Here is a 56381-nt window from a genome sequence, read left to right as displayed (position 1 = left end):
CCATAAATGAATTTTCCAAAATCGGTTTTCTGCGGATTTTCTACATAATCAATAATATCTGAGATCGCAGTAGAGATATTCCGACCTTTTCCTACATGCAGAGGCATCAGTCTTGTGGTCGCTATTTTCGTCACCTCCTTAACTTAATTCCAATCAGAGAAGTTATAATTGCAGAAAAAGAGCGGGGCTGCCTATGCGCCCCGCCAAATCTGCTTAACCAAATATAAAATCCTTTAAGGCACTGTTTGCCCCGCCAATGATCCCTACCAGCCATGCAGCCGCCAGAGGCAGACCGTATGGACTGATAAGAAAGGCGATCATAAGCCATGCAAGACCCGGCAAAAATCCTGCGACAAAGAACAGCACCAATGCCGCCAGAAAGATGATCCCAGAAAGAATCCCAAGTACCGCACCGGAAAGAACCACTAAAAATTTACATACCAGATAAAGAATCCCCGTAACCAGCATAAAGGGAAGTGCCAGTAATTTACCTATCAAACGCATACGCTTTGCCTCCTTTCAGAAGGGCATCTGCCCTTATAAAAATTTTACCGTGACGGCAAAAAGAAAGCAACGGCTTTCCGGCTGTTTATGAAATGTTTGCAAATCCCCGGATCAGTTTGTCCATGCCATCCCAAAGGCTGTCCAGACGGGTGCGGATGTCATCTATATCTGCGGCATAAATATTGCCGGTCTCATTGGCCCGTCTGGTATATTGGTTTAAGTTATTGGAACAAATGCGGAGAAGCCGGATCATTTCCTGAATATCTCCCATATCAAGGTGGATGATGTAACCGTCTACGGCCATCTTTCGCAGATATGCCGACAGGTTGGTAATGCCAAGTTCCGTCATGCGTTCTTTTACCAGTTCGGCCTCCGCTTCGGACATGACAAATTCGACGCGGACGGATTTTTTGTTATGCCCGCCATTCATCGTTCCAACCCTCTTTTATGAGATGAGACCTCCTGCGTCGAAACCGCCGTCTTTGCTCTTTTGAGTTTTTCCCGCAGGGTGGTCTTTTCCAGCTTATCAAGATATTCCTCCAGATTTCCGGCTGTCGCATGATAGCTGCGTTTGAGGCGTTCCCGTTTTAGAATTATCATCAGCTCCGGCTCATTTTCTGGCAGATAAGTCATTGTTTTAGGGGCTCCATGCTCTGGCATAAGCCGGTTCATAAATTGTCTCCGTTCCTGATAGGGAATCGTGATAACATTTCCATCCTCAAAAGCAACGGCTACATTTCCGATTGGACAGGTCAATTTTTTCATCCGTTCCACATGTTCTCTATAATTTAGCGGATAGAGATCGCCAAATATTTTTCCGTCCCTGACTTCTTTCAAAGAGATGGCATAAGCCAAAACGGGATCATTTGTCTGCTCCTGGTAAAACCGCCACACTTTGTTTTCATGGCTGCCCTCCAGATAAACTTCCCGTTCGCGCAGGGTATAGGTTCCGCAAGGGCGTGACATCCAAAGAAGCTGTTTATCCTCTGAACGCTCTGACACAGCCAGTTTTGAGATCAGTTCCTTATCCAGGTCAAAGTCCTCTTTATAATGTTGGGTATGAAGATCTACGATACGGGAAAGAGCACCCAAAAGATCTACATCCTCAAATCTTACCCCGGCCATCAGCGTTCCCTTTCCGGCACCGGAGGGATCATCTGCCTTGCTTCATGCTCCGGTTTGTCTGCTTTCAAACGGTCCATCAAAGACGGCTTTGCTTCCGGCACCAGCTCCCGGATTTCTTCATCCGTCTGTCCGTCTGTCAGATCCGGGCGCACAGGAGGTTCGTTGTTCAGCCTGCCATCCAGCATATTGTAGTTGCCGGTTTGTCCTTCCTCATAAAGTTCCGCATTGCGCAGATAACTCTCCGGCGCCTGAAACGGCTGTCCGGCAAACAGAATTTCTCTTTGGGTGGTAAACTGTGCAAGGACCCCATTTTGCAGTCTTGCAAATTCTTCATACTGGCGCAGGGTAAGCCCTCGTTCCAGCATTTCTGCCTGGGTATGCGCCCAGCCTTCTCCATAAAGAAAATAATACATGTCGGGCTGATCACAGACAAAACACAGGGAGCCGTCCTGATTGTCATAGTAAGATGGCTGCATATCCTGATAATGGCAGCGCTCCTCACACCCTAAATATACACGGTTGTCCGCACCCAGCATAGCGACCATACCCGCGTAATTACTATGGACCGCAGAGCGGATTTCTACCAGCGGATCTGTTTGAGAAGGAATCTGTCTGCCCGGAATCTCGTTTTGTTTTTCCGCTGCATCATTTCTTGGTGTCACTTCTTCATGCCTGCGCGCATTCAGCTCTGGTTGAGGTGTTCCTTTCCGAACAGCACCGGGTTCCGGTTCTTTTTCTTTCACATAGTATCGGACATTTGCTGTCGTATGCTCGTTGGCTTCCTTTGCATAGTTTTCAGCATCGGCTTTACTATCAAATTCCAACGGTTTCCCATTTTCCTTGCACCAGCTTTGTGCCGGTCCGAAAATAGAAGTGCTGCTTCGTACCGCCCATACACCATAGGTCAGTTTCTTTTCCATTCCGCATCCCTCCTTATCGTTCCTGTTGTTTGGAAGTTTGTTGCTTTTTTACCGGGTCTGCCGGTTTTGTTGCTTTTAGCTGCTGACGGAGAGAATTCTTATGCTCCGGTTCGGAATCTGTGATGTTGACATATTCGCCAATGATACAGAGCGCTTCTCCATAACTGCCGGAAGCAAATACCCGATCAGACATTTCTTTTGCCTGTTCTTTCAGACCATGCTCCCGCAAAGTACGGGAAGCAATACCCAGCAGATTAAAAATGTTCCCATCTGCTCCGATCAGTTGACAGTCCGGTTTATCTGCCAACGGTTCTGGTGTTTCTATAAATCCGCCTAAATAATTCGGCACAAAGTCCGACAGCCATGTGCCGCCATAGACTTCATGGGTCTGTAAACGCCACAGGGCAAGTTTCCCTATATCCAGTTTTACATCATCAAACGGGTAAAGCAAACAGGTCAGTTCGCCGTGCTGAAAAGTAGCCACATTCTCAAACTGACAGCCATCTTTCAATATGCCTGCATGTGTCAGCATTTCGTTGATCCCGTCCACCCACTCTGTCAGATCCCCGCCACAGCCCTGTAAAATCAGTCCTTCCTTATCTGACATACGGCGAAGGTCCTCTGCAGTAATCGTGTTGATATTCAAAAAATCGCCTCCTATCGTTTTTGTTAAAATATATGTTTTGTCCGCAACTTAACCTCATTTCAAAGCACCGGAGTATTCTTATACAGCTCCCTTAAAAACAGGTGGAAAAAACCCTTGAAAATCAAGGACTTTTGGGGCTAAGTTGCGTACATATCATGGTTGGTTTTGCCGCTTCCTGCGTTTGCGTTCCCGCTCGGATTTCCGTCTTGCATAGATCCGGCAAGCATCAGAACAATATGCTTGGCTGGTTATAGGAAGATATGCTTTTCCACACACAGGACATATTTTCTGTCTCATGGAGGTGTCCTCGCCGGTAATGGCTGATTCCAATGCTGCATCCACCGGCAGCACCGCTTTTTCAAAGTACCTGCAATAAGCGCCGGTCCACCATTTATTCAGCATGTAGCAAGGGCTGTCCAGGGGAAGGCATATCTTATCCTGAGAGTCATAGTTGGCACAAAGCTCTGTAACCAGCTTTCTGATTGCAGCCCGCTCCGAGCGTTTTAATTCCCTCTCTGCCATAATGCCTACCTTTCCGGGTCACTGCTTTGCCTGCCGCCGGAAATTCCGGTTGCATCAGTAACATTCCTGGGCTGTGAAAGGGCATCGGCGATAGAGTTCCGCTTTTTCTGTTTCGGTTCATGGTAAATAAAAAGTTCGTTTTTTCCAGGCACATACAATAAGCCATTTTCTTCGCAGCGGAAAACATCACATTCTTTGTCGGTTGCGACGGTATAAAAGCCTTTGTAATCATAAGGTGCTTTTTGCCGATCCTGATAGGTACACAGCCCTAAGTTGGGGTCACTTGCCAGCCGTTTCGATATGGCGAAAAAGTCGCCTTCTTTTTTGTGAAATTTTCGTATGGGCGTGAAGTGATAACCGCCATATTCAAAGGTTTTTCGATCACTCATTTACGCCTGCCTTTCTTTATGGGAAATTTCAGCTTGAAATTCACATATTTACCGCCGGTATCATCCAGGATCACTTCCGCATCATAGGTCTTTCCTGTTTTTTCACTGTAAAGCCCGGACATAGAAATACGGCCCTCTTTCAAAAGAGCCGCTGCCACAGACTTTGTGATAGATTTTTTCTTGCTGGAAAAGAAACGGTTATCTTTCCAAAGAGCAAAAGAACATTCCCTGTTGTCGCAGAAAAAACCTTTCTTTCCTTCAAATACCGGGGCACCGCAGCGGGGACATACCCCCACGGCTTCATGTGCAGTTCCTTTGGAAGAAGGAAACAGATCCGCAAAACGTTCCTCCGGGGTAGTATGTTCTTTTACCAGCGTCCGGCTCATATCTGCAATCTGATCCATAAAAGATGTTGCTGACAGTTCGCCATGTTCCACTTGTTTCAGCATAGATTCCCATTCTGCAGTTAAGATGGGAGACTTGATGTTGTCCGGCAGGACTGCAATCAGGTTCCTTCCTTTTTCCGTAGGAATGAGCTGCTTTTTCTTTCTCTGTACAAATCCGGCAGAAACCAGCTTTTCCAGTGTTGCCGCACGGGTAGCCGGAGTACCCAATCCTTTACGCTCGGCATCTTCCGGCATATCTTCCGCACCGGCCGTCTCCATAGCGGACAGCAGCGTGTCCTCCGTATAGTGTTTCGGCGGTGAAGTTTTCCCTTCACGGAGACTTGCTGACACAGTTTCAAAAGTCTGCCCTTCCTTCAGCACAGGGAGAGCGGCATCTTCATTTTCTTTGTGTTCCGTTTCACTCTGCCTGATACTCATGCGGTGAATCCGTTCCACCTCTTTCCAGCCGGACTGTAAGATGGTCTTTCCTTTTGCCGTAAAAGTATATCCCTGGCAGTCCAATATAGCGGTGACCGTTTCAAATCGGTGTACCTGCGTTGTGGCACAAAGCAGTCTGACGGCAAGCAGGGTAAGCACATCCCGCTCCCCGGAAGGAAGCTCTGACAGGTCTGTCCTTGCAATCTCCACAGTTGGGATGATGGCATGGTGGTCGGTCACTTTGCTGTCATCTGTTACCCGGTCAATGTCCGGCTCTCCGGCGCAGCCTTTTCCAAAGGGCATATTGTCACGCAGCCACAGGATCAGGGAAGCGGCGGTTGCCTGCATGTCCTTCGTCAAATACTGGCTGTCCGTTCTCGGATAGGTTGCCAGCTTCTTTTCATAGAGAGATTGCACATAATCAAGGGTCTGTTGAGCTGTATAGCCATAAATACGGTTACATTCCCTTTGCAGAGTTGTAAGGTCATAAAGGCAGGGAGGCTGTATGGTTTTTACCTGCTTTTCCACAGAACGCACAAAAGCGGAGTTGTGGTCACAGTCCATACGGATTTTTTCAGCCTCGGATCGTTCCGTCATTTTTTCGCCGGAAGCAGTAAAACCTCCGCAGGTAATTTCCGGCACATAAAAAGGCTTGCTGATGAAGGATTCAATATCCGACTCACGCTGTACCAAAAGTGCCAGCGTCGGTGACATAACACGGCCGACATTTAGTGTGACACCATACAGGACAGAAAAAAGCCGGGTGGCATTGATTCCGATCAGCCAGTCGGCCCCTGCCCGGCATACTGCCGCATCATAGAGCTTATCGTAATCACTGCCGGGACGGAGATGGTCAAAACCCTCACGGATCGCCGCATCCTCCATACTGGAAATCCAAAGGCGTTCCATAGGCTTATTACATCCGGCATATTCATAGACCAGACGGAAGATCAGTTCTCCTTCACGCCCGGCATCTGTAGCGCATACCACGGAATCAACCCGTTTGTCCTTCATCAGCCGGCACAAAAGGGCAAGCTGCGTTTTCTTATCCTTTGGAACTTCATATTTCCAGTTTTCCGGTAGAATCGGAAGGTCCTCATACCGCCATTTGGCATACTGTTCTTTGTAAGCCTCCGGCTGTGCCAGTTCCAAAAGATGTCCCACGCACCAGCTCACCAGGTAGCCGGGACCTTCGAGATAACCATCTTTTCTTTCCATTGCGCCTAATACTGCTGCTAATGACATAGCAACAGAGGGCTTTTCTGCAATCACAAGTTTCAATTTTTATTCCTCCTTCATAGTTTCAAATTCTTTATCCGCAAGTTTTCCGGTTTGCATAAGACACATCAGCATAACGCCGGAAGCCATTCCTCCGGCAAAGGTAAGGAAATGTGAGATTAGGTTCCACATAAGCATTCCTCCTAAAAATAGGTAAAGAAAAACGCCCACTTCAAAGTGAGCGCATCAACAGGTATCTATTTTGTTTTTGGTTTCAAGTGATCTGGCAGGACGATCTCTCCAACCGGGATTTCCCGCAGTTCCTTTTTCATCCGGTGGGTGAAGCGGATCGTCTTTGCCGTACCGCCGGTTTCCCGCCCATCATATACAGCGATCACTCGGTCGGAGTGCTCTACCATATAACGATTTCTGTGGGAGTAGACGCTTGGGAGATATTTTTCCTGTATCACAACAACATCCGCACAAGCCTCCAGCAGTTCACGGGTTCTTGTTTTCTTATTTAGGCTGTCCAGACGCTTGCGGTAAGGGATCACTGCGATCAGCTCCAGTGCCGGGGTGGTCTGCTTTCTTTCCAGCACCAGCTCCGCAAAATACTGGTCTACGCCATCTGCAAAACCGCTCATAAAACAGGTGAACCCATCTGTAACAGCAGCATCGATCTCATGTGCCAAGGCTGTTTTTATTTTGTTGATCTCATTCTGCGGTAAATCCCTGTATCCGGTAACACAGCAAGTTTTTCCTTTCATCGGTCATCCCTCCATCTGATAGGTAAAATTCTTCACTTTTTATATAGTAATAGATTTAATTTAGCAAGTCAACGATAATACCCTTTTTCCTTTTGCGGATAATAAAGGGGTGTAAGGTACAATCTATTACAGAATGGGAGGTGAAGGCGATGTATGAAGATTTTGTCCCGGAACGATTAGCGAAGCTGCGGACACAGAAAGGAGTTTCCGCACGCGATATGTCTTTATCGTTAGGTCAGGCAAACAACTACATCAATAATATTGAGAATAAAAAGTCACTTCCCGCTATGCAGTCTTTTTTCTACATCTGCGAATATCTGGGTGTGACACCGCAGGAATTCTTTGATGAAGGAAATACCTACCCGGAAACCTTAAAGGAATTCATTGCAGAGGCAAGACAGCTTGATCCTCAATCCATGCAATATATCCTCGGTATTATGAAAGAACTCAATAGCAGAAAGTAAGCGGTCACGGTAATGGCCGCTTTTTTCGTGACTTTCTTTATTATATTTTATAATGTTCTCGAAATGTCCGCTCCCTATACCGATAAGTATTCAAAAACTGTTCTCCAAACAGCCTTTTTCTATTCGCCGGTACTGCCAAAGCTGCCGGTTCCTCGTTCTGTTCCCAGATCGGTTACAAAATCCGCAATGACGATCGGCGTGATCACAAGCTGCCCGATACGGGCTCCCTTAAAAAGAGACTGCGCCTGATTGCTTACATTGCTGATAATCGCATGGATCTCTCCACGGTAACCAGAATCCACAGGCGGCAGTTCACAGACCAGGCCTTTTACCGCCATGCTGGTACGAGGAAAGATATATCCCGCATATCCATCCGGTATTTCCAGTCCAAAACCAAGAGGAATTTTGGCGATTTCTCCGGGCTGTAAGGTACAGTCATAGGGCAGATAAACATCTGCTCCGGCATCATTGCCATGCGGACGGTAAGGACGCTGGTGCTCCGGTACGCCAAAGTCGATCAGTTTTATTTTCATCGGCAGTCTCCTTCCCAAAGAGCAGGATAATCTTTTTCCAAAATATCCTCTGGCGTCATATTTGCCTGCAGTTTTCGTCCGCAGGTCATTTTCCCTTCCAGACATCGATCCATCTGACAAAAAGGCCCGGTCAGTGATGGGGCAAACAAAGTAGGGCTTAGTTCATAAAGTTCTTTCCAGACCTTTAGCAGCACGATCCTTGTTTCATCTGTATTTCTCCGGCATACCCGCTGGCTGATGATATGTTTCCACTGATAAGGGGTGGCGCTGATGAGCAGTACATTCCGCAATCCCTGGGGCGTGGCATAGCCGGCCGCATCGTGCCCGCTTCCGGCAGTGCACAGGGCTTCATAACATTTCATGCTTTCATTACAGCTTTTTAAGTACAGTTCCCGTACCACTGCCGGAGCCGTCATAATAGAATACGGGACAGCGAAATCCGCCTGTCCCGTATAGTTGCTGTACTGCAGCGATGCACTCATAAATTTTACTTCGTTCTGGTGGCGGGTGATCTGCGCCAGAAAACGCCTGCTGGCGCCGACAATGGCTACCGTGATCACCGCAAATTTCTGGATGGTAGGATGGGGAAGCGCCCCCATAGCTGCTACTGTCTGAACGCTGAATGATTTTTCGTAGAGCTCCATCAGGTCGTCCATTGAGGCAATCTTATGTCCCTGCTGGGTAAGCCTTGCCGCAAAGACCATGTTTTTTTCTGCTTCCGCTACCGCCTGGCAGTTCAAAATTTTTACTTCAATCTGTTTAATTGGTATGTCCCTCCTTTACAATCGCTTTCAGTAAGAACAGATAGTTAAGACTGTCTGTGATCTTTTCGTCCCATGTGTCCATCGGATAAACCACTTCTTCGGCAAAGCACATATCGTATAGAGAAACAATATGCTTTGCCAGCATACCGGCAAGGGCACGCTGGGGCGTTGTGTGCTGTAAAGCTGCCGCTGCCTTAAATGCACCCAGCCGGTCCGGGTCATCCCCGGTGTATTCTTTGGTTTTCCGTTTCAAGGTATCAGCACAGAGCCGTACCTGTTCGTCAAAAACGGCATTGACTTCATTTTGTGTAATATAGCATCCCTCCTTTGAAAACAAGAAACCGGCTATTCTAAAGCATCTTAGAATAGCCGGCAAATAAACGGATATGTAATTGTTTATAGTGTATTGATCTCTTTTTCCAGTTCCCGGACCGCTGCTATGACTGTCTCAAATGTCGGAACATCCCCATACAACATATCCTGCATAGAGTTATAGTCCGCTTCCAATGCTGCAAACCGATATTCCGGCGGGAGTAATTTTAATGTGCCCGGCACAGCCTCCGGGTACTTCGCCCATGATCTGGGATAGAATTTCATTTTGAAATCTACAACTTTCTTCAGGAGGTCAAGCCTGGAAAAAGCAGCTTCTTTAACCGGTGTTGCAGCCATGCGGTAGAGATCATAATAATGTCTGGAATACCGCTGCGGCATTTCCAAATGTTCCGGTCTGTTCGCTTCATGGTGCAGGATTGTGGCTTTTTCCCAGAAGGTCCGTTCCGGGGCAACGGTAAGGATTGCAGTTTCTTTTTGCTCAAAAATCTTCGGATAATATTTTGCCGCGTATGGTTCGATCAGCGCTGTTTTTGCAGGAGTCCACGCTGCCAGCGCACCAATCTCTAAACGGATCACCTGTAAAGTCGCCGTATTCATAAAAAGGTGCGGATAGGCGAAAATGACCGTCTGTTTATCCTTTTCATCTATGTAGACATTTGCTTCACAACCGATTTCCTGGGATAAGCCGGCTTTGACTGCCGGGCAGAATGTTTCGGACAGAAATACTTCCGCACGCGCATTGGCTTCTTTGTTAAAAGCGTCCTGTTTTGTATTGGAACGTTTCTCCCATGGTTCATCTTTGCCATATCCCAATACACGCCAGTCCAGAATCAAATCAATATCTTCTGAAAACCGGCTGATCAGGTGAAAGGCTTTTGAAAGGCTGGTACCGCCCTTAAAGGTAATGGACTCTTTCCATGGTGAGCGGTGAAATAAATAATCCAGCGTAAAACATACCCAAAAGTCTTTTTCCACGATGGCATCATTCAGCCCCATTTTATCTGCTGTATTTCTGAACAGTTCCCTGCGGTCGTTATCTGAAAGTCTTGCTATATTTCTCATTGTACCTTTTCACCTCCACAAATCTGCCGTATCGTATCGTAAACCCAATCCGTAGACTCTGTTGCTTCCTTCAAACAAGCCTGTTTATCTTTGTCTGTCAGTTTTTCGGAAAGCATCTGTATGACTTCTGGCGTAACATTCGATTTGCCAAGCGTTTTTAATGCCTGTATAACCAAACTTGTCATATAGGACAATCCGGTAATCTCCTTATTGGTCCGGTGCTTAAATTCCAGTTTTGTAGAGTTCCACTCGTAGGTCTTATATGGACCATCGCTGATATAGGACCATACTGCTGTTACCTGTGTTGAAAGACCTAACAGGTTCAATGCTGTATTCCCACATGGGGCAATCGTCCAGTGATAACTTCGCGCCAATGCGTTTGCCACCGCTTCCGGGTCTGCCGCCACATATTCATCCAGAAGTTTGCTATATTTTGGTTTTTCATAAACACCTTTCAAAATGCGGCGCAATATTCCTGATTGCACTAAACGACTTAAACTTTGACGAATAGTGGATGTATCTGCAATATCCGCAAAATCAGACATCACAAAAACAGTTCCATCTTCAAGAGAAAGAACACGCTCCCGTATTCGTTTTGTATATCCGTTGTCCACAATACCGCCTCCCTTCATGTCACGAATATTATATATTATTCGTGACATGATTGCAATAGGTCCTATTCCTCTTATTTTGAGTGTTCCCATTAAAAATCTGATGTATACATCAAAAATCAAAAATTTTGCAAGGCAGTACAGTTTTCATATATGTCACATATTTTATATATTATTCGTGACATCAGGCAGTTGGCAGGTAGATCCAGTCGTGCATCAGGCACACGCTGGGTTCATCCTCCCTGGGAACCAGACGGTAGGTACATTCCCCATAGACCGTGCGTTTGTCCTCGATCTCCATGCCATAGGCTTTATAAAAGCGGTATTCCAGATTGGAGATAATGCAGCGCAGGGTTTGCAGAGCCTCCCTCTGAGCTGATACGATCAGGTCACGGTCAATGCTGCGCTTCAAAAACAGCAGCGATTTGTAAAGCTGTACCTCTGTGCGGTAAGGGCGGCAGTCTTTCGTTTCCAGCCATCCGCAAAAAGCGACCGGTCCGCTCTGGATCACACTGCGGTCCGGGTGATAATACTCATAGCAGTCCAGGTTTGCCGTATTCAGAAGATAGAGCATTTCCCGGACTTCATTTTCCGGCATGTCATAAAACCGCAAAAGCGAGCGGTAAAGATGGACGTAGCCGGGAATGGAAATCATGGTATTTACCATAAAATAAAATCCTCCTTGTAAACAGCAGGTGCGGGAGCTTTTGCCCCCGCACCGTCTAAAATCTATATTTCGTTATCTACTTTCACGAGTTTTCCCATGACAAGGAAGCGTCCTGTGCCGCCCGGCGTACAGGTAGAAAGGGTCAGTACCTTATCACTGCAGGTCACAGTCACATCACTTTCCACCGCGGAACGTTCCTTCATAGCTGTAAGCCAGGTAGTATAAGCACCGTCATCCTTCCAGGAAAGCTGCCAGGGAGAAGTTTCACTGCCGGATTCTTCCGGCTTTGCTGCAAACGCCGCAAAGATCTCCATGACATAACCACCCTTCGGAGTAACGAGATACATCTGCCTGTGGGTATCAAAGTAACTTTGTTCATCGTACCGGTTCAGCAGAGCAAACATGGAACCATCCCGCATATTATGACCGTAAATGATCGTATTGCGGTCTGAAAAATCTGCCCGGTTTTCATAATCGGCAAACAGGCAGCCAACCTTGTTATAGGTCCCGTCATAAAGATGGTTCAGGTAATACTCGTTGTTGTCAGTCTGCGTCACCGGATAATTGAGCACCGTATCAGGAAGGGAAAGCCATCCGATGATGTCCGGTCCATTTTCACGGAGCGCTTCAAAGTCTACCGAAGGCAGGACAATATCGGCATCGTCCTGTTTTGTTTCTGTCGGATCGGTTGCCTGCTCCGGGGAGTCTGTCTGCTCCGGTACTCCTACATATCCGGCAAGATTCCGATAGGCGTCTTTACTCTCGGCATACTGGTTCAGGTCACGGAACACCAAAAATCCGCTGCCAAGAGCCACCAGAGCGCAGAGTGAAAGGACAGAAGCCCCGACAGCCATTCTTTTTGGGGAAGTCCTGCTGTATTTTCCCTTTTTGAAATAGTACACAGCAAATACGCTGCCGCCGATCAGTGCGGCTGCCAACAGTCCGCCATATAGGAAAATATATGGATCATCCCCGGTCTGCGGTACCGGCTTTTGAGGGGTGGAAGGATTGGACGGAACAGAAGGCTTTTCCGGCTTCCCCGGCTTTTCCGGTTTTTCATTAAAGAACTGGACCGTAGATGTCTGGTCAGCTTTGATCTCCACCGTAGCGGCATCAGGAATGATGTAATCCTTGCTTGCCCGGTTTGCAACTTCTGTTACGGTATAAATACCAACACGAAGGCCCTTGACTTCAATTACACCGGATTTTGGAGTGGTGAATGTCTCGCAGTAGGAGCCGTCCGTGCTCTTGACCTCGATGGCAAAACCATCTTTGCGCCCGTCGCTGGAATCCTTTGTGATCTTTAAGTTGCCGCGGTAAGCCTCATTGGTAAATCCGTGCCCGGCTTCTCCATTTTCCACAACTGCGATCTGTCCATCTTCTGTGATGGAAAAATAGTAAGCGTTTGGGTCAGGCTGATAGCCCTCCGGCGCTTTGCTTTCTTTGATAAAGTAGCCGCCAGCCAGAAGGTTTTCCGCCGTATGATAGCCTGCATCGGTTTCTTTCAGCGTACTGATCTTTTGATCGTCAGGATCATATTCCTGGTTGGCATTGGAATCCGCATACAGGTCGAACACCGCACCGGGCAGGAAACGCAGGAAAGAATTCTTGTCTTTCTTATCCTCCTTTTCCACAGGGGACGGTTCCTCCACAGCTTCGGTTTTAGTTACCTGCACACTGCCGCGGATCAGGGTGTTTTCCACACGGATCTCGATATGCTGTCCGTCTGCACCGATATATACATGGTGCTGCTGCGGGCTTACTGTATAAAGGTCAGGGGCAGAGATCTCCTTGACGATCCAGTGTCCGTAAGGAATGTTCTCAAAGGAAAAACTGCCGTCTTTTCCGGTAACAGCAGTAAGCAGTGCATTTTCTTCGGTAAATTCTTCTGTATCAGGTCTAAACAGTCCCATGAGTGCACCGGCTAGCGTGACATCTTCGCCGCCTTCCGGGTTTTCCCCAACTTTTACACCGTCTACACGCCCGCGGAGAAGTTCATTGGAAACAGCCTCGCCTTCATTGACAAGGATCTGTACCAAGGCAGTTTCCTGTCCGGCATATTCAAAGACGACCGGATATTTCTGATCCGAAAGGATATAGGCGCCGTTGGTCGTGCGTTCCTTGACATAATAGCTGCCAAAAGGCAGGTCGGAGGCGAAGGAAGCACTGTAACCGTCGGATTCATCAGACGAAACAGAGACCACTTCCAGAAGTCCATCTGCCGGGATCACGCTGCCATCTGTCGCCGTCAGGTCTGCGGAAGCATAAAGTCCAAAGGAAATATCCTTATATTCCTCGTTCATGCCAAGACCGAACAGGTCATCGGTCTCCATTGCCTTGAAAAGTGTGACATCCACTTTCTGGCGTTCGTCATAAAGACCGGCCGCTGTCTGTGTAACCTCTACGGTCTCACCCGCATAGGTCAGTTCCACATATTCCGGTTGAGGATTCAACACACAGCCGGAAGGCGCCTGACGTTCCTCCAGACGATAACGGCCAAGATAGAGAGACCCGCTTTTCGCTGTGCCGTCCTCGCCGGTCGTAAGTGTTTCCACAACCGTATCTTTTTCTGCCCGCAAGGTACCGTCACCGGTATAAATATCTTCATCTGCGATCACATCATAGACCGCTCCAGGAAGTCCGGCAACCTCATATACCGGTTGGTACAGTCCGTCGTTTTCCTGGACAGAAGCAAATACTTCTCCGGTCTTTGTGATGGTAAGCTGGCCTTTCTGCGGCATATTGTACTGAGTGACCGTCACAACCGCCTCGCTGCCGTCAATGGTAAACGGTACCGGCTGATCGGAAAGCACATAGCCATAAGGGGCAGCCACCTCATAAAGTTCATAATCCCCGGCGGCCAAAGGCTCCGGCAGCATCAGCCAGCCCTCGTCAGAAACATAGAAGGTATCCAGTGTTTCCGGGTTCGGATAGTAGACGGTCTGGGTGATAAATTCCCCGGTGGAAAGATCCTTGATCTGAAAACCGGTTCCGGTCACAGGGATAATCTTTCCGGTCTCTGCGTCACATTTTTCAACTTTCAGACGGGCTGTGATGGTGCGGTTGTTCAGGATATAGCTGTAAGTCTTTCCGTCAGAGGAAATGAATACCGTAAAGTCCGGGACAAAGGCTTTGCCTTCCTCGCCTGCGATCTGATGGACCGTATAATGTCCATAAGGAAGCGGTTTACTGGAAGCAAAACCATCCGCATCCGTGGTAAGAAGGTCACGTTCACTTTCCTTTGCCGCGTCATAGCTCCCGGCTGCCTTTAAGTAAACTTCAAAGACTGCGCCTGCTTCCGGGCGTTCGATGATACCAGCATTGGGATCGTCGGTATTTTCGCCCTCAGGCACATCCGGGTCCAGGTCATCGGTGTGCTTGACAAGCTGGATATTTCCGTAAATAACCGTTTCCGTCACCTGATTTTCTGTGGTATTGAGTTCCACTTCATACAGGGAAGGGGATGCACCCACTTCATAAATGGTTTCATTCAGAAGATACCCGGTGCTCGGTTCGATTTCCCGGATCGTCCAACCATCCCCGCATACATAATAGCGGGTCATAAAGCTGCCATCCGGTCCGGTAGTATAAGTGTCGATCAGTTCGCCATCACGGAAGATCCCATAGGCCGCCCCTGCAAGCGTGGCATCCCCCTGAGCATTTCCGGTGTCAGCATCACTCTTTACCACATGGACGCGAAATTTCTTCAGAATATTGCTGAAATGTACCGAAGAAGTCTGCCCGCTTTCAATGGTCACGTACTGTGCGGAAGGGGTCACATAGCGGTCCACCGGAAGTTCTTTTACCAGATAGGTTCCCGGCAGGAGCTTCTTTTCAATCTGGCCGTTTTCTCCGGTCGTAACTTCCTCATTGACTTCATTTCCCAAAATGTCCGTACCGGAGATATGGAAGGTGATACCGGAAACAATGCCGTCCTCACTGGTCTTGACAAGTTTTGCGGTACCGTAAGTTTCCGTTTTGAATTTTACAAAGAAGGAAACCGGATCGCTGGCGCCGGTCATCATGGTCTGGTAGCCGGGTCTGCCCCAGATTAGCATGTCGTTTGCCACCGGGATATTCTTTCGGAATTCAAACAGCACCGGGTCCATCATCATCTGCCTGCTGGTAAAGGTGTATTCATTTCCGTTTCTTGTCACAGAAACGCCGCTGCCTTTCAAAGCCTCCAGATCGATCTTCAAGTTATTGGTATCTGTGACCGTCAGGGTATAGACCTTTTTTTCAACATCCCATTTCAGTTCCAGTTCCGGTGCTTCGCTTTTCTTAGAAGAAGTAAAGGAAGGGACTGTGGAATGGGAAGCTACCTGTGCCAGAATCCAGTCATAGGCTTTTTCTGCCGGTCGTCCGGCGATCACGCTGAAATACTGGTCGGCGTCTGCGTGGCCGTTTCCGTGGCGGCTGTACGGATCGCTTCTAAGCTGCTGCTGGTATTCCCAAAGGATGATCTGGGTCGCCATCTTATAGTCGTCCTCGTTGATCCCGGAAACAGGGAGCGCCGAACCGGGTTTCCAGCCATAGATTGCAGTCAGGGTGATCCCCCTCCTTGCCTCGGCAGGAAGCAGGTTCAGATATTGGCTGTTGGTCCCGCTTTCCGAAACATAGGTGTTTTCCGAAGTATGGTAAGGAATCCCGCTCTCCACACAGTAAACCTGATGGCTGATCCCGTCAGAATCCGTCAGCATATAATGCCGGTAAGCATTGCCCCCGGAACTGGTGTGTACATCGATGGTTCCGTCTGCATGGTAGGCAAGATAGGTGTAAGGCGCCGGGGCACGGTAGTGGTTCCCATCAGAGCCCACATACTGGTCGCCCAGCCAGGAGCTTGCCGTCTGTCCGACAGACATGGCAAAAGCCTGAGCCGGAAGAAGCCCCAAAATGCTTGCCATACAAAGCAAAAACGCCAACAGCTTGCGAAAGCCGCGGCGTCTGGTTATGATATGTTCCATGAAAAAATCCTCACTTTCATAAAATCTAAAAGGACAGCCTTATTTGCTGTCCTTGTCGTCAAAATCATCCTCGGAAAGATATTCCGGTTCCCCGTATGCCTCATCCGGGTCAAAGCCTTCGCCATAACCGTCATCCTCAAATTCCGCATCGTCCTCGGCCTGCTGTTTCGGACGCACGATTTTTACATAGTAACCGATCCCGCCGACCGCAAGTAAGGCAGCAAGGATAAACAGGATCGTGCCGACGCTGCCGGTTTCTTTCTTCGGCTTTTCCGGTTCTGCCGGTTTTTCAGTTTCCGCCGGCTTTTCTTTTCCTTTGCAGCCATTTAAGTCATTTTTGCAGACCGGACAGCCGGTATTAACCTTTCCTGCCTCACATTTTTCTGTGCAGTTACAGCTTTCTTCCTGGGGGATCATGCTCATGCTGCCATTGTTCTTTTCTGCAAGTGCCATCAGGTCGGACTCTGTGACGCCGTTTAAGAAGTAGACATTGTTATCTTCCCGTTTCCCGTCGATCACCAGATAAAAGACATTGCCCGCGTCCGTAGTGATGGTGTAAAACTGTTTTTCCCCATCCGTACCGCTGATGTTGTCCTGTACCGTTCCGGTGCCTTCCGGGGTAAATGCACCTTCCGGGATCGCAGAAGTATTTTCCTGCTGTCCGGTACTGTTATCTGAACCGGAAGAATTTCCGCCGCCGGAAGGGGTTGCAGCGTTTGAGCCGGAAGGTTTTTCTTCCTTAGGCGGTTTTGTCTGTGTACCGGACGGACTCTGGGGTGCTGTCGTAGCAGGTTTCTTTTCAGGAGCCGGTTCTTTGTAATACGGATTATCCAGCTTTACCACATCAGAACGGTTGCCGGCATAATCTTTTGCGTATATGCTTACCTGTTTTTCTGTTCCGGCATAATCTTTCAGTGCGACCGACGCTTTCCCGTCGGTGAGGGAGTTGATACGGTTTTCATCAACAAAGACCGCCTCCACGCCGGATAGATCGTCACTGCTTTCTATTTTCAGGGCATCGCCCTCCATGGAAGCAGTCAGCGTTGGCGGTGTGGTGTCTTTGGAACCGCCGGCATGAGCCGTTACAGGTAATGCGCTGACACTTACAAGAAGCGTAAGCGCCAGCAGCAGGGAAAGTTTTTTAAGCCTCATGCACATCCTCCTTCTCCTGCGGTAAAACAGTTTCCGAAGGGGCTGCCTGCTGTGATTTCAAAAAATCCGCAAGCTGCTGGGGCGTCAGTTTGAAACTGCGCGCCACCGCTACATAATCGGTATTTTCCAGCTCTGTTTTCTGTTCCTCCAGCTTATGGAGCTTTGCCTGCATTTCCGCAATCTTTGTTTTGGTCTTTTCAATTTCCTTTTCCAGTTTTTCAATTTTAGGATTCAATTTATTACCTCCAATCTGTTAAGGCAGACGCCCAAATGTATAAAAATGCTGCTGCCAGTAGCTTGTATTGATGTTTGCATAAGAAATCGGGTCTCCACAGTGGATCATCATTCCATTTCCCACATAGATCCCTACATGGCTTGCGCCGCTGGTGTTGTAGGTCCCCTGGAAGAAGATCAGGTCGCCCGGTTTTGCATCCGCACTTGATACCGGCGTACATACACCTAAAAGACCATCCGCGGTCAGCCTTCCGAAATTCCAGCCAACGCCGCAGTTGTTGATCACCCAGGACACATAGCCGGAACAGTCAAAGGAAGTGGAAGGGCTTGCGCCTCCCCATACATACGGATAGCCAAGATATTTTTCCGCCTCGGCCATCATTGCGGCAAACTGTTCATCCGCAAGGGCTTCCGGTGGAATGTCATAATCGAAGTAGTTTCCTGTGCCGCCTGAACCAACTTCCGGCAGGTGCCGTTCGCTGGTATCGCCGGTATCGGCAAAATACAGGGGATTCAAATACTGGCCGTCAACCAGGACTTCTAAGTGCAGGTGGGCCCCGGTAGAATTTCCGGTATTCCCGACCTTTGCAATCACATCCCCGGCTTTGACCTCCTGCCCGGCAGAAACAAGGATCTGGGAACAGTGCCCGTATTTGGTCGTCAGGGTATGTCCTTCGTATGCCTCGCCTTCAATAGCGACACACAAGCCATAACCGCCGGCATTTCCCGCAAGGGTGACCGTTCCGTCATGCCCGGCAAGGATCTCTGTGCCCTCCGGCATCCCGATGTCCACACCGGTGTGATAGTTCTTTTCCCCACTGATGGGATGTACCCGGTAGCCGTAATAACTGGTCACATAAGGGAGCCAGTTGGTGCCAAAGACATTTTTGACATACTGGCGGTTTCCTTTTGTCTGCAGCAGGATCTCGCAGATCTCTTTCTGGTCTGCGTTCATCCGGGAAACGACCAGGTTTTCTAGAGGTGTGACTGTGAGCTTGACATTTAAGATGCGCCATTCATAAGGCACTTCCTCCTGGGTTTCTTCCCCGGTTTCCGGATCAACGGAAGTTTCGGTGCGGTAACGGATCTCGGTTTCTTCTGAAAAGGACAGGGTATATTGTTCCTGGAAAAGCTGCCGCAGCACGCTTTCCACTTCATCGTAAGTAAATCCCTGATAAGCAGAAGTCAGATACCCCATCAGCACATACGGGTCATGCTCGATTGCGCCCAGGTTATACCGGTATTCGTCATAGCCGGGGCGGTCTGATTCCACCCGGTCTATTTCCATTTGCAGATCCGTTTCCCATTCGGTATAGGTAAGCTCCGCCTGGTTGATGTCCTGATCATCTGCAAGATAGGTAGAAGCAGCCAGACTTCCCAAACCGCCGGTCCCGATATTGGAGAACGTGGAAAACAGGGATGTGATTAGGAAAATTACCAAAAGGAGAAGCAGGAGGACAAGGCTGATTACAGGGTGCCGTTTGACCGCATGGACAATACCGACGCTGACCCTCTTTGTTGCGACTGCGGCATTTTTTGCCTGTTTCCCGGCTTCACGGGCAGCCTTGGCATACTGCCTTTTCAGTTTTTGTTTCTGCCACATCCGGGCAAGCACATGTTTCTTCAGATCCGGGTGTTCGTTAAGAGCCTGCCGGTAGGCAAGTCTTGCGTTCGCCTTTGCTGATTTTTGCTGTAATTTTGCTGCCTTTCGGTAGGGAGCGGTTTTATGCCGGTGATATGCCGTGCGAAGCCCTGCCTCGCCCACAAGTTCAGAGCGGTGGGCTGCTTTGATCCCCACATTTTCATCCTCTGCCTCATAAATCTTTTTATGGGCGTAACCAATGGCAGTATTGGCGCCCGCCTTGACCGGACGCAGGGGTACAGGTCCTTTTACATGGGCCTTTTGGGATTTAACCTCCTTTTCAAATTTTAAGTGTTTTTTGGCTTTTCCGGTCTCCGGGTCGGAAACCGTCTCCATGCGCAGTTTCTTCCGGGCCGGCAGTCGGTTTTGTGCCTGCTCTGCTTTTTGTGCAGTACATTCGGCCTTCCGCCTTGCATGGGTGAGCTTTTTATCCTCTGTCTCCGGCGGTAGTTCATCCGCAGTAAATTCCAGCTTGGATGTTTTTGGCGGTTCGCTATCCACACACTTTTCCTTCTGCGCTGCCTGTTCCTCCGCCTGTGCCGCTTCCTGAAAACGCTGCTGATATTTGTTCCCATGCTGATGTGTCCGGTAACGGTGTTCCTGACCGGATCTGTCTGTGCTGTCCGGTGTGGCTGAGCCTTCGGAAGAAGGAGCATATTTTCCGGTATCATGGTCTGTCACATCCTCTGTTACAAAAGAACGCCTGGAAGCCTCCTGCCGGAAATTACTTCGTCCGTTGTCCTGTATCGGGGACTCTGTTCCGGCAGCATCCGGTATCTCAAAGCGATCTGAAAAGCCATCCAAAGAGGTTGCATACACTTCGCCATGCTCCAGCAAGGACTCCGGTGTTTCCGGTGACAGATGGGAAAATTCCGTCTGTACAGGGATGTCCTGCCTGTGTGTTTTGCCGGTGACAGAAGAAGGGGTGTCCCGTGCCCTGCGCAGGTCAAAATCCTGTTCGGTCTGCCTGACTGCCGGCTGATCCTCCCCGTGGGAATCACGCACCGGCATCCGGGTATCTTTGCGCTTCCTTTGAAATTCCCTGTCGTGTGCCATTGTTCTCACCTCCGATCCATTTTAATTTTTGTCTCACGCTTTGGTCCCCGCCACTTCATCCGGTCTTGTGGTAAGCACGCTGTACAACAGTGTGTCCTTCGGGAAGTGGTCCACAAAGGGGATGATCACATTTCCAAAGAACAAAAGCCCCTCGCCGGGACCAGAATGGGTCACATAGGAAAGCTGGTGCGGGGAGATCCCCAACTGCTTTGCCAAAATCTGACGGTCTCCCTGGGCCTGGTTGAGCATATAGATAAAGTCCGAGTTCTCAAAAATGTTCTCGATCTCACGGGAAGCCAGAAGGTCCTTGACATTCTGTGTTAAACCTGATGGGATTCCGCCCCATTTACGGAAGCGTTTCCAGATCTCCACGCTGAAACTTCCTGTCTGCCCTTTCAAAAGAAGGTGGAATTCGTCGATATAGAACCAGGTTGTTTTATGTTTGGAACGGTTAGCCGTGACACGATTCCACACCGCATCCTGCATGATCAAAAGCCCGATTTCCTTTAAGGCTTTTCCCAGTGATTTAAGCTGGAAACACAGTACCCGGTGTTGATCCATCTGGATATTGGAACGGTGGTTGAACACGTTAAGGGAACCATTGACATAGATTTCCAGCGCAGTTGCGATATTCTGTGCCTCCGGTTCAGACTGTTTCAAAAGCAGCTCGTAAAGATCGCCTAAGATCGGCATATTTTCCGGGCACGGGTCCTGCAGGTATTCCCGGTACACCAGTCTGGTACAACGGTCGATGATCGTCCTTTCAATGGGGGAAAGCCCTTCTTTGCCGCCGATGATAAGGTCACACAGCGACAGGATAAAATCACTTTTCAAAGTGATCGGGTTTTCATCATCGGAATAGTCCAGATTGATGTCCATCGGGTTGATGTAGTTCGTGGAAGTAGGGGAAATATCAATGACCTGCCCCTGGGAACCGAACTGCTGTACCAGCGGCCCATACTCATTTTCCGGGTCAGCGATAATGATGTCGTCCTCCGTCAGAAGGAACACATTGACGATCTCACGTTTGGCAGAGAAAGATTTACCGCTTCCTGGGGTACCGAGAAACAGCCCATTGGGGTTTTTCAGCGTTTTTCTGTTCGCCATGATCAGGTTATTGGAAAGGGCGTTCAGGCCGTAATACAACGCCTCGCCCTCCTGGAACAGTTCACAGGTCGTAAACGGTACAAAAATCGCTGTGCTGCTGGTCGTAAGCCCGCGCTCAATTTCAATCTGGTTCGTACCAAGAGCAAGCGAGGACATAAGCCCCTGTTCCTGCTGGTAATCCAGCCGTTTTAAGGCACAGTTGTATTTCTGTGCCACACCCGAAGCGGCAAAAATATCATTGAACAGCTTTTGGCGTTTGGCTGCGATATTTTCCACCAGTACCGTCACAAGGAACATGCGCTCATTGCGGCTCTGCAAATCCTGCAAAAGATTTTTGGCTTCCTCTCCATAGGTGGCAAGGTCGGTGGGAATGATGTCCATATCATACCCGGATCGGACCGCTTTCTTTTGTTCCTCAATGGTCATTTTCTGCAGGTCCGACATTTTGCGTTTGATGTTTCGGATTGCCTGTGCCTGGTCGATAGACTGGATATGCAGGTTGACGGTCACGGCGTCGTTTAAGTCAAGAAGATCCGCTAAAAGCCGGTCGGTAAGCTCCGGCGCCAAAATCTGCAAAAAGGAGACAGCACCGGAATGGTCGCCTACCCGGAATGTCTTTCCATCCTTTGAAAAAGACAGCCCGGATGGGGAAATGAAGTCTTTGGTAGAAAGACCGGTCTTAGGCAGATCCGACCACTGGAAATGAAATTTTTCCTGACCGTCCGGGTGAAGCTGGCTGTGAAGAAGTTCCAGACGTTCCAGTCCGTTTAAGGATCTTGCCTGGACTCCAAGGGTTTTGAAATTTGCCAGTACATCCGTTTCAATGCGTTCCAGACGCATTTTCGCAGTACGCAGGTCATCTGCCTCGATCCCAAAGGTAATGTATTTGCGTTTGGTGAGACCGTTATTTCCTTTCTGCAACTGGTTTTTTAACATATCCCCGTATTCCTTGCGGATTCCGTCATACTCGTCGCCGCGGGGAGGGATGTCAATGCTTCTGGTAAAATCCTGCATATTGGCCCGCTGGTTGATAAAGGTAAGCTGCACATGGATCGAGGCGTCGAAGTAATTTAAGAAATCGCAGTAACCCTCGAAGATCTGTGCTTTATCATCTGCCTGTGCAAGCTGATAGTTAATATCAAAAAATTGCACCGTTTTGGTGTAAAGGGTATCGGTCAGCCGGCAGATCCCATCCCGGTACATTTCACGGTAGGGAATGCTCTGCTGGACCGTCTGCGGGGCATCTGCTTTCAGCCCGGCAAAAAAACCGCCTTTTTTAGACGGCTTGGAACGGGCAGACTTAGTTTTGCCCTGCTTTGCATCGGCTCTAGTCTTTTTGGCCTGCCTGATGTTTTTTTGCAGACGTTTTTCCTGAGCTTCCTGCTGCTTGTTTTTTGGCAATCTTTGTAACCTCCTTCTTTGACATAGATTTATACAGGTTATCCGTCCTGTATGGACGGTCCTTCGGCCAGAGCTTATAACGGAGCCGGTTCTTCAAGATCTTTTCTGCCGGCTGCCCGTCACGCTCATACATGGCGAAGAAGAAAAAGGGCATCATCAGCCCGATCATCAAAAGTACAGCCGCCGAATTGCCGATCGCCCCGCGGGTAAAGAAATACACCGGAAGGCCGACAAGCCCGGCAAGGCTGAAACAAATAAGCTGGCGCTTCGTCAGATTGAAGGCCAGCTTGGTCTTAACTTTGGTTAAATCCTTTGGTACAGGTACATAAGGCATCTATACACCTCCCATCGTAATATAATTTCCGGCCCATTACCGTGCACCGAAATCGCGTACCGGTTTCTCCACAGCCGGACATTCCCGCACTTCCTGAGCCGCATTTTGCAGCCGTGCCAGGACAGAAACAGCCGGCTCTCTCTGACACAGGTATTCCTGGCTGTCTCGGATTCCGGCAATATTTTCCCGAATATCCATATCCACGTCGAACACATCTGAAACCGGCATAAGCCAACGGTCTGCAAAGTATTTCAAAGGATTCTCAAGCGCCAGCACATCATCCAGCATTTCATCCCCGAACTCAAACTTTGTTGTCAGATAGGAATACGCCTCCTGCATGGCTGTAATTTCAGCAGCTTTTTCAATTAAGGATTCCTTATCTCTTGACATAAGGCTTTCCCTGTAAGCAAAGTAATTCTGTCCCAGCCGTTTCATCAGGAGCGTATATTTGTCCTGTGCGGAAGGTTCGCTTGTGAAATGTTCAAATTTTTGCGCTGCATCAATTTCTTTGAGAAGATCGCAGATCGGGAAACTGTGTTCATGGTTATTTTCTTCCCAACACCATCGGGCTACATCCAACGGGTCCTGAAAAGAAAGAAGCGCCTCTACTTCCGCCGGAGTAAATACATGCTCAACCTTCAGATAATAGTGGAGTTCCGAAAGTCCCTGTAACTCGTAAATACTGCCGATGTTCTGTGCATCCAGCATATCCGCATGAACCTTCAAACACTCGTCCAGCCGTTCCATAAGCAGCCGCTTTGCATCTTGTTCTATCAAAATCACCCCTTTCGCTCCGGCATAGTCAGCGTACAGTTCACTTCATTGCCCCATACATCCCAGCCGGGTGTCTTTTGTCTTGCAAACAGTTCCACTCTGGGCTGATCGCCCATGAGTTTTACGATCTTATCCCGCACCTCGTCCGGTTTCTTGCTGTGCTGCTCAATATGGGAGATCACAAACTGATGGATTCCCGCACACTGGCGTTTCGGTCGGCCTCTGGTTGCCAGTAGGCAGACCTCCGCGTTTGAGCGGGTCCAAAAGCCCATACCATAAAACCAGCTATCCGCTTTCCGGTTCTGTTTGAGCCATAGAAAAGCCAGCGTTTTATATTTGAACCCCCAGGCATCGATCACCCGGAAGGCTTCATTAAGCTGCGGAAAGGTTGCCCACAGAAAGAGGGCGCTGTCTTTTGCGGCAAGTTCCGATACCGGCAGGGCACAGATTTCTTCAATGCTCATCGTGGGGTAATGGTTTTCCGCAACGCCGCTTCCATGTTTTCTGTCATAACGCCAGGGCGGATCGGCATAGATAATGCCGTACTGTTTCGTTTCCGGCATTAGCGAACCTGCTCATTCTTAGATGGGGCAGATTTGGCCGGCTGTTCTTTGACCTTACCGGCATTTTCCTTCAATGTACCGGTCAGGGAAGGTTTTTCCGCAGCTCCCTTTGTCGCTTCAAGAGTCGCCTGCAAATTTTCAATAGCCTGGCCGTACCCATCAATGAGAGCATCGTTGAGCTGCTTGCGGAACTCTGCCGTAACCGGCCAGCAGACATCTTTCCAGTTGCCGCCCTTATCCTGGGTTGCGGGCATATTGACATACAGCCCCTTTTCACTGGAACAGATACGGAAACCGTCAATCTTAAAGCATCCGCCAATCGTAACATTGGCAAACGCCAGCAGGTTTCCCATTGGAGCAATCGGACGCACGCGGACATCCAGCTTCATGCCGTTTGCCATTTCCGGCGTCTGTGTTTCCGGCGCCATTTTTTCTGTATTGGTTTTACTCATATATAAAATCCTCCTTTTTAGAATTGGTTTTGTTCATGCTATCTTGCATTAAATATGGATTTGGATAACGAACCTGTCTTAAACAGGGCAAAAGCCAGCAGTACCGTATAACCCGCCGTTCCCCAGATCGCGCCGTGCACGTCGCCGGACGATGGGATAGACTGGACCAGCACTGCATAAATGGCAACACAGATCAGGATCAAAAACCCCTGAAAGCCCAGGGCAAAAAGGGAACGCAGATACCCGGTTCCCATTTGTCCCCATTCCCGGTTTGCCATTGTGGAAAACGGGATCGGTGCAAGGCTCACGGTTAAATAAATCTCGATCATACGGCCATATACAATGACAAAGATCACGATGGACAGTACCCACATACACAGATTGATGATGTTGGTTTCCAGCCACAGTCCAATCAGTTCCCACATTCCCATTGCTTCAAGCTGGGTTTCCAGATCAGACAACGCCGCCTGCACATCCAGGTTCCCGTTTATGACACCGGCACTTTGCGACACCACATTTTGGGCCACATCAAAGACCGCCATCACAATCGTAAAACAGTTGGTGAGCAGGTAAGTGGCAACAAAAGTCTTGAAAATCCACTTGAAGATGTTGAATGTATCGAATTCGTGCATGTTGTTCTTTTCGAGAATCATCTGGATCAGTTCATACACCAGAACAAAGGTCAGGATCATGCCCGCAATGGGAATGACGACGGTTTCTGAAAGATTCTGAATCATGGAAAACACGCCGCCATTCCAGCCCTGCGGGGTCTGTCCTACCTGATTTGCCACATCCGCAACCTGATTGTTGACGGAGTTGAAAATACTGGTGTACTGTCCGGTGATCGCATCGATCAGGCCCTCTTTAATCCAGTCTGTTATCCATTCAAACAGACTGCCCATAAGTCAGCCCTTAACCGAACAGGCCGGAAAGCAGCGGGATCAGCGTTGCACCAACCAGAGCGATACCTCCGCCTGCCATAAGCTGTTTTATGTCTTTTATGAGAAAATATTTGCTCGAAATGAGCCTTGAAAAGATTAAAATAGATTAAATTTTGATAGATTTTTCTTATTTATGGGAGCCGGAACCTCTTTCGATGGTTCCAAGCTCCGGTATTGGTTTTAAGTTGAAATGAATTTCCATTGTGACCGTTTCAGGAGTACGGCAGTAATTTTCTGTTCCGTCTTTCTCCTGCGGTTCTGAGATAACGATTTTACTGATCAGCCGGTTCAGAAGATTGGCATCCAGTTCTTTGATGTCCGCATACTCGCTAATATCGTCAATCCACTGCTGGGACTGTGCATCCAGTTTTTCTTCCGTATTCAGCACACTCTCATTCTGGAAAAGTTCCTTTTTGATATCTGTCTGCTCCTTCTGTGTCTTCTCCAGCATCTTATCAAAAACAGATTCTGTAATCTTGTCATTGATAAGGTCATCATACAGTTTTGCAATCAGCCGGTCTAACGTTTCCAGGCGGTCTTTCTGCTTTGATACCAGCTTCTCCAGACTTTCCCTGTGTCCCTGTGTATCTTCCTCGCATAACTCCTTTACCCGGTTTTCCAGTTCTGTTCCGTCTCCGGTAACTGCTTTTGCACATTCCTGGATTCTGGTAAGGACTGCATCATACAGGTCATCAGCGTCCACCCGGTGCTGGGTACAATGTGCTTTCCCCTTATGGATATAAGTGGAACAGGTATAAACTTCATGCTGGTCTTTGGTGTGCGTCTTCTTCAACGTCAACGCACCGCCACACTCTGCACAGCGGAGTAATCCGGCAAACATGCTGTATTCTCCCTGTTCTGTCTGGCGTTTCCTGCCTTTCATCTTTGCCTGTACCAGATCAAATACATCCTGCGGAATGATTGCTTCGTGGGTATCCCTGACTGTGATCCAGTCCTCCGGAGCTTTATCTCCCTGATTGCCAATCTTGAAACGGTAGTACCTTTTCTGGGAAGCCATGTCACCACAGTAAACGGGATTCATCAGCAGGGATTTCAGATAGGATTCATCCCATACATATTTCCCATTTTCCGGGTCTTTCTTTTCCCATTTTGTGTAATAGGTGCGGAGTCCCCGTTTCCGGTGCCACCATGACGGGCAGGGAATCTGCTGGCGTTCCAGTTCTCTGGATATAAAGTTAATCCCATGACCGTCCACCGCCCACTGGAAAATTTTCCGGACAATCGGTGCTGTCTCGTCGTCAATCAGGAGATGTCCCTTTTCCTCCGGGTCTTTCTGATATCCCAGTGGTGGAACAACACCTGTAAACTTTCCCTTGGTTGCCTGCAGGTGATAGGACGCATGGACTTTCTTGGAAATATCTCTGGAATACATCTCGTTCAGCACGTTCTTAAATGGGGCAATCTCATTGTCTCCGGCAAAGGTATCCACATTATCATATAATGCGATATACCTTACTCCATGCTTTGGGAAAAACTCCTCCATCAGAAATCCTGTCTGTACATGGTTTCGTCCCAGTCGGCTCTGGTCTTTGGTAATTACAAGATTCACCAGTCCTTTTTCACAGGCTTTGAGAAGTCTCTGCAAATCAGGTCGGTCTGTGTTCAATCCTGTATAACCATCGTCCTGAAACACATCCACCACCTGCCAGCCCTGTGACTGACAGTAATTCACCAGTATGTCTCTCTGGTTGGAGATGCTGGCACTCTCTCCGGTCAATTCGTCATCTTTGGAAAGTCGGCAGTATACACCAACTCTCCAGGTTGCATTTCTTTCTATATTGTTACTCATATATCTGTTGTTCATCTGATACCTCCGTTACTTTGCACATCCTACGCAGATTTCAGATTACTGAACTCATAATCATTATACTGCTTATCTTTCATTATTGCAAGTTTATCTTTTGTTTTCGTGTCACGTATTTTCTGTGCGATCACCTCTGCAAACACTTCTTTTGCGTCCTGATCACCGTCAAAATATACTCTGATGTTGATAATTTTCTTCTTCACTGCCATTGTAAAACCTCCATTTTTTGCAAAAAAAGAGCAGCTAATCCATTTTTACAGATTAACTGCCCAGACTGTTGGTTACATATATTAAAATTTTTGTATTAACATTTCAGAAATTGGGGATATAATAAAGACAGGGATAAATCCCTGTCAGATGAACTGCATATTTTAATTTTCCCATTGAAAACAAGAGGAATGTGTGGTACATTTGTTATAGGAAAAGCACCCACTCCAAAGTGGATGCCGCCTGAGTTGACTAAATGGTCTTACGACCACCGCCTATCCTGTTGGCAGACAGGATAGGCATTTTTATTTCCTCTTGTTCTTCCGATCAAGAAAGGCAATAATCGCAATTAACAGGCTACCAAAAGCGATCAGTAAACTGAGTACGCCTAAGAATATTGAGATAATCTCATAAGCTGTCATATCACGCACCTCCTTTCTTTCATCTCAGAACCCCGAAAGGCTCCGGTCTGTAAATATCAGGAGGCAGCCACACCCTGTCACAGGTGCTTCCCCGTAACATTGCTGTTACCGGATAATCATACCATTATATTCGCCATATTACAATTCATTTTTGTTCCAGATTCACAGCAATCCTTATTCTGTATGGATACCTGCTATTTCCGTTTGATTGCCTTGCACCGGCAGACGGCAGACGGCAGATAGGGTATCTATAAAGCCTGCCGTTCACTCCAAAATTCTGCCGTCACCCATTCTCCCTTGTTTTTTTAATCGAATGGTATTTTCCTGCTTTTCATTCATCCGATAATCCAGTTCTTCTTTCATCCGGCTTCTGGCTTCTCGCATGGTTCTCTGGGAGATTCCCTGTGCTTTTGCCTTTTCATCCAGTTCCCGGATTGTGACTGCATTTCCGTCTGCAAGCAGTTCATAGATCAGTTTCGTTCCCCGTTGCAGTTTTGTTTCTGTCGGCTTTCCTTCCTTTCCGTCCAGAAGATCATCTGCGGAAATCTCATAAGCTCCCACCCAGCGGAATCCTTCTTCATCTCCAAGTTTAAATGCCATCGTCTCACCTGGAGGTGCAAGAGAACTTTTCTCATGGATCAGTACTCTTGTTGTCGGGTCTTTCTTTACTTTCCCGATAAAAAGCAGGCTTCTCACCGCCGCCATGATATCAATAGAACCAAGTCCCCGGTAAGTACTCTGTGTCCCTGAAGATTTATTCAGATGTCCGATCAGCACAATCGCACAACCGGTCTTTTCAGCGATCATTCCCAGTTTCCGGAATACCGGACGGACTTCATTTGCCCGGTTCATATCCACATCGGCACCGATAAAAGCCTGTACCGGATCAATGATTAAAAGTCTGACCTGATTCTGACGGATTGCTTTTTCAATACGGTCATCGGATAACGTCAATGCTTCCTCTGTATCATCAATGACCATCACCCGACTCAGGTCTGCTCCTGCTTCCACCAGCCTCGGCTTAATCGTATCTCCCATACCGTCTTCTGCAGTCTGATAGATCACATTAAAAGGTTCAATCTCTTCCATGTTCGGGAAAGTCTTACGGTTCGTGCAGGCTGCGGTCAGCATCATGGCAAAATAAGTTTTTCCCTCTCCTGGATTGCCCTGAATAATCGTCAGTTTTCCAAATGGCAGATAGGGAAACCACAGCCATTCTACACTGGTCTGTTCAATGTCTTCATAACACAACATCGGCACCAGTTCTTCCTTCTCCGGTACTTTCATTGTAACTGTTTCAATGATTGATTTCTTCCTGTCTGCATTTTTATCACAGAGGATTTCATTCCAGTCCTTTCGGGACGGTTTCAGACGGATGACACTGTATCCGTCCGGGATTTCTATTGCCAATTTCTCACTGGCTTCATTCCCTGCATGGTCATTATCCAGGCACAGGAAAACCGAAGTAATCTGAGGGCGTTCAGAAAGAAAAGCCATCAGTGCCGCACTGGAAATGCCACCCAGACTCAGGTAGCTCCGCTTTTTCCAGTCTTTGGGAAATAATTGGATAAAAGAAAGCAGATCAATGGCTGCTTCAAACACAAACAACTGATTATCCGTCCCTCTGTGACAGAATCCGTAAGATTTATCAGATTCAGCCACATCTCCCCGGTATTTTGTTTCACCAGTTCCCCTGCAATGGGCATATCTTGGAATACCGTCTGCATCTCTGCCAACAAACACCACATTATGGTGCTTCTTTTCTTCATAAATATCCCCACTGCCGATCCATTCCTCCACCATATTCTTTTCAATCCCTCTGTTTTCTGTCAGATATCTGATGATTCTATCATTATTTTCCTCTTTCTCTGGTAATCGGAAGTCAGGGGACGGGGCGGGGCAGGTACTGTTCCTGCCTTCGCCTTCCTCCCCGGTTAGCATCTTGACAGCTTCCGGAAATGTGGCATTGTAAAATTCCATCACAAAATCCACCGGATAGCCACCCCTCCCCTGACTGTGCCTGTACCACCGGTTTCCGGATACCGTTACACTGTCATGCTTTTTCCAACGGTATTCCTTTCCGCTTTTCCCTAGTTGTTCTCCCTGTGCGCTCAGAAAAGAAACAAGATCTGTCTGATTTGCTCTTATAATTTGTTCTTCTGTATACTGCATTTTGCTCATCCTTTCCCGTCTGTCCTGCTGACAGACTGTTATAAACTCATGTCATAGTTTCGCTTTTTCTTCACTGCCTGTTGTTTTGCATCACGCTCTGCACACTCTTTCTTTTTTTCATCCAGTTTTCTCAGAAGAGAGGTCTTCTTTTCTGGATTCTGCTCCGACTGGTTCAACGGCTGTTGCTCTGCTTTCCCGTTTTCTTCAAGAATCTCTTTCGCCTGAACTGTGTAAAATGTCGGGAACTTCACCTGCTTCTCCCTTTTTTCTTCTGAACGCCCGGAAGTATCTGCTTCTGCCATTTCCCGGTCACGTCTGGCAATATCCGCACAGCTCTGTACCTTTTTCACAAAAGTTAGTTCCTCCTGGTACGGCTGATTATCTGCTTTCAGCTCTTCGATCCCCGCCTGAAGTTCTTCTTTCTCCCGTTTCCATCTGGCAGTTGGCACTTTTCCATTTTTATCCAGATGTTGTTTCAGTTCCCGTTCACATTTGCGGTAATAATTGATTTCTTTTTTATGCTGCTGATAATATCTCTCCCGTCTTTTCTGAAAATAGAAATGGTTATACTCATCAATCAATGGCTGATTTGTTTTTATTACCTCTGCCATCTTTTCCAGATTCTCAAGTTCCTTTAACTGTTTCCGCTTTTCAGAAATTTCTTTTTTACTGACAGAAACAACACCGTTCAGTTCCTCAATCCGTTCCTGCAAGTCATCCATCGTTTCTATCTGATGTGTCTGAAGATAACTGATGGATTTTGCAAACTCCTGTAAATTGGAGAGATTCTTACCTCTCTGTTTCATCTCCGCATAAAAATTGGGAAGTGGTGGTCTGCCCTGTGTCTTTTTATCATAATAATCCTGCAGGCTTTCCAGCAGTGTCGGGTTCTGCCTGCGATCCAGCTCTGCTTTCATTTCCTCATAAGCTGTCTTCATCCACTGAATGGATTCTTTCAGAGAAATAAACATCTGGTTAAACTGCCGGATTGCCCGGTTCAATTCTCCGATCACCGTTTTGATTCCCTTTTTCTCCATTGCCCGGACTTCATATCCCTCATGGATGGTCGGGATCAGGTCAATCCCCTGTTCTTTGTAGGAACGGTGGTCGATTCTGGATGCCATGTGGCACTCCCTGAATTTCCCATTTACTTTCTCTGTCCATGCCCGCCGCCATTCTTTTAAAAGCTCCGGATCATTCCATCCGGTAGTAGAAACAGCATTGAACATATCTTTTCCTTTGGCATCCTTCACCCGGTTTCCATCCTCATCAAGAATATATTCCCTTCTCTGCTTATTGCCCCAGATTCCTTCCTCTGTAAAAGGACGGATTGGGACAAGCACATGGAAATGGGGATTATCCGGTTCTTCTTCATTTTCCGCTTTTCCCTCATGGACTGCCAGATCCACGATCATGCCACGTGCCACAAACTGCTCCTGGCAGAACTCTTTTGCCAGTCTGATATTTTCCTCAAGTGTCAATTCATTCTGCAGTGCAATGTCAAACGAATAGGCAAGCTGTGCCTTGTTGTTCCGTTCCACATGCTCCACCTCGTTCCAGAGTGTTTCCCTGTCAGTCAGACGCTCTGGCACATACTCCGGTGTCAGGATTTCTGTAAATATCACACCTGACTTGCTCGTATAATCGTGTATCTTGTTGTAATAACTGTCAAAAATCCTCTGCCCGGAAATATAGGCTGCGGAAGCGACCACCATCTGCCCTTTCCCTCTGGATACATTCCTTACTGAAAAATGATACAGTGCCATTAACTGTCATCTCCCTTCTCTGTCTTTTTTACTGCTTCTGCAATCTGCTGTTGATCTTTGTGTAAGGCGGCTATATGAGCCTGCCGCACAATACTCTTGTTGTAACTGCTGTTCTGCAGTTGATTCATCATGTCCTGGACGTCTTCCTGTTCCAGATCTCTGGACAGCGGAAATACTTTCTCAAACTCTGCCCCTTTGACAATCAGCCGGTGGGAACGTTCCCTGCGTTCTACCAGCTTCTTCCGCTGCTCCAGAATGTTTTTGTGGTGAATTGCTGCCTCCAGTTCCTGTCTGCTCTTTTCCATGTTGGCCTTCAGTTCCTCCAATGACATGGATTCATACTTTGGATTTTTTGCTCTGCTCATTTTCTTGTACTCCTTCTTTTTTCTGTAAACAAAAAGAACCGGCTTATTCATGAATGCCGATTCCTGGGTATAAAAAACTGAGGTCGTTGTCCTGTGATTAGGAAATGCTGACCTCAGCGTTTTTGAAATATTTAATTGTTGCTCCTTGGAATGAAAGTCTTTGTCACCATTGTCGTATAAATTTAAACTCACATCCCATATCAGGATTTCTTTAATTCTTCCATATACAGTTCAGCTATATATGCCGGACCAGTGCACCACAGCTTTGTCTTCTCATCATACAGTGCTTTTCCTGTCTTTGAACACAAAAAATCTGTCAATACCTCGTTTCTGTCCTTGCCTGTCTCTTCTGCGATTTCATCTGTCACCATAGTGATCAGAAGGTCGATTGTATAATTCATTTTTTCCTTTGGAATTGTTACTTCAGCCATATCTTCTCACCTTTCACAAATTTCAGACACTCAATAGCTGCCTCAGTTTTAAAGCAGTATTGATCTTTCAATTTATTCGGCAGCAACTGTCTGATACAGAAATCGTCTGCTACTTTATCACCTGCAGTCCCAAAAGCACCCGCAAGATAAGCGGTAAGAGTAGCGTTTGTTGCATCATCCGCAATCTTTCCTGCAATGATATCATATTTTGCCATTTCACGTTCAACCTCAATAAACATTTTTTTCTTTCGGTGAGCGGCGATACAATGTAACCAGTCCACATCTGCATTTTCAAAAATATGCGTTTCAAGATTTTCTGAAAGTTTGAATTCAAAAGTTGAAATATATCCAAACTTCTGCCCCTCTTCAATTGTTCCGGTTGCGATGGCTTTGGCTATTGAGGTTCTCAGAAAACTTTCTGCCTGTTCCTTTGATGTGGTTAAATAAAATCCCTGTCCAAAATCTTTTCTCTTTGCACATTTGGCAAGATCTGGCTCTTTTACTTCACAATAACTTCCATGATAGAGAACAAATCCATCTTTTAACTCAAGCACTAATCTCTATCCCCTTTCTTTGCAAAAATTCAGTAATATCTTCAAGCACAGCTTCATCGCCTTCACAATGAAAAATCCCATAGCATTTTTCTATATATCCAAGAACATCGGCTTCTTTAAACAAGTGGATAATCTGTTCAACAGGTAAATGCCACTCTTCTGAAGCAAGCCGGATTAGTCTTGTTTGCATAAAAGTAATCTCTGTTTTCTCACTCATTATGAATCCTCCTCATTTTCTTAGTCAGTAAAACCGGAATTGTTGATTACCAAGGCATATTTCCAAATCGACTAATAAAAGTTACTGTTAGTCCGGTTTTATCAATCATTGCAAGTTTTACGATTGCGCCTGTACTGTTTGCTTTCCTCCGTCGACATTCAAATCTGTTGCCGTGGCACCTGGATCAGCGCAGTTCACCTCTTATGTCTTGGAGTCCTTTTGCATACTTCCAAAAGAACCCAGTCCGCTTGAAACATTTACGATAATAGTTTTATTTTTTCTCTCATTGTCATACAATGCACCTACTTCCCCAGAATTTATTTTACCACGTATTCTTCTGTTCGTCTGTCACCTGCATCGTATCTGCATTTACCAGATAAAAATCTACCAATTCGGTCTCGTAATTGCCATCCGGATATACTTTTTCTAACACCAGTTCTTCGCAGGAATTACCATCTGCATCTGTCTTGGAACCATTATCGTACAGACAGTATCTCACATTTACCGTATTACCGTTCTTTGTTTCCTGCGTTTCGCTGACGACAGCATAGACTTCTCCCTTTGCATTCGCCGTGTAACTGAACGCCATATTTTGAAGTGTATTCTGCTCCTGAAGGTAATTATAAACTGCCAGCATTGCATTTTGAATTGTCAGACCATCATGCTGCCCTTCTGTCTCGTAATCTTCTATGGTATTTCCACTCTGAATATCCTCTGAATCTGTTGAATTCTCTGTATCCAAATCCGGTAATTCTGTAGTATCCTCTTCTTGATTATCTTCTTCATCTATTGTATCCGAAGACCACCACAGACCATCCATACTCTGCATAACAAATGGATTATTGGTTCTGTATCTCCGTTCACCACCATAATCTTCCTGCACAGTTATATACGTATATTTGCTGTCACAACCAGTCACCGTTTCTGTTCCATCCATTCCGAACACTACACTCAGACCACTCATTCCAATAATCAAAAGTGCAAATATCGCAGCAGCTCCATAGACAATTATCAATGCCACTTTGTTTTTACCGAATTGTATGGATAATGCCTGGCAATTGTGTCTGTATAAACTCACGATCCCCCAGATCAAAAGAACCGCCAGACTGATTGTAATAACAGTAATCGATATTTCTGCGAAACGATATCTCACTTCATATCCCATATCACGTTTTATACCATACCACAATCCATAGAAGAAGGTACTATACGCAAGAACCAAAGTAATGATACTGATCCGTATCGGATGCTCTTTTTTATCCGGCACTGCCTTCTTCAGTGCCTCTGCCATCTGCGCTGCCGCTCTCTGCTCTATCCACATAGCAAGCTCTGCTTTTGACGGATATGTGCATTTAGTATCCGGAATCCCTGCGTAACACATCTGGCTCTCTTGAATCCCTGTCGCATCTCCTGCTGCCATTGCTGTAACCACTTTCAGGTAATAATACAACTTCAACTGTGCTGGATTGAATTTATCTATACGAATATCTGCCAGCTCCTGTGCAGCCCGTTCATAATTGTTAAGGAGTACACTCATCCGTGCCATAACCAAAAGCATCTGATTCGCTACAGCAGGGTAACGGTGATATTGCTTCTCATATAAATACCGTGCATACTCATGTCGTTCTTCCGGTGTTAACCGATAGGACTTCTTTCTATTCTGTGCCAGCATCGCAATTCGCAGACCATAAGCCAATTCCAAAATTGCAATCAGCTGGCAGATAAATGCACCAAATCCCCAGATATCCGTTGTATACCGCACATAGGTCACCAACACAATGCCTAGCATTGCCGGAATCACGATCAACCATTTTGTCCAACCTGATCTTCTCATAAAAATCTCCTGAATTGTTTTTCTGAATATAGTATATTACCGCACACACCAATCGACCATATACATATTGTGACGATGCTGTTACTTACCATAACAGTTGCTGTTTCTAAGGTCATCTATTTATAGCCTGAGAAATAACTGGTTTCCCATCTCTGTCCAACAATGGAGTCAGTCCACCTGAATACCCACATGCATGATATAAATAATTCACACCAGTTTCCTTATCCACCCATATCTCAGTAGTAGTTAATGCTCCCTGAGAATATATTTTTTCAAATCTCTCTTCTTTCGCCATTTTCAATTTCCTCCCATAATCAATTTTTCGGTTTTATAAAAAATGTTTCTCTGTTACTTTCTCGATTGTATCATGACATACAGTTCCATCTTCGGCAATCGTCGATTTTCTGATAAATCTCGAATGATGCTTTAATACTCCATAAGCATACCAGTCATGGTTGCAAAATACTTTGCAGAACTATGCATAGCCATGTTCCTTACAGGTATCGAAATACAGACACCTGCTGATTTCATAAGTAAATCCACTATCATCATCCTGCAAAATTTCTGTCTCCCAACATACCTTTTTTTCGCCCTCCAGATCATCTACCAGAGACTGTCTCACAATCTTATAGCCATTCGGCAATAAATCGACATGCTTTTTTCTCTTTTTCCGTTACCATATTTTCTCCCAACTTGCACACTAAGTCATAATTTTCCAAACACTAAAACTTGAATTTCTATTTCTGCTGCCATGCCATTACATAGTCTTTTTCTCCAGTAGCTTCATCCAAACCGCTATACTGAATCTCAAATCCTTCTCTTTGATAAAAGGATATTGCCCGTGTATTTTTTTGATATACATTTAAGATTAATTTGTTTCTTTTTCCCTTTACATAGTTTAGCAAAATTTTACCTATACCTTGAGATTGCATTTCGGCAGAAACAAAAATACCTTCAATGTATTCGTTACTTAACCCTATAAAACCCTGTATTTCCTGTTTATCCTCGTAAACATAGACAGTTGCCTGTAATAGAAGTTCTTTTACTAACTCAAAATTACTTTTCCAATATTGAGCAGAGATAAAATAATGTGTCTTTATATTTGTATCTAACCATATTTCTGCAACTTTATTTATATCCACTTTCCGTAATTCTCTAATCATAACGGTGATGCTCCTCAAACTCCGATTTTCTCAATTTTTCAAACTGGAATTTACGAACTACAATATCTTTTCGAGAAAAAGATGGTTTTTGTGTGCAATTACATCTCCAACTTTTTTAGAAGCACTAGCAATTATTTCAAATCCATTTTTTTGATACAAAGATAGCGCAGGAATATTTTGACTTCCTGTATCCAAACGTAGTGCCCTGCAACTATTTTTTTGTGCTAATTCTGTAGCGAATTTTATTAGTGATGATGCAATTCCTTTACCAGACATACTCGGACGTACCATTAAAAGGTGAATTACCATTACCTCATCTTCAGATAATTTTTCTTTCCAAGGAATAGTTGCATATTCTATTGGTTGAACTTTATCAATAATGATACTTCCAACAATTGTTCCGTTTTCTTCATATACAAACAAAGCACCAGCATAAATAGCCCGTTCTGCATCATCTTTCGTTGGATAAACCCCTTTCTTAAATACAGTAAAGGCTGTATGATTCAGTTCATACTGGAAATGCTCATTGTAAGTATCTTCAATCGAATTAACATCTTTTAGTATTGCTTTTCTAATCATAAAATCTCTCCACAAATTTTGATTTCACACTTTCTTTCCCCTTATATGTCTATATCTGAAATATTCAGTCACAAACTTTATCAGGGATAGGCATCTGTGCCGCAAGGGGATCTTCCCCTTGTACGAAATCTCTGATTTCGCTGTATTTCCCGGTTTGAGATTTCTTGAAATCGGGAACAGCACCGCAGGTCGCACGATACAGGCAGATGGAATTGCCTGTATAGAAGTGCGCTCTTAGCGTTGCTAAGAGATTTATGCCGTATCCGGCGTGTTATCTTTTTTCAATTTCTTTTTTCGACTTCTGAAGCATTCTTCCAGTTTTAATAATTTGACATGTCTGCTCTTGTTACTCATCATCTGTAAATTCCAGCATCTCATCAACGGTGCAGTCCAGCTTCTTGCAGATCTTCTCAATCGTCTCCATTGATACATACTGGTTTTTTCCCATCCTGGCAAGAATATTTCCACTGATCCCGGTGAGGTACTGCATCTCTATCCGCTTCATATTTTTATCTATGAGCATTTTCCATAATCTGTTATAACTTACGCCCATAAGCAACCTCCATATTTTTCATCTGAACATATTTTGATTATATCACGATTTCGTTAGGTTGAATACCTGTAATTTTTGATGTCTTCTGTAAAATGGAAAAGAGGATGCCCCGACAAAGGGCAACCTCTCCAACCATTTACTTCGGTTTAGTCGAATGGAACCTCACCTTCCGGTGCTTCCATAAATCCGTCCTTATCTGTTTTCGGTGTTTCCGATGAATCAGCTCCAACACCATTATCCTTGTTCTGGGCAAATTCATGTTCTTCCACGATCACATCTGTAGTATAAATTGTTTTCCCGTCCTTGTCCTTATAATTGCCAGTGCTGATACGACCGCCAATCACAATCCTCATTCCCTTGTGAAGATATTTCTGTGCAAACTCTGCACTCTTTCCGAATGTGACACAGGAAATAAAATCCGCTTCCTGTTCACCGTCACGTTTATATCTTCTGTTTACCGCCAGTGTATATCTTGCTACTGCCATATCATTATCTTTTCCGGCATATTTGATCTCCGGATTCTTTGTCAGTCTTCCCATTAAAACCACTTTATTCATAATCGTTACTGTCCTTTCCGCAGCTACGCTGCCATTGCATATTCTTCATCATCTGTTTCATCGTCCGGCATAAACATTGCACATGCTTCCGGTGGATTGGTATCATCCGGTGAAAATATTTTCCGGATCATTTCATACATGATCGGATACCGATATGCGATTTCTTCTCTTGCAAGGAATCTGCATACCCTGTAAAGATTCTTTTTCATTTCTTCATCTGTTGTAAGCATGGCAACCAGATGGATTCTCTCCCTTGTATAAATCAGATTCGGGCATCCAAACCAGTTAATCAACTGCATTTCTTTCATTTTCAGTTCTGTCATAAACTGCTCCTTTCCGGGCATTTTGCCCTGTAAACATTGTCATCAGTTTCATTCGTCCGGCGGTCTGGCGTGCGTTTCCCTGTCACCTGCAGCCGTCTCAGACTGCCTCTGCCTGCATCAGCAGGTCACTGACCATAAGGCTTCGGTCAGCCGCCCATCATCGGGAGTGTCATTATAATTTCGCTCGCTCTCAGAAAAAGAAAGGTCATGGCATAACTCCTGTTAGGCTTCCAGGGTGCACTTATCGGTTGTCAAGGTTCATCGAAGGAACATTCCAAAACGTCCTCTGATTACTAGAGTCAAATGACTTCGCAAGATGCAAAAGATTCGTGATATTTTTTTGCATTTTTATCATTTTTTCTTTTACTTTTGTTAGTCCCTTCACATACTCTGTACTGAGACAGGCAAAAGCGGACATCTTTGGGGTAAAATTTTTAAAATAATTGTTCCTCTACCTATAAAGCCTGGGAAGCGGTATTTACCAACCCCCTTTTGCAAGTTTTTTTCGCATAAATGAAATATTCCCTCACTAATAGCAAGTTTCAGAGGGCATTTGGACGGTACTTTTGCAGAAAAAATTATTTTTCCACTAATCACACGTGGGAATTTGAAGAATGTCAGATAATTTTGAAAAAATCCAAAAAAGAAGCACCGACCGTTATAGTCAGTGCTTGTAAGATATTATATTCGTTTTTCTCAGGAAAGATCATCCCAGTTTTTATATGTTCCATTGTACAGACCTGTAAGTTGTTTTATTGTAAGATTTTCCAGTGGATTTTCTTCATTTATCACAATAGCTATAGCATCTTTTCCAATGACTTTTGTTTCCAGAAGCTCTGCTTCATAATCCTTTAATTCTCTGGATGACATTGCGAAATCACACTCTCCACTTATCACCGCCGTAATCCCTCTTGAAGAATCTGTTGCTTTTACTTCTATTTCAGCATTTGGATTTTGTTTCTGATAGTCATCTGCCAGTGCTTTTACCATTGGTTCCATTGAAGTGGATCCTTCAATCAGAATCTTTCCTTCTGACTTGTCAGAAAGGAATGTTGTTGTACTGTCAGCCTGAATACAATATTGTTTCACAATATCCTGTCCTTTACTCTTTACATAAGTCAGGAAATCCTGTTCCACATCTGTCAGTTCTCCATTATAAGCCAGATAATAATCCCTGCAAAGAGGATAACTGTTATTGTCTATTGTTTTCTCAGAAGGAAGAACTCCGTTGATTTGAAGTATTTTTCCATTCGTATCTGTTGCGGAACTATATGCGACATAACCAACTGCGTTTTTATCTTCTTCCACCTTTTTCAGAACTTTCTCTGTAGAATCAACAACTATTCCTGTATCACTCTCAGGCAGTTTCAAAAGATTCTCAAATTCTGCTCTGGTTCCTGACCCTTCTTCTCGTGATACAGCTGTGACAGCTCCCATAGCAGACAGATCCGGCAATGGCTCTTCCTCGGTTCCACATGCTGTTATTCCCGTTGCCAGCATTATCATTATCAGCAGAAGTGCAGATTTTCGGATGTTTTTTTTCTTTACCATTTTATACTGCACCTCTTTCCATCATTGATTTTCCCGTCTCTTCATCAAGGTTTATAAAAGCCACATTATCACAGGCTTCTTCTGCAATGCTGACACAATTATCTGCCATACGGTCAAAATTATACATGATCCCAGAAAAATATCTTGTCATAGACGCATCACAAACCTCATTTTTTACACGGTTTAAATGTGCCTTACTGTATTTTTTCTCTGCTTTATGCATTTTTTTCTTATTTTTAAAAACTGTTTCAGCCACTACAGCATCACCCTTACGGATTGCCTCCATTGCTTTCTTTAAAAGCTGCTGGATAATATCAATGCAGTCTTCCATTTCTGAGGAGGCTTCACTGGTCAGTCTTTTTCCATTGTTATTTACTTTTTCACATATCTGGTCAATATCTTCACATCTGTCTGCAATCCTCTGAATACTATTGTTTACATACAGTAACCCTGCCGTCTGCTCAGACTGTTGTTCTGTAAGGTTTCCGCTTGCGAATAATCTGGTAATATATTCTGTCACACTGTCCTGTAACTGATGTACAATCTCCAGATTTTCTATAAACGAACCATGAGTTTTTGAGTCTCCATCTGCTACAATCGCCGTTTTTAAATCACTTAACAGAGATTCTGCCAGTTCTCCAAGTCGGTTCAGTTCCTTAGATACCAGAACCATAGCAGCCGCCGGCTGTTCAATCACTTTCATATCCAGATATTTGGGTTCAAAAGCTGCTTTCTCTGTTTTGTCATTTCCACGGATGATTGTTGTAACAATTTTTACCATCAGCGGAATCAGTGGCAGCCAGACCAGTGTACAGACGATATTAAACGTTGTATGTGCATTTGCAATCTGTCTTGAAATCACATCAATCTCATTTCCCTTTGGTGAAATAAACTGGACAAATTTTGCAAACCACGGAACCAGGAAAATAAAAACGCAGCTTCCACTGATATTAAAAATACTATGCGCAATTGCTGTACGTTTTGCATTTTTAGATTGTCCAATTGATGCAAGAAGTGCTGTGATCGTTGTACCTATATTATCTCCAAGAAGAATCGGAATCGCACCGGTAAGCCCTATTACACTGCTTACTCCGTCCGGTCCTGCCTGTGATGCAAAATTCTGCAGAACTGCAATCGTAGCTGAACTACTCTGCACAACCAATGTCATGACCGCTCCCAGTACAACACCAAGAACCGGAATGGATGAAACTTTTCCCATCAGATCAACAAAGACCGGACTTCCCGCCAAAGGTTTCATGACTTCACCCATGATTTCAATTCCTTCAAATAAAAGTCCGAATGAAAAAATTACCATACCGATATTTTTAACCTTTTCTTTTTTGCTAACAAAGTTCAGAATAAATCCAACAAAGATAATTGGATAAATATAATTGCTGATTTTAAATGCCATCAGCTGTGCCGTCATAGTGGTTCCTATGTTGGCACCAAAGATAACAGAAATTGCCTGCGGAAGACTCATAAGTCCCGCACTGACAAAACCGATAACCATAACTGTCGTCGCTGAACTGCTCTGCAATACAGCTGTTACAAGTGCTCCGGCAAGTGCTCCCATAATTGGATTTCTTGTAAGAAATCCAAGGATTTTTTTCATTCGTTCTCCTGCGGCTTTCTGAAGTGCATCACTCATGCTGTTCATTCCATAAAGGAACAAGGCAAGGCCACCGATCAGACCAAAAACCACTTTCACATTCTCGTTCATTTCTCTTTCCTCTCCTGTTATTATATAAGATCTACATTTTCCTATACAATTATAGAAGACAGAAATCAAATCTATGTGAGTGCTTGTGTAAAATAGGTGTAAAAATCAATGGAAATCTTTATAATGTTATAATTGACTTATTCATTTTTCACCTGCTGACATATAGTTTTCATTACGATTTATTATTCAGTCTACGTAATACCAACATCGCCTCATTCCTTACATTTTTGAACGTTCTGTCCGGTCTTCCAAGAAAATATCCTTGTCCGTAATGAACACCTAATCTACACAGACACTCCAACTCTGCTTCTGTTTCTATCCCTTCTGCAATCAGAATTGCTCCTGTCTCATTACAGTAATGCAACAGAAATTCCATCATAATTTCCTTTTTCTTATGTTTTTGAATATCTCTGACCAGTTCTATATCAATTTTTAAGTAGTTTGGCGATGTATTTACTACACGGTTCAGACCAGAATATCCAGCTCCAACATCATCCAAAGCTATTTCATATCCCTGATCTGCATAATGCTTCATAATCTGTTGCAGAATCTGATAGTTTTCTATATCCGACCGTTCCGTTATTTCAAATACAATGTCACAGGACGGTACTCCGGCTTTCGCAGCCTTACGGTTTGTAAATCCCTGTATGAACGATTTATCCTGAATGATATTACCATCTACATTAAGAAATAATTTTGCATGTTCTGGTTTATTCGCCGCTGCCTTCAATGCTTTATTTCTGCACAATTTTTCCAATTTCCAAACACAGCCTACCTGTTCAGCAATCACAAACAAATCTGAAATCATAAGAGTCGTATCATGCCTGTCGATACGACTAAGAGCTTCATATCCTGCCACATCTCCAGTCTGTAAATTTACAATCGGCTGAAATACCGGATATATAGCCTTTCTTTCTAATATTTTATAAAATTCATCTGCATTTTTTACTTTCATTATTTCTTCTCTGCCTCTGTGAATACATTTTCTGTAACCCTATCAACCCACTATATGATATCATCACTTTTTCATCCTTCAATCAGATTTAAGTAAAATCATAGTAAATTTTCACCATTGTTCAGCCAGACCAATTCTTATATAACACAAAGCAAATACGTACTACCACCTGTTTTTTATTATGAAAACTATATTAAATGAGGCTCTTACTGTCTATACAATAAAAGCCTCGTTATATATAGTCTATGTTCTGATTATTCAGATCTTACTGTCTTTTTCACACACCAGTCTTTCATAATCCAGAAATCCCCGGATATACATTTCTTTTGCCACAATTCCCTCCATTGCATTTTTCGCTGAAATAATCCTGTCCAGTGTCTGCCACATCTCCTGTCCGCCATCTCTGAGGACCGGTTCCAGTATTTCTATGTAATGATGAATTTCTGCTTCCAGAGTGAACATCTCCGGGTCAGATTCAAGAAATCTTTCCAGCTCCCGCTGGTATTCTTCATAATAACTTTCAATCAGTTCTCTTCTCATATCTAGAATCCCCCTTATACATAAATCAGTTCCTGCTTGATGATCTCAGCAGCCCGGTTGCGGATATTGTTACAGTGGCATAGCCATTCCATAGGATTCTGTCTCTTCAGTTCCTCGGAAACTCCCTCCGCACTTCGCATCTGAGTTTCGATCAATTCAAAGCGTTCCTGTGCCTGTTCATTCAGATCTGCCAAATAACTGTCCAGCCTGGCGGTCAGAAGAAGATATGTATAAGTTCCAGATTTATGTTCTTTCAGATATTCCTTCCGAAGCATTCCCCATAAGCCAATCGGTCTGGTTTCCTCCGGGTAGTAAAGATTCGGTAAATAATAGTCTCCCACTTTTGTGTATTCGATTTTCATGGTGTCTCCTTTCGCTTTGCATGAAATTGTCATGTTATCTGCGTAGGATGTGCATTTTCTCTTTAAAATCTTTTCACATAGAAGACATTAAGTGCTTGATCCCCTGGGATTTTGCACCTGGGTTATCATTTCCGTAACCTTCGAGAAGGTTTACAACACCCCATGCGCCCAGACCTGCGCCCAGGGCGATCACAAGGATCTTCAAAGTATCAATCGCGCTTGCAAAAAATGCCATATAGTTCCTCCTTTAATTTCAGAAATTTTAATTTGTGATATGGCCGTATCAGGCCGGAAACAAAAAAAGCCGCCGCACTGTTTTTAGAAAAAAATCTGTTTCAAACAGCACGGCGGCATGGGGCAGGAAAAATCCTGCGGTTATTTACTTTTCAGGGAGAATCACGAATCCTCAAAAAATCCTCCTTTCATCGTGACAAAAACAAAGCCTGCCAGGGCGTCATGCTTTGACAGGCAGGAACAACTCTATAAAGTCTGGGAAGCCAGATCTTCGGCTGTGACTTCATAATTACGGTATCGTTCACCGGGACGCATCGGCATCCGGGTAGAAAGAAACTTTTCGATATTAAAAGCGTTCTTCTCATTAAAATCGGAAAGCAGTTTGTAATTTGGGTGTTTGGTTATATCGTATTTCCGGGAGAGGAACGGCCGCACACCCCTGATCTGCAGCAGACATTTGCCCCCGTCCATAACTGCCAGTTCATCCACCGACATCAGATCTTTGCCACATTGTCAAGTGATGAATTCAAGAAAACGGCAGCCGCAAAGAAAAATCTTTGTGGCTGCCGTTCTAATTGGCGGCTTGAAGCAAAAAAATCCCCGGTTGTACCAGGGAAATAAAAACTTTAGTATAGCCTAAAAGAGAAAGCTAGCGCCTTGAGGCGCGGCCAAGTAGAGTGGGCTTAAAGCCTGCGTCCCGAGCCACCCGTTTTACGGGTGGCAGCGACTCCTTGTCTGTTTATCTTATACTTGTCAATTTATATTATCCAATAATGTGAATTATAATATGACAGTACGGATGCATATTATAGAAACATAACTTTGAAAGAATCAAGCATAACCTGTGGAGTGACTCTTCAACGGATAAACTATTTTCACTTCATACAGTTCCGACATATGGAATAAGGAACACCAATCGCCCTCAATACAACTTTCTTTCTATTAGTTAAAAATGCACATAATCAAAAAAGAAAATCGACTTATTTTAGACAAATTCATTGACAAGTTCTGCTTTAGGTGATAAAATAAAAGTGAAAAGTCGAAATTTATATTGTTGGGAGGTAAGACCGATGATTTGTTTTAAGGTTAAGTTGCCTAACTTAATAATGGAGCATTTTTACCGACGCTGCCAGCTTTGGAGGCTTAGAATTAAAATTGTTTCTATTTGCGCATAAGTTAGGCATGATTATTTGTCTACTTATGCGCTTTTTTATTTGAATTTTCAGTATTAGCAGAAAGGAAGTGTTATACATAGATAACATATGGCTTATCCTTTTGCTTCTATTAAGTTTTTTTATGATTTTTAAGCCGGAACTTTTATGGAAAATTGAACACTTCTTTTCTGTAAAAGGCGGTGAACCTACAGATTTATATCTTGGTTTGATGCGGGTTGCTGGAGTATTCTTTTTTATTGCATCCATCATTTGCATTATTGTTTTGGTTTTATAAGAGAAGGGGGGCTTTTAATGAAAAAGCTAACACGTAAGATTGTTGCACTTACTCTTTCCTTGGTTATGTGCATAAGTTTTTCTAACACTACTTTTGCTTATGCCGACAACGAGAATATCAGTTCTTCTGCTGAAGCAAGCAAAGTGAATTGGTGGAAGATTGGCTGGATTATCCTTTCAGATTATGTGGAAAAGCTTATCGATCTCGATGGACAGAGTGAAAAGGATAGTAGTTGGGCCTATCTTGTTTCACCTAGCATAGAATATAACACGGGTGATATGGGGCCTGAGGTTTATTTTCGTCCAGAAGTAGATAACAGCGTTGGTTCTATCCGTATGCATGGACATAGGATTATCTTTGTCGATATTTTTACACAGATTGCACTCATCTTGTCAGATGCCTCTGGTGATACGGTAAGTCAAGCAACTACTGGTACAAATCAGTATATGTTTTATACAAAGAAAGCAGGAGACAGTTCTGGTACATGGAAAGCACAGTTTGTTTCAACTGAGACATACAAATGGCAGTTGTATTATGCCCATTATTACAATGCCAATGCTCGTTCAAGTGTTCCTATGACGGAAGATGGATTTTACTTTGGGGATAATAACAGAGTTTATCAATTCTCTGTTGCAGAATCTTACAGACTTAATTCTCTTCCTCCAGAGGTTGTTGATATGACACAACTTAATGCTCAATTTATTAATCCTGCTGATGGAAAAACTGTAGATTATCTCAAAGACTTTAATGCTGGAGATCAAGTTCATTTCTCTGATATAATTATTGACATTAGTTATGATGCGACTGAGGATGCGACTACATTTTATTTTACCGAGGATACTTATGAGGAAAACATAGGATGGAAATTTGCAGGAAATCTTCTTGACCAATATTCCGCTGGTGATGTTCTGAATCTAACTTTTGATGTGTTGAATGTCGGAAACTATCAGGGCATTACTTTTGAAAGCCTCGACTACTTTGAAGCAGCTTACGCGCATAATAACGGTGCCGCTTATCCCAATATTCAAGATTACCAATAATTTGATTTTGACATAAGGACTTATAGAAGAGGGCGTGTTGCGGATAATTTTCTGCAACGCGCCCTTTTTAGTATGCTTTAGCAAAATAAAGTTATCCCTTTTACTCTGGCCAAAGGAATAACTTTATTGCCTGATAGCATTAAAAGAAAATTGTTGTATCACTTTTGATATAAATTAAAAGTATTTAGCGTCTAAATTCTACCTTGACATTTCCCCAACAAAATTGTAAATAATCTTAACCTCCTGTGTCCTCTGACCATCAATCTTCTTGATTTCTCCAATCAGAATCCGGCTAATGAGCCGGTTCAGCACCGCCTCGTCCAGTTCCTCGATGGCGGCATAGCGCCGGATTTCCTTGATAAAAGTGCGGACTTCGCTTTCTTGCGCATCGGCACGACCTTGCATCATTGCCAGGTCATGCAGGCGTTTCTGGTTGGATTCCTGCTCCTGTTCCAGCGCCGCCGTCAGCTTCACAAACCGCTGCTCGGTCAGGATGCCTTTGGCCTTATCGGTGTACAGGCTCAGGAACATCCCGTCAATTTCCTGATTTCGGGCTTCCAGCCGCAGGCGTTCCTTTTCTGTCTGGGAGGCGTCCACCAGATACCGGTGCTCCATCCGGCGGCTGAGCCGCTGGTAGAACGCATCGGCATCCTTCATAGCCTGCGCCGCCAGTTCCTGAATGTCTTTCAGCACCAGATTGTATAAATCCCTGGCCTCGATCTTGTGGCTGGAACAGACCTTGCAGCCCATGCGGTTGTAGGTCTGGCAGATATAGTACGCCTTGTCAATCGGCTCCCGCATTTCGCCGGTGAAGCGGTTCTTCCCGGTTCGGCCCACTTTCTCATACCGCACCTGCATGGACTTCCCGCAGGTGGCGCAGTAGACCAGACCGTGGAACAGATTATAAAAGGGGCAGGAATTCCCCTGAATGGTCGGCCTGCGGTCAATGAGTTCCTGCACCTGTTCCCATTCCTCCGGCGTCACAATGGCCTCATGGCAGCCCTCGATCACTTCCCACTGGTCACGGGGAATAATGTCATAGGTGTTGGAGCGGATGCCTTTCTGATGCGTCCGAAAGACCAAATGTGCGCCCTTATAGAATGGATTTCTCAGGATGTGACTGATTCTGGCTCCGCCCCAGAAATAATAGTTGGCGTCAAACTCCGTGTTGGCTTTGACATGGGTGATTGGGATTTTTTCTTCCATCAGACGTTTGGAAATCCTCATGCAGCCCAGCCCGTCAAGGGCATAGTCATAGATTTTGCGGATGATTGGCGCTGTCTCAGGGTCAATGATGAGATGCCCCTTGTCCTCCGGGTCACGCATCAGGCCGAAGGGCGGCGTCCCTCCGCAGAACTTCCCCTGCCGGGAGCGGGTGGTGATGCCTGCCAGCACCTTTTTAGAAATATCCCGGCTGTACATATCGTTCAGGATATTCTTAAAGGGCGTAATGTCCATCTCCTGACGGGTCAGGCTGTCCACGCCGTCCGTGATGGCGATATAGCGTACATTGTGTTTGGGGAAAAAGATTTCGATATAGCTGCCAGCTTCAATATAGTTCCTACCAAGCCTGGATAGGTCTTTGGTGATGACGCAGCCGATCTTCCCCGCCTCAATGTCAGCGATCATGCGCTGGAAGGCAGGGCGGTTGAAATTGCGGCCCGTATAGCCGTCATCCACATAATATTCATACTGGAACATTCCATGCTTTTCAGCAAAGTCCCGAAGCATGATTTTCTGGTTGCTGATGCTCATACTCTCGTTGTCGCCGCCGTCATCCAGAGAGATGCGGCAGTAGAGAGCGGTGATTTTCTCATAGACTTGTTTTTTCCTGCTCATAGCGTTCTCCTTCTATGAACAGGGACACGATACCATTATAGTACCATGTCCCTGCCCCTGAATCAACCGTTTTTACGCAGCGTTTTCGGCCATTTCCCGCTGCTGACGCCATTCCTCGAAGTGTTCGCAGGTCTGACGCTCAATCAGCTGCTCAAAGGCTTCCCGCATGGACTTCTCCCCGGAGAACTCCCGCACCACCACAAAACGGACTTTATTTTTCTGCTGTTTGCTTTTTTCCATAGGCTACCTCCATAGAGTAGCAGGCCAGACGGCAGCACTGGCAACGAAGTCCGGCAACGAACCTCTGAAAACCTGTAAACTACCGTCTGACCTGCAAATCTTACTTTATCAATTTTCTTGAAAAATCTCGTTGTTTTCGTTGCCGGAGATAGAGATAGATATTAGAAAATACCTTATTTACAGGCTTTTTCCGTATCCAGACCGGAGAATCCCCGGCAACAAACCCGGCAACCAAGTGGCAACCATCCCGGCAACAGACCGCTAATTTTATGCGATCCACTCCTTCGGCAGTTCCAGCTGGCAGCATTCTTCCTCGGTCAGCTCCACAAATCCATCTTCGTTGCCGGGCAGTTCGTTGCCGGAAACGTCCCGTTCCCAGCCCCTCTGCCTGCCATATCCGGTGAACATCCGGGGATTGGAGAATGGTTTCCAGCCCGTCACCACCGTGTTCATGATCTCGTTGATATTGTGCAGCTGCCACCGCTTCGGCTCATCGTAGGTGTGGCCCAGCGCCTCCTTGAACAGCTGTTTGGAGCAGACCATGCTGCCGGTGTAGTGTTCCAGAAAGCCCTGTATCTGTCCGGCCTCGGTGTCCTCCGGCATGAAATCCTTCTGCACCTCCACCAGCTGGCGCTGGATGGACTTGCTGAACTTCATAGAGTAGTGGCCGCTGCGGTAAATCGTCATGGCCTCCGCCCAGACCTGTAAAAGATAGGCTCTGGAGGCGTCCTCGTCCTCCAAAATGTGAACCTCTGCATTCTCCGGGTAAATCATGATCGGCAAAAAGCGCCGATTTCCGGCCCGGTCAAGGGGCAGGAAGTCCAGTGTGTTGGACGAACCGCCGAACACACACTGCCGCAGCCGGTCTTTGGGCTGGGCCTCGTAGGGCGTCCGGTAGGTTTCCTTCTGGCGGCTGATAAAGGAGCGGATTTCTTCAATGCTTTTGGCGCTGCTGGTAGCCAGCATCTCCGACATTTCGATAATCCAGTGTCCTTGCAGCTTCAGATACACCCTGTCATCGTCCAGTTTTTTCAGGTCGTCACTGAACCACTCGTCCCGGATCGCCAGCAAGCGGAAGAAGCTGGACTTGCCAGCCCCCTGACCGCCCACCAGACAGAGCATTTCCTCATATTTGGAGCCGGGGCGGAATACCCGCCGGATAGCCCCCAGCAAAAAGTGTTTCAGCATTTCCTCCACATAGTCGCTCTCGTCCGCACCTAAGAAATGATGGAGACAGGAGCGGATGCGGGGCGTCCCGTCCCAGACAAGGCCGTTTAGCACGTCCTGTATGGGATGGTAGCAGTTCTCATTCGCCACGATGGAGAGCGCCGCCGTCATCTTTTTCTCACTGGTCAGGCCATAGGTCTGCTCAAAATAGAGAAGCAGATATTTCACGTCCGTATCCGTCAGGGCACTGGTATTCCTGCGCCAGCCTAAATCCTGTACAATGTCCACCCGGTCAGTCAAAAGGTTCAGGCGGATCGCCCCACGCAGGAGAGGGTCATGGCAGAACACCGTCCGGCAGTTGCCGATGGTGTTGGCGGGCTGGCCCTTCTCGGTGACGGACAGGCTTTCCCGCACCTCATCAACGCTCCGCTCCGGCGCTAAGGCTTCGGCTGCGCTCATGGCGGCCTGCCGGGTGGCTAGCGGTAAACTCTGATATTCGCTGCTCAATCTTCCTCACCTCTTTTCCATACTCAGCGACCACGGAAGCACGTTCCTCCATGCTGCCGGACAAGAGAATATCCAGCAGATATTCCGTGTACGGTTTCTTTTGCAGGGCCTCCACGAACAGCGGATTCCACGCTTCATCCGGCGTCTGCGGGGCGTATTCCTTCTCCCAGCGTTCCAGCAGATGCAGGTAATTGCACAGCACCCGGAAACATTTCTGCTCCGCCTGCCGGTAACGCAGTTCCTCGCTGATTTTTCGCTTGACCGGCCTCCTGCGGGGCGGGTCATGGCCTTTGGCGTCATAGTGGACAGAGAAATCCTCCGCCAGCTTCAGCGCCGCCTCCTTACTGCTCAGACTAAACAGACGGGCGGTAAAATCAATCACATCCCCATCTGCCTGACAGCCAAAGCAGTGGAACCGATGGTCAATCTTCATACTGGGATGTTTGTCATCATGGAAGGGACAGCAGGCCATGCCATTCCTGCCAACCTGCACCCCGTAATATTCCGCAGCCTGCCTTGTGGTGACAGACTCCTTCACCGCTTCAAATATATTCGATTTTCTCACCTCCAGGCAGAGAAAAAAGCACCCGTTTCCGCAGAAAATCAGGTGCCTCATAACTCCATATCGTGTTTCTTTTTCGGAGCAATCCGCCCCTCACGTTCCCAGCGTTCCCGGTTATCTCGGTCAGCGTTCAGCCTGCCTTTCGCCAGCTTCTCCCGGATGGATTCTCTGGCCTTCTCCTTAATCTGCTCCTTACCGGCCTTCTTGACCTCCGGCTGCATGAGAGTTTTCTGGATTTTTGCCAGGGCGTTCTGCATGACCCGTTTGATTTTGGTAATCACTCCATCCAGACGGGCGGCAGCGTAGTCACGCTCCTTCTTCGGGGCCTTGCGCTCCGGCGAAAGCACCCATTTTTTCGATTCTTCCACCAGACGAATATCTTCCTTGTGTGTCTCCTGCCGGACGGTATCGGTCACCACCTCCACCGCCTTGTCATAGGCCGCATCGGAAACATCATCTAACAGCGTCTCCACGTCCTCGATTTTGAGCGTCAGTTCTTCCAGCTTCTGCTCCTGCGCCGCAAGCTGCTCCTTCTGCTTCATCAGGATATAATCCTGTTTTTCCAGATAGTCCCGCCCGCCGTAGGACGGCTCCTGATCCAGATGCAGCCCATGCCGTCTGGCGATGTCAAACAGGATCGTCCGGCAGACCGCATCAAAGGTCTGCTTGCGGTTGTTGTTCCGGCCTTTGGGCTTCTCCGGGTTGGGGAGAGGGATGCCAAGTTCTTCCAGCGCCTTTTCCTGCTGGGGGCACAGTTCCCCATAGCGGTTCTCACAGTCAAAGACGTGCCGCTCATGGATGTGGGGCGTCCCCTCGTCCAGATGGAGCGCCCAGTCCAGGATGTGGATATGGGAACCGAAGCGGCGCTCAAATTCCTGATAAAACTCATTGACGATGGAAAAGAGCGTATCCGGCGAGACGGATTCTCCCATCGTGCCGATCTGGTAGATACTTTCCTCCGGGCAGGTCTTGTTGTTTTTCAGCAAGTCCTCCACAGTGCGGTTGCGCTCGGTGTGCCGGGTTTTCTCATTCCGGGCGTTCTGAGCTTCCACATAGCCGCCGTAATGCTCGTAGTAATACATCCGCTCGATTTCCTCAAAGCTGAAATCCGGCTGCTCCGGGTTCTCCCGGAACTCATGGGTGGTAAAGCCCCGGTAGCAGTCCCAGTAGACATTTTGCCTTGCCCGTTCTGCGTCAATGTGTTCGCTGTTCTCCACATCGAACCGGCGGTCATTGTGGCGGGGATTATAGGTGCCATGCTTGCCGGAGCGTCCATTGTGTCGTGTCAGTTTCAAACAGATTTCCTCCTTCCTGCGAAGATGTTCTGGGGCCGGGGAAGGGGCGGCGAAGCCGCAAATCCTGCGAATTTTGCGTCAGGTAATACCCAATACAAGTTGACGCAGGCATCAACTTTCCCTGGGCAAGGCGTTTCACCCTTGACCCGATGGGGCGGCTGCCCTCAACCTGCCAAGGCACTTCGTCCTTGACCCGATAATGGCTGCCGCCCTTAACCTGCCAATGGGCGTTGCCCCTTGACCCCAGCAGTGCGCTGCCGCCCCTGCACCCCGCCACAAAGGGCTGGCCGCCCTCTGTACTTCCGCACCGGCGAAGCTGGCTTCCACCGCAGGAACGGTGTTTGCCAGTTTCACCGGCTCCGTATCCACACATTTGCGCCCATAGGCGGGGAGTGGATACGGAATACGCCTGCGGGGATTGCCGGTCAAAACATCGGGTGCAGACCCGTCATTTTTCCCGTAAACACCCCGATTTTAGGCGATTTTTTCTTCCGTTACCACCACCTGAAAGCCATGCTCCTTTGCGTACTCCCTTGCGGCGGCTTTCCGTTCTTCGCTGTACGGAGGCACCAGCCGGATCGACAGCCGGGACTTGTCCAGCACATAGGTCACGCTGCCCTCCGGCGTGCTGCGCTCCAACCGGCACAACAGTGGGTACTTCCGGCTGAAATCAGCCAGCCTGCGCTTCAAGCTGGCGTTGAAGGTGTAGACGCTGGCAAGGTTCTCCGCCTCGTTCCAGTTGATGATGGTTTCTTTCTCATACTTAGACAGCTTCTTCATACAGATCCTCCTCATAATCGGTGTAAGATTTCAGCACACGCAGGTTGCGCTTGAGACGGCGGTACTCGTCCATCTCCATGCGCAGATGGTGATAAAAATCCTCGTACCAGCTTTCGTTCATCTCCGTCTCCACCTTCCGGGCCAGCCCCAGCATCCGGCGTTTGGCCTCCGGGTCAACCGTCAGAGCCGTCAGCCATTTCAGCCGTGTCACCGTATTGTGGTGGCTGAGACAGCCGTAAGCGTAGAGAATCTTCTTTTCTTTCATACTCAGTGTCATAATGATTTCCTCCATTTCTTTGCTGCGGAGCCATGCGCCCCGCATGATAAACTTGTTTCCTGTCCGCCGGTCTGCCTGCAAGCCGCTCCTGCCCGGAATTTCTCCCGGCGTATCGGCCTCTTTGGTGTGCTCGATTTCTGTCCTGGCGTCACTTCCCCGGAGGCCATACCCCTTGCAGCCGGTCATTCGATTTTCAAGGTTCTGTGCCTGTCTGCAAGAACCAGTTTACCGAAAAAAGAGGCCCTTTCCCGTATATCCAAAACGTCGGAAAAACGCTCGAAATCCGCATATTTCCACGCTTATGGAATCGTGCTATAATGGGTGTAATCACTGAAAAAGATAACGAGAGAGGGGGCTTTGGATGTACGCAAAGCTGACAATCCCGGAGCGGCTCAAAGACCTGCGGGTGGTGGACAAGCACCTGACGCTGGAACAACTGGCGGAGCAGACCGGCCTGTCTAAATCCGCGCTGGGAAAATACGAAACCGATGACTACAAGGACATCAGCCCGTTTGCGATTGCAACGCTGGCGGACTTTTACGGCGTGTCCACCGACTATCTGATGGGGCTGACGGAAAATAAAAATCACCCAAACACAGAACTTCAATCTCTGCATCTGAGTGATGATATGGTGGAACTTTTGAGCAGCGGCAAAATCAACAACCGGCTTCTCTGCGAACTGGCTGCCCACCCGAATTTCCGGCGGCTGATGATAGATATGGAAATCTGCATCGACCAGATCGCCAATATGCGGGTGGAGCAGATGAATCTGGTGTTGGAGGCCACCCGGCAGACCGTCATGAGCAAGTATGCGCCCGGAGAAGATGACCTCTATATGCGGACGCTGGAACTGGGGCAGGTGCAGGAAAGCGATTTTTACAGCCATGTCATGCACGATGATCTGGACAGCATCGTCCGGGACATCCGGGAAGCACACCGCAAGGACAAGACCACCGCCGACCCGCAGCCCACGCTGGATGACGTCAAGGAAAAGTTTGAACAGGCGCTCGAACAGGGCAGCCAAGAGGAAGTGGTAATCCACGAATTTTGCGACAGAATGCAGATACCCTTCGAGAAGATTTCCTCAGAGGACTTCTCTGCATTTTTGCGGATACTGAGCCTGTCCAAAATGCTCAAAAATCCCAACAACATGAGAGGAAAGGCCAAGCCGCAGCCGTACTATGCGCCCAAGCGGAAGAAACGCAGATAACAGGAAAGCCGCCCAATCTGTACCGTTGGACGGCTTTCGACCCGTTTGTGGGCGGAATAAAATATGTGGTTATACATCCGTTAGCTGACCGTTTTCATCAGCTTTTTCATAAACTTCCAGAGACGGATGCCATCTTTGAGGCCCAGCCGGTAAAAGAAGCACTCGCTTTCTGCACCAGAATCGAAAATAGAATCACAGTAGTGTCTTACAGCGTCCTTCTGTTCCTCAGACAATGCGCTGATTGCTTTTTCATACTCGTTTTCCAAGCGAAGGCAGTCCTCTTTTTTCTCCGTGCCGGTTTCTGCCTCCCGCCACTTAGCAAACTGGCTCTGCATCCGCTCCTGAATCATCAAATCAACCAATTTTTCTATATCTGTACCCATAAGCGCCCCTCCTTATGCTGGGCGGATATAATTCCGGTATGTTTCCAGGACGGAATCTGACACACCGCTTTTATATACTTTGCGGATGTCGGAGATTTCCTCTTGCTTCAGCAGTTTCAGCCATTTCAGCAGCTCAGCCCTGCCGTTGGCAAAGTTACAATAACGCCCATCGGCGTATTCGATACGGTATCTCATAGACAGGCACCTCCTTAAACAAAAATCATCTCAGAGAGGATGATTTCCTCTGCTCGGCTGCGAATGCTGTTCATGCCCCCGACCCACGCAAGCTGGTCACGGGCTTTCAGTTCCTCGGTGACACCCTCCGCCTCCTGCATCTGCGAGACGATACACGCCAGCCGGTCAGCGGCCTGTTCGTTCAGGTCAGCAAGATATGTCCAGAGTTTTCCCGACAGAAGCAGGGCATTGTACTGGCCGGGCCGGTGTTCTTGCAGAAACGCTTTGTGCATCCGGCCCCACCGCCCAATGGGGCGGCTTTCCTCCGGTAGCTCCAGATCGGGGATGTAGTAGTCTCCCACCAGCGTGTAGCTGATTCCGTTTTGATGGATTTTCTTTGGTAAATGCTCCATGTTCGACCTCCTGTATTCAGTTATTTCAGAATCCAGTTGATCGTGTCCCTGTTCATGATAAATTCAAGGCAACTGAACTCTTCACGAACAAGTATGGCATATCCTTTCCCAGCTTTTGAAAATTTTGTCCGTGGGATTCCTGATTGCCCTTTGTGACACTGGTGTTATACAGATCAATAGTCTCTTTCCCTAATAGGGAGTTCCAGCTTTTTAAGGTAGTTTCTTCTTTGCCTCCTAAGAAAAGAGAGGCGTCACAGTTACCGATGATGGTGTCCATGTTGTCTTTATACAGAGCTTTGAGCTGGCTTTGCGCCTGCAGCACCAAGCAGGCAGAGATCTCACGGCTTCGGATGGTCGCCATAAGACGCTCCAGGTTCGGGATCTGCCCGATATTTGCCGCCTCGTCGATCAGGCAGCGCACATGGATGGGAAGCCTGCCCCCATATACATCATCCGCCCGCTCGCATAAGCGGTTAAACAAAATGGAATAGATCAGACTGATCAAAAATGCAAAGGTTCCGTCCGTATCACTCATAATAAGGAAAAGAGCGGTCCGTTCATCCCCCAGCATATCCAGATCCAGCTCGTCATACATGGTAATTTCCCTGACTTCTTTAATGTCAAAAGGAGCCAGTCTGGAAGCACAGGAAATAAGGATCGACTTCGCTGTTTTTCCGGCAGCGAGCTTATATTTTTTATATTGACGCAGGGCAAAATGATCCGGGTCTTTCTGTTCCAGAGCGTCA

General features: G+C 46.6%; 63 protein-coding genes and 4 pseudogenes (2 of these 67 cut by a window edge). 4 read left to right on the top strand and 63 right to left on the bottom strand.

Annotation, left to right across the window (positions count from 1 at the left end; all coding sequences use genetic code 11):
* The 11 genes from ACYQ5K_RS08250 to ACYQ5K_RS08200 all read right to left on the bottom strand — a co-directional run.
* On the bottom strand, positions 1-125 hold the start of the coding sequence (locus ACYQ5K_RS08250) for a relaxase/mobilization nuclease domain-containing protein (protein WP_117657329.1). 1285 nt of this gene lie to the left of the window's left edge; 125 of the gene's 1410 nt are visible here — the first part of the coding sequence; its start codon is at positions 123-125; its stop codon lies off the left edge, out of view.
* An 88-nt stretch (positions 126-213) separates the two neighbouring features.
* A complete protein-coding gene (locus tag ACYQ5K_RS08245) occupies positions 214-504 on the bottom strand; it encodes a CD1845 family protein (RefSeq protein ID WP_005361132.1) in 291 nt (96 codons plus the stop codon).
* Positions 505-589: 85 nt separating this feature from the next.
* On the bottom strand, positions 590-934 hold the full coding sequence (locus tag ACYQ5K_RS08240; protein WP_459777448.1) for a plasmid mobilization protein: 345 nt from the start codon (positions 932-934) through the stop codon (positions 590-592).
* Positions 931-1629: a hypothetical protein gene (locus ACYQ5K_RS08235; protein ID WP_055158499.1), complete on the bottom strand. Its 699-nt coding sequence runs from the start codon at positions 1627-1629 to the stop codon at positions 931-933. The genes ACYQ5K_RS08240 and ACYQ5K_RS08235 overlap by 4 nt, the downstream gene beginning before the upstream one ends.
* Positions 1629-2549, bottom strand: a complete 921-nt coding sequence (locus tag ACYQ5K_RS08230; protein WP_459777447.1) for a DUF4316 domain-containing protein — start codon at positions 2547-2549, stop codon at positions 1629-1631. The genes ACYQ5K_RS08235 and ACYQ5K_RS08230 overlap by 1 nt, the downstream gene beginning before the upstream one ends.
* Before the next feature lie 13 nt (positions 2550-2562).
* Positions 2563-3156 (bottom strand): hypothetical protein, encoded by a 594-nt coding sequence (locus tag ACYQ5K_RS08225; protein WP_459777474.1) that lies wholly within the window; start codon positions 3154-3156, stop codon positions 2563-2565.
* Positions 3157-3348: 192 nt separating this feature from the next.
* Positions 3349-3717: a cysteine-rich VLP protein gene (locus tag ACYQ5K_RS08220; protein WP_118398110.1), complete on the bottom strand. Its 369-nt coding sequence runs from the start codon at positions 3715-3717 to the stop codon at positions 3349-3351.
* Between the two features lie 5 nt (positions 3718-3722).
* Positions 3723-4106 (bottom strand): hypothetical protein, encoded by a 384-nt coding sequence (locus ACYQ5K_RS08215; RefSeq protein WP_118721941.1) that lies wholly within the window; start codon positions 4104-4106, stop codon positions 3723-3725.
* A complete protein-coding gene (locus ACYQ5K_RS08210; RefSeq protein WP_118398105.1) occupies positions 4103-6211 on the bottom strand; it encodes a DNA topoisomerase 3 in 2109 nt (702 codons plus the stop codon). Before ACYQ5K_RS08210 ends, ACYQ5K_RS08215 begins: the two co-directional genes overlap by 4 nt.
* A gap of 3 nt (positions 6212-6214) precedes the next feature.
* Positions 6215-6340 carry a DUF3789 domain-containing protein gene (locus tag ACYQ5K_RS08205; RefSeq protein WP_081017347.1) on the bottom strand — a complete coding sequence of 42 codons (126 nt, stop codon included), beginning with the start codon at positions 6338-6340 and terminating at the stop codon, positions 6215-6217.
* 65 nt (positions 6341-6405) lie between these two features.
* Complete coding sequence (locus ACYQ5K_RS08200; protein WP_118724271.1) at positions 6406-6915, bottom strand: SLOG family protein; 510 nt, start codon at positions 6913-6915, stop codon at positions 6406-6408.
* Between the two features lie 149 nt (positions 6916-7064).
* On the opposite strand from ACYQ5K_RS08200, the gene ACYQ5K_RS08195 reads away from it, so the two are divergent.
* Positions 7065-7379, top strand: a complete 315-nt coding sequence (locus ACYQ5K_RS08195) for a helix-turn-helix domain-containing protein (RefSeq protein WP_005361112.1) — start codon at positions 7065-7067, stop codon at positions 7377-7379.
* Between the two features lie 119 nt (positions 7380-7498).
* Here ACYQ5K_RS08195 and ACYQ5K_RS08190 read toward each other — a convergent pair whose 3' ends face one another.
* The 41 genes and pseudogenes from ACYQ5K_RS08190 to ACYQ5K_RS07990 form a co-directional block, all read right to left on the bottom strand.
* Positions 7499-7912: a dUTP diphosphatase gene (locus ACYQ5K_RS08190; RefSeq protein ID WP_005361111.1), complete on the bottom strand. Its 414-nt coding sequence runs from the start codon at positions 7910-7912 to the stop codon at positions 7499-7501.
* Positions 7909-8676 carry an FAD-dependent thymidylate synthase gene (locus tag ACYQ5K_RS08185; protein ID WP_199596375.1) on the bottom strand — a complete coding sequence of 256 codons (768 nt, stop codon included), beginning with the start codon at positions 8674-8676 and terminating at the stop codon, positions 7909-7911. The genes ACYQ5K_RS08190 and ACYQ5K_RS08185 overlap by 4 nt, the downstream gene beginning before the upstream one ends.
* On the bottom strand, positions 8672-8989 hold the full coding sequence (locus ACYQ5K_RS08180; RefSeq protein ID WP_029676883.1) for a hypothetical protein: 318 nt from the start codon (positions 8987-8989) through the stop codon (positions 8672-8674). The genes ACYQ5K_RS08185 and ACYQ5K_RS08180 overlap by 5 nt, the downstream gene beginning before the upstream one ends.
* Positions 8990-9072: 83 nt before the next feature.
* The gene (locus tag ACYQ5K_RS08175) at positions 9073-10071 is read right to left on the bottom strand and encodes a nucleotidyl transferase AbiEii/AbiGii toxin family protein (protein WP_118651050.1); all 999 of its coding nucleotides are present in this window, start codon (positions 10069-10071) and stop codon (positions 9073-9075) included.
* Positions 10068-10685 carry a DUF6088 family protein gene (locus ACYQ5K_RS08170; RefSeq protein ID WP_117514335.1) on the bottom strand — a complete coding sequence of 206 codons (618 nt, stop codon included), beginning with the start codon at positions 10683-10685 and terminating at the stop codon, positions 10068-10070. The genes ACYQ5K_RS08175 and ACYQ5K_RS08170 overlap by 4 nt, the downstream gene beginning before the upstream one ends.
* Positions 10686-10866: 181 nt before the next feature.
* Positions 10867-11349 (bottom strand): hypothetical protein, encoded by a 483-nt coding sequence (locus ACYQ5K_RS08165; RefSeq protein WP_015542949.1) that lies wholly within the window; start codon positions 11347-11349, stop codon positions 10867-10869.
* 62 nt (positions 11350-11411) lie between these two features.
* Complete coding sequence (srtB, locus tag ACYQ5K_RS08160) at positions 11412-16313, bottom strand: class B sortase (protein ID WP_459777446.1); 4902 nt, start codon at positions 16311-16313, stop codon at positions 11412-11414.
* Positions 16314-16352: 39 nt separating this feature from the next.
* Positions 16353-17465: a DUF4366 domain-containing protein gene (locus ACYQ5K_RS08155; RefSeq protein ID WP_117468867.1), complete on the bottom strand. Its 1113-nt coding sequence runs from the start codon at positions 17463-17465 to the stop codon at positions 16353-16355.
* Positions 17455-17700 (bottom strand): DUF4315 family protein, encoded by a 246-nt coding sequence (locus tag ACYQ5K_RS08150; RefSeq protein WP_025577937.1) that lies wholly within the window; start codon positions 17698-17700, stop codon positions 17455-17457. Before ACYQ5K_RS08150 ends, ACYQ5K_RS08155 begins: the two co-directional genes overlap by 11 nt.
* Before the next feature lie 18 nt (positions 17701-17718).
* Positions 17719-20397 carry a CD1108 family mobile element protein gene (locus ACYQ5K_RS08145; RefSeq protein ID WP_459777445.1) on the bottom strand — a complete coding sequence of 893 codons (2679 nt, stop codon included), beginning with the start codon at positions 20395-20397 and terminating at the stop codon, positions 17719-17721.
* Positions 20398-20430: 33 nt separating this feature from the next.
* Complete coding sequence (locus ACYQ5K_RS08140) at positions 20431-22866, bottom strand: VirB4-like conjugal transfer ATPase, CD1110 family (RefSeq protein WP_416352400.1); 2436 nt, start codon at positions 22864-22866, stop codon at positions 20431-20433.
* On the bottom strand, positions 22832-23239 hold the full coding sequence (locus tag ACYQ5K_RS08135; protein ID WP_151190114.1) for a PrgI family protein: 408 nt from the start codon (positions 23237-23239) through the stop codon (positions 22832-22834). Before ACYQ5K_RS08135 ends, ACYQ5K_RS08140 begins: the two co-directional genes overlap by 35 nt.
* Positions 23240-23275: 36 nt before the next feature.
* A complete protein-coding gene (locus ACYQ5K_RS08130) occupies positions 23276-24016 on the bottom strand; it encodes a hypothetical protein (protein ID WP_270525655.1) in 741 nt (246 codons plus the stop codon).
* Between the two features lie 2 nt (positions 24017-24018).
* Complete coding sequence (locus ACYQ5K_RS08125) at positions 24019-24576, bottom strand: MT-A70 family methyltransferase (RefSeq protein ID WP_029731790.1); 558 nt, start codon at positions 24574-24576, stop codon at positions 24019-24021.
* On the bottom strand, positions 24576-25028 hold the full coding sequence (locus ACYQ5K_RS08120; protein WP_459777444.1) for a septation protein SpoVG family protein: 453 nt from the start codon (positions 25026-25028) through the stop codon (positions 24576-24578). Before ACYQ5K_RS08120 ends, ACYQ5K_RS08125 begins: the two co-directional genes overlap by 1 nt.
* A gap of 38 nt (positions 25029-25066) precedes the next feature.
* Positions 25067-25930, bottom strand: a complete 864-nt coding sequence (locus tag ACYQ5K_RS08115) for a VirB6/TrbL-like conjugal transfer protein, CD1112 family (RefSeq protein WP_005361084.1) — start codon at positions 25928-25930, stop codon at positions 25067-25069.
* A gap of 10 nt (positions 25931-25940) precedes the next feature.
* A pseudogene (locus tag ACYQ5K_RS08110) lies at positions 25941-26021 on the bottom strand (Maff2 family mobile element protein); the annotation flags it as partial.
* A 75-nt stretch (positions 26022-26096) separates the two neighbouring features.
* The gene (locus ACYQ5K_RS08105; RefSeq protein WP_015521926.1) at positions 26097-27794 is read right to left on the bottom strand and encodes a recombinase family protein; all 1698 of its coding nucleotides are present in this window, start codon (positions 27792-27794) and stop codon (positions 26097-26099) included.
* A 26-nt stretch (positions 27795-27820) separates the two neighbouring features.
* On the bottom strand, positions 27821-28003 hold the full coding sequence (locus ACYQ5K_RS08100) for a hypothetical protein (RefSeq protein ID WP_015521925.1): 183 nt from the start codon (positions 28001-28003) through the stop codon (positions 27821-27823).
* 303 nt (positions 28004-28306) lie between these two features.
* Positions 28307-28423, bottom strand: coding sequence for a putative holin-like toxin (locus tag ACYQ5K_RS08095; RefSeq protein ID WP_015543458.1), 117 nt, complete (start codon positions 28421-28423; stop codon positions 28307-28309).
* Between the two features lie 264 nt (positions 28424-28687).
* Positions 28688-30595: an AAA family ATPase gene (locus tag ACYQ5K_RS08090; protein ID WP_023843669.1), complete on the bottom strand. Its 1908-nt coding sequence runs from the start codon at positions 30593-30595 to the stop codon at positions 28688-28690.
* A 38-nt stretch (positions 30596-30633) separates the two neighbouring features.
* Complete coding sequence (gene mobQ / locus ACYQ5K_RS08085; RefSeq protein WP_003864580.1) at positions 30634-32361, bottom strand: MobQ family relaxase; 1728 nt, start codon at positions 32359-32361, stop codon at positions 30634-30636.
* Positions 32361-32726 carry a DUF3847 domain-containing protein gene (locus tag ACYQ5K_RS08080; protein ID WP_015543456.1) on the bottom strand — a complete coding sequence of 122 codons (366 nt, stop codon included), beginning with the start codon at positions 32724-32726 and terminating at the stop codon, positions 32361-32363. The genes mobQ and ACYQ5K_RS08080 overlap by 1 nt, the downstream gene beginning before the upstream one ends.
* Positions 32727-32926: 200 nt before the next feature.
* Entirely contained in the window at positions 32927-33157 is a 231-nt protein-coding gene (locus ACYQ5K_RS08075) for a hypothetical protein (RefSeq protein ID WP_003864582.1), read from the bottom strand.
* Positions 33145-33711 carry a DUF3990 domain-containing protein gene (locus ACYQ5K_RS08070; RefSeq protein ID WP_020944841.1) on the bottom strand — a complete coding sequence of 189 codons (567 nt, stop codon included), beginning with the start codon at positions 33709-33711 and terminating at the stop codon, positions 33145-33147. The genes ACYQ5K_RS08075 and ACYQ5K_RS08070 overlap by 13 nt, the downstream gene beginning before the upstream one ends.
* Positions 33704-33928: a DUF3791 domain-containing protein gene (locus tag ACYQ5K_RS08065; RefSeq protein ID WP_003864584.1), complete on the bottom strand. Its 225-nt coding sequence runs from the start codon at positions 33926-33928 to the stop codon at positions 33704-33706. The genes ACYQ5K_RS08070 and ACYQ5K_RS08065 overlap by 8 nt, the downstream gene beginning before the upstream one ends.
* Positions 33929-34250: 322 nt before the next feature.
* A complete protein-coding gene (locus tag ACYQ5K_RS08060) occupies positions 34251-35762 on the bottom strand; it encodes a hypothetical protein (protein WP_003864585.1) in 1512 nt (503 codons plus the stop codon).
* A gap of 112 nt (positions 35763-35874) precedes the next feature.
* Entirely contained in the window at positions 35875-36057 is a 183-nt protein-coding gene (locus ACYQ5K_RS08055; protein WP_003864586.1) for a DUF6440 family protein, read from the bottom strand.
* Between the two features lie 180 nt (positions 36058-36237).
* Positions 36238-36405, bottom strand: coding sequence for a hypothetical protein (locus ACYQ5K_RS08050; protein WP_173741029.1), 168 nt, complete (start codon positions 36403-36405; stop codon positions 36238-36240).
* Between the two features lie 94 nt (positions 36406-36499).
* Positions 36500-36925 (bottom strand): N-acetyltransferase, encoded by a 426-nt coding sequence (locus ACYQ5K_RS08045; protein ID WP_003864588.1) that lies wholly within the window; start codon positions 36923-36925, stop codon positions 36500-36502.
* 57 nt (positions 36926-36982) lie between these two features.
* Positions 36983-37504 (bottom strand): GNAT family N-acetyltransferase, encoded by a 522-nt coding sequence (locus ACYQ5K_RS08040; RefSeq protein ID WP_003864592.1) that lies wholly within the window; start codon positions 37502-37504, stop codon positions 36983-36985.
* 346 nt (positions 37505-37850) lie between these two features.
* Positions 37851-38057 carry a helix-turn-helix domain-containing protein gene (locus tag ACYQ5K_RS08035; RefSeq protein WP_003864593.1) on the bottom strand — a complete coding sequence of 69 codons (207 nt, stop codon included), beginning with the start codon at positions 38055-38057 and terminating at the stop codon, positions 37851-37853.
* A gap of 146 nt (positions 38058-38203) precedes the next feature.
* Positions 38204-38614 carry a single-stranded DNA-binding protein gene (locus tag ACYQ5K_RS08030; protein ID WP_003864594.1) on the bottom strand — a complete coding sequence of 137 codons (411 nt, stop codon included), beginning with the start codon at positions 38612-38614 and terminating at the stop codon, positions 38204-38206.
* A 23-nt stretch (positions 38615-38637) separates the two neighbouring features.
* Complete coding sequence (locus ACYQ5K_RS08025) at positions 38638-38937, bottom strand: hypothetical protein (RefSeq protein WP_015543455.1); 300 nt, start codon at positions 38935-38937, stop codon at positions 38638-38640.
* Positions 38938-39633: 696 nt separating this feature from the next.
* Positions 39634-40488, bottom strand: a complete 855-nt coding sequence (locus tag ACYQ5K_RS08020) for a substrate-binding domain-containing protein (protein WP_015543454.1) — start codon at positions 40486-40488, stop codon at positions 39634-39636.
* A 1-nt stretch (position 40489) separates the two neighbouring features.
* Positions 40490-42208, bottom strand: a complete 1719-nt coding sequence (locus tag ACYQ5K_RS08015; protein ID WP_020944839.1) for a Na/Pi cotransporter family protein — start codon at positions 42206-42208, stop codon at positions 40490-40492.
* Between the two features lie 172 nt (positions 42209-42380).
* Positions 42381-43163, bottom strand: coding sequence for an EAL domain-containing protein (locus ACYQ5K_RS08010; RefSeq protein ID WP_459777443.1), 783 nt, complete (start codon positions 43161-43163; stop codon positions 42381-42383).
* Positions 43164-43421: 258 nt separating this feature from the next.
* Positions 43422-43703, bottom strand: coding sequence for a hypothetical protein (locus tag ACYQ5K_RS08005; protein WP_003864601.1), 282 nt, complete (start codon positions 43701-43703; stop codon positions 43422-43424).
* Positions 43704-43717: 14 nt separating this feature from the next.
* The gene (locus ACYQ5K_RS08000) at positions 43718-44065 is read right to left on the bottom strand and encodes a TnpV protein (protein WP_015543451.1); all 348 of its coding nucleotides are present in this window, start codon (positions 44063-44065) and stop codon (positions 43718-43720) included.
* A gap of 82 nt (positions 44066-44147) precedes the next feature.
* Positions 44148-44300 (bottom strand): annotated as a pseudogene (locus ACYQ5K_RS07995) (Maff2 family mobile element protein); the annotation flags it as partial.
* Positions 44301-44545: 245 nt separating this feature from the next.
* Positions 44546-44806: pseudogene (locus ACYQ5K_RS07990) on the bottom strand (VirD4-like conjugal transfer protein, CD1115 family); the annotation flags it as partial.
* A gap of 735 nt (positions 44807-45541) precedes the next feature.
* Between ACYQ5K_RS07990 and ACYQ5K_RS07985 the strand changes: the two are divergent.
* Together ACYQ5K_RS07985 and ACYQ5K_RS07980 are read left to right on the top strand one after the other, a co-directional pair.
* The gene (locus ACYQ5K_RS07985) at positions 45542-45748 is read left to right on the top strand and encodes a DUF6199 family natural product biosynthesis protein (RefSeq protein ID WP_334291862.1); all 207 of its coding nucleotides are present in this window, start codon (positions 45542-45544) and stop codon (positions 45746-45748) included.
* Between the two features lie 17 nt (positions 45749-45765).
* Positions 45766-46788, top strand: a complete 1023-nt coding sequence (locus ACYQ5K_RS07980; RefSeq protein ID WP_055221986.1) for a hypothetical protein — start codon at positions 45766-45768, stop codon at positions 46786-46788.
* Between the two features lie 198 nt (positions 46789-46986).
* Here ACYQ5K_RS07980 and ACYQ5K_RS07975 read toward each other — a convergent pair whose 3' ends face one another.
* The 7 genes from ACYQ5K_RS07975 to ACYQ5K_RS07945 form a co-directional block, all read right to left on the bottom strand.
* Positions 46987-48627, bottom strand: a complete 1641-nt coding sequence (locus ACYQ5K_RS07975) for a recombinase family protein (RefSeq protein ID WP_055221983.1) — start codon at positions 48625-48627, stop codon at positions 46987-46989.
* Between the two features lie 72 nt (positions 48628-48699).
* Positions 48700-48867 (bottom strand): hypothetical protein, encoded by a 168-nt coding sequence (locus ACYQ5K_RS07970; protein WP_171027916.1) that lies wholly within the window; start codon positions 48865-48867, stop codon positions 48700-48702.
* A 267-nt stretch (positions 48868-49134) separates the two neighbouring features.
* Complete coding sequence (locus ACYQ5K_RS07965) at positions 49135-50493, bottom strand: virulence-associated E family protein (RefSeq protein WP_055221981.1); 1359 nt, start codon at positions 50491-50493, stop codon at positions 49135-49137.
* Positions 50453-51157, bottom strand: a complete 705-nt coding sequence (locus tag ACYQ5K_RS07960) for a CHC2 zinc finger domain-containing protein (protein ID WP_055266766.1) — start codon at positions 51155-51157, stop codon at positions 50453-50455. The genes ACYQ5K_RS07965 and ACYQ5K_RS07960 overlap by 41 nt, the downstream gene beginning before the upstream one ends.
* The gene (locus tag ACYQ5K_RS07955) at positions 51154-52398 is read right to left on the bottom strand and encodes a serine/arginine repetitive matrix protein 2 (RefSeq protein WP_117760454.1); all 1245 of its coding nucleotides are present in this window, start codon (positions 52396-52398) and stop codon (positions 51154-51156) included. The genes ACYQ5K_RS07960 and ACYQ5K_RS07955 overlap by 4 nt, the downstream gene beginning before the upstream one ends.
* A gap of 474 nt (positions 52399-52872) precedes the next feature.
* Positions 52873-53178 carry a hypothetical protein gene (locus ACYQ5K_RS07950; RefSeq protein ID WP_055222220.1) on the bottom strand — a complete coding sequence of 102 codons (306 nt, stop codon included), beginning with the start codon at positions 53176-53178 and terminating at the stop codon, positions 52873-52875.
* The gene (locus tag ACYQ5K_RS07945) at positions 53162-53641 is read right to left on the bottom strand and encodes a hypothetical protein (RefSeq protein ID WP_226906287.1); all 480 of its coding nucleotides are present in this window, start codon (positions 53639-53641) and stop codon (positions 53162-53164) included. Before ACYQ5K_RS07945 ends, ACYQ5K_RS07950 begins: the two co-directional genes overlap by 17 nt.
* 175 nt (positions 53642-53816) lie before the next feature.
* Here ACYQ5K_RS07945 and ACYQ5K_RS07940 point away from each other — a divergent pair, with 175 nt between their 5' ends.
* Complete coding sequence (locus ACYQ5K_RS07940) at positions 53817-54665, top strand: helix-turn-helix domain-containing protein (protein WP_055266762.1); 849 nt, start codon at positions 53817-53819, stop codon at positions 54663-54665.
* Positions 54666-54745: 80 nt separating this feature from the next.
* Here the strand turns inward: ACYQ5K_RS07940 and ACYQ5K_RS07935 are convergent, their stop codons facing one another.
* The 4 genes and pseudogenes from ACYQ5K_RS07935 to ACYQ5K_RS07920 form a co-directional block, all read right to left on the bottom strand.
* Entirely contained in the window at positions 54746-55048 is a 303-nt protein-coding gene (locus ACYQ5K_RS07935; protein ID WP_055219875.1) for a hypothetical protein, read from the bottom strand.
* 12 nt (positions 55049-55060) lie between these two features.
* Positions 55061-55243, bottom strand: coding sequence for a hypothetical protein (locus ACYQ5K_RS07930; protein WP_055219873.1), 183 nt, complete (start codon positions 55241-55243; stop codon positions 55061-55063).
* A 14-nt stretch (positions 55244-55257) separates the two neighbouring features.
* The gene (locus tag ACYQ5K_RS07925; protein ID WP_055219871.1) at positions 55258-55635 is read right to left on the bottom strand and encodes a TnpV protein; all 378 of its coding nucleotides are present in this window, start codon (positions 55633-55635) and stop codon (positions 55258-55260) included.
* A 97-nt stretch (positions 55636-55732) separates the two neighbouring features.
* Positions 55733-56381, bottom strand: a pseudogene (locus tag ACYQ5K_RS07920) (VirD4-like conjugal transfer protein, CD1115 family) (its annotated part continues 947 nt past the right edge of the window); the annotation flags it as partial.

The organism is Allocoprococcus similis (assembly GCF_054660775.1).
This window is presented reverse-complemented; position numbering and strand designations above follow the sequence as displayed.

Bases quoted from the DNA above. Each gene is read 5' to 3' on its own strand.
- ACYQ5K_RS08000 (WP_015543451.1), bottom strand. From the start codon at position 44,065: ATGAAAATCGAATACACAAAAGTGGGAGACTATTATTTACCGAATCTT.
- ACYQ5K_RS08010 (WP_459777443.1), bottom strand. From the start codon at position 43,163: ATGAAAGTAAAAAATGCAGATGAATTTTATAAAATATTAGAAAGAAAG.
- ACYQ5K_RS08240 (WP_459777448.1), bottom strand. From the start codon at position 934: ATGAATGGCGGGCATAACAAAAAATCCGTCCGCGTCGAATTTGTCATG.
- ACYQ5K_RS07945 (WP_226906287.1), bottom strand. From the start codon at position 53,641: ATGACCGGCTGCAAGGGGTATGGCCTCCGGGGAAGTGACGCCAGGACA.
- ACYQ5K_RS08230 (WP_459777447.1), bottom strand. From the start codon at position 2,549: ATGGAAAAGAAACTGACCTATGGTGTATGGGCGGTACGAAGCAGCACT.
- ACYQ5K_RS08090 (WP_023843669.1), bottom strand. From the start codon at position 30,595: ATGCAGTATACAGAAGAACAAATTATAAGAGCAAATCAGACAGATCTT.
- ACYQ5K_RS08215 (WP_118721941.1), bottom strand. From the start codon at position 4,106: ATGAGTGATCGAAAAACCTTTGAATATGGCGGTTATCACTTCACGCCC.
- ACYQ5K_RS08135 (WP_151190114.1), bottom strand. From the start codon at position 23,239: ATGCCTTATGTACCTGTACCAAAGGATTTAACCAAAGTTAAGACCAAG.
- ACYQ5K_RS08045 (WP_003864588.1), bottom strand. From the start codon at position 36,925: ATGATTAGAGAATTACGGAAAGTGGATATAAATAAAGTTGCAGAAATA.
- ACYQ5K_RS08205 (WP_081017347.1), bottom strand. From the start codon at position 6,340: ATGTGGAACCTAATCTCACATTTCCTTACCTTTGCCGGAGGAATGGCT.
- ACYQ5K_RS07960 (WP_055266766.1), bottom strand. From the start codon at position 51,157: ATGAGGCACCTGATTTTCTGCGGAAACGGGTGCTTTTTTCTCTGCCTG.
- ACYQ5K_RS08100 (WP_015521925.1), bottom strand. From the start codon at position 28,003: ATGGCAGTGAAGAAGAAAATTATCAACATCAGAGTATATTTTGACGGT.
- ACYQ5K_RS08065 (WP_003864584.1), bottom strand. From the start codon at position 33,928: ATGAGTGAGAAAACAGAGATTACTTTTATGCAAACAAGACTAATCCGG.
- ACYQ5K_RS07980 (WP_055221986.1), top strand. From the start codon at position 45,766: ATGAAAAAGCTAACACGTAAGATTGTTGCACTTACTCTTTCCTTGGTT.
- ACYQ5K_RS08080 (WP_015543456.1), bottom strand. From the start codon at position 32,726: ATGAGCAGAGCAAAAAATCCAAAGTATGAATCCATGTCATTGGAGGAA.
- ACYQ5K_RS08200 (WP_118724271.1), bottom strand. From the start codon at position 6,915: ATGAAAGGAAAAACTTGCTGTGTTACCGGATACAGGGATTTACCGCAG.
- ACYQ5K_RS08095 (WP_015543458.1), bottom strand. From the start codon at position 28,423: ATGACAGCTTATGAGATTATCTCAATATTCTTAGGCGTACTCAGTTTA.
- ACYQ5K_RS08175 (WP_118651050.1), bottom strand. From the start codon at position 10,071: ATGAGAAATATAGCAAGACTTTCAGATAACGACCGCAGGGAACTGTTC.
- ACYQ5K_RS07970 (WP_171027916.1), bottom strand. From the start codon at position 48,867: ATGGAAAAAAGCAAACAGCAGAAAAATAAAGTCCGTTTTGTGGTGGTG.
- ACYQ5K_RS07925 (WP_055219871.1), bottom strand. From the start codon at position 55,635: ATGGAGCATTTACCAAAGAAAATCCATCAAAACGGAATCAGCTACACG.
- ACYQ5K_RS07975 (WP_055221983.1), bottom strand. From the start codon at position 48,627: ATGAGCAGGAAAAAACAAGTCTATGAGAAAATCACCGCTCTCTACTGC.
- ACYQ5K_RS08155 (WP_117468867.1), bottom strand. From the start codon at position 17,465: ATGAGGCTTAAAAAACTTTCCCTGCTGCTGGCGCTTACGCTTCTTGTA.
- ACYQ5K_RS08105 (WP_015521926.1), bottom strand. From the start codon at position 27,794: ATGAACAACAGATATATGAGTAACAATATAGAAAGAAATGCAACCTGG.
- ACYQ5K_RS07935 (WP_055219875.1), bottom strand. From the start codon at position 55,048: ATGGGTACAGATATAGAAAAATTGGTTGATTTGATGATTCAGGAGCGG.
- ACYQ5K_RS08060 (WP_003864585.1), bottom strand. From the start codon at position 35,762: ATGAGAAGATCAGGTTGGACAAAATGGTTGATCGTGATTCCGGCAATG.
- ACYQ5K_RS08035 (WP_003864593.1), bottom strand. From the start codon at position 38,057: ATGGGCGTAAGTTATAACAGATTATGGAAAATGCTCATAGATAAAAAT.
- ACYQ5K_RS08075 (WP_003864582.1), bottom strand. From the start codon at position 33,157: ATGGCTGAAGTAACAATTCCAAAGGAAAAAATGAATTATACAATCGAC.
- srtB (WP_459777446.1), bottom strand. From the start codon at position 16,313: ATGGAACATATCATAACCAGACGCCGCGGCTTTCGCAAGCTGTTGGCG.
- ACYQ5K_RS08005 (WP_003864601.1), bottom strand. From the start codon at position 43,703: ATGAGAAGAGAACTGATTGAAAGTTATTATGAAGAATACCAGCGGGAG.
- ACYQ5K_RS08245 (WP_005361132.1), bottom strand. From the start codon at position 504: ATGCGTTTGATAGGTAAATTACTGGCACTTCCCTTTATGCTGGTTACG.
- ACYQ5K_RS08220 (WP_118398110.1), bottom strand. From the start codon at position 3,717: ATGGCAGAGAGGGAATTAAAACGCTCGGAGCGGGCTGCAATCAGAAAG.
- ACYQ5K_RS08025 (WP_015543455.1), bottom strand. From the start codon at position 38,937: ATGACAGAACTGAAAATGAAAGAAATGCAGTTGATTAACTGGTTTGGA.
- mobQ (WP_003864580.1), bottom strand. From the start codon at position 32,361: ATGGCACTGTATCATTTTTCAGTAAGGAATGTATCCAGAGGGAAAGGG.
- ACYQ5K_RS08195 (WP_005361112.1), top strand. From the start codon at position 7,065: ATGTATGAAGATTTTGTCCCGGAACGATTAGCGAAGCTGCGGACACAG.
- ACYQ5K_RS08115 (WP_005361084.1), bottom strand. From the start codon at position 25,930: ATGGGCAGTCTGTTTGAATGGATAACAGACTGGATTAAAGAGGGCCTG.
- ACYQ5K_RS07965 (WP_055221981.1), bottom strand. From the start codon at position 50,493: ATGAGCGCAGCCGAAGCCTTAGCGCCGGAGCGGAGCGTTGATGAGGTG.
- ACYQ5K_RS08145 (WP_459777445.1), bottom strand. From the start codon at position 20,397: ATGGCACACGACAGGGAATTTCAAAGGAAGCGCAAAGATACCCGGATG.
- ACYQ5K_RS07930 (WP_055219873.1), bottom strand. From the start codon at position 55,243: ATGAGATACCGTATCGAATACGCCGATGGGCGTTATTGTAACTTTGCC.
- ACYQ5K_RS08055 (WP_003864586.1), bottom strand. From the start codon at position 36,057: ATGGCGAAAGAAGAGAGATTTGAAAAAATATATTCTCAGGGAGCATTA.
- ACYQ5K_RS08190 (WP_005361111.1), bottom strand. From the start codon at position 7,912: ATGAAAATAAAACTGATCGACTTTGGCGTACCGGAGCACCAGCGTCCT.
- ACYQ5K_RS08020 (WP_015543454.1), bottom strand. From the start codon at position 40,488: ATGGTAAAGAAAAAAAACATCCGAAAATCTGCACTTCTGCTGATAATG.
- ACYQ5K_RS08235 (WP_055158499.1), bottom strand. From the start codon at position 1,629: ATGGCCGGGGTAAGATTTGAGGATGTAGATCTTTTGGGTGCTCTTTCC.
- ACYQ5K_RS08040 (WP_003864592.1), bottom strand. From the start codon at position 37,504: ATGATTAGAAAAGCAATACTAAAAGATGTTAATTCGATTGAAGATACT.
- ACYQ5K_RS07940 (WP_055266762.1), top strand. From the start codon at position 53,817: ATGTACGCAAAGCTGACAATCCCGGAGCGGCTCAAAGACCTGCGGGTG.
- ACYQ5K_RS08120 (WP_459777444.1), bottom strand. From the start codon at position 25,028: ATGAGTAAAACCAATACAGAAAAAATGGCGCCGGAAACACAGACGCCG.
- ACYQ5K_RS07950 (WP_055222220.1), bottom strand. From the start codon at position 53,178: ATGAAGAAGCTGTCTAAGTATGAGAAAGAAACCATCATCAACTGGAAC.
- ACYQ5K_RS08225 (WP_459777474.1), bottom strand. From the start codon at position 3,156: ATGTCAGATAAGGAAGGACTGATTTTACAGGGCTGTGGCGGGGATCTG.
- ACYQ5K_RS08015 (WP_020944839.1), bottom strand. From the start codon at position 42,208: ATGAACGAGAATGTGAAAGTGGTTTTTGGTCTGATCGGTGGCCTTGCC.
- ACYQ5K_RS08125 (WP_029731790.1), bottom strand. From the start codon at position 24,576: ATGCCGGAAACGAAACAGTACGGCATTATCTATGCCGATCCGCCCTGG.
- ACYQ5K_RS08030 (WP_003864594.1), bottom strand. From the start codon at position 38,614: ATGAATAAAGTGGTTTTAATGGGAAGACTGACAAAGAATCCGGAGATC.
- ACYQ5K_RS08165 (WP_015542949.1), bottom strand. From the start codon at position 11,349: ATGGTAAATACCATGATTTCCATTCCCGGCTACGTCCATCTTTACCGC.